This is a genomic window from Streptomyces sp. DSM 116793, assembly GCF_057320905.1.
This window is the reverse complement of the sequence record NZ_CM170494.1, coordinates 1,208,122-1,265,792: the sequence shown is the minus strand read 5'-3', so window position 1 is coordinate 1,265,792 and position 57,671 is coordinate 1,208,122. Positions and strand designations below refer to the sequence as shown.

47 protein-coding genes, 1 pseudogene and 1 riboswitch (1 of these 49 running past the window's edge) are annotated in these 57,671 nt (G+C 73.3%); of the genes and pseudogenes, 25 read left to right on the top strand and 23 right to left on the bottom strand.

What is annotated here, in order from left to right:
• Positions 1–388 precede the first annotated feature (388 nt).
• The 6 genes from cobO to ACSMXW_RS05355 form a co-directional block, all read right to left on the bottom strand.
• Complete coding sequence (gene cobO / locus ACSMXW_RS05380; RefSeq protein WP_485804311.1) at positions 389–1,006, bottom strand: cob(I)yrinic acid a,c-diamide adenosyltransferase; 618 nt, start codon at positions 1,004–1,006, stop codon at positions 389–391.
• A complete protein-coding gene (locus ACSMXW_RS05375; RefSeq protein WP_485804310.1) occupies positions 1,006–3,219 on the bottom strand; it encodes a putative cobaltochelatase in 2,214 nt (737 codons plus the stop codon). Before ACSMXW_RS05375 ends, cobO begins: the two co-directional genes overlap by 1 nt.
• A 160-nt stretch (positions 3,220–3,379) precedes the next feature.
• Positions 3,380–4,891 carry a cobyric acid synthase gene (locus tag ACSMXW_RS05370; RefSeq protein ID WP_485804309.1) on the bottom strand — a complete coding sequence of 504 codons (1,512 nt, stop codon included), beginning with the start codon at positions 4,889–4,891 and terminating at the stop codon, positions 3,380–3,382.
• The gene (locus tag ACSMXW_RS05365; protein WP_485804308.1) at positions 4,888–5,937 is read right to left on the bottom strand and encodes a cobalamin biosynthesis protein; all 1,050 of its coding nucleotides are present in this window, start codon (positions 5,935–5,937) and stop codon (positions 4,888–4,890) included. The genes ACSMXW_RS05370 and ACSMXW_RS05365 overlap by 4 nt, the downstream gene beginning before the upstream one ends.
• A gap of 54 nt (positions 5,938–5,991) precedes the next feature.
• Positions 5,992–6,115, bottom strand: a riboswitch (cobalamin riboswitch).
• Between the two features lie 163 nt (positions 6,116–6,278).
• A complete protein-coding gene (locus ACSMXW_RS05360; RefSeq protein WP_485804307.1) occupies positions 6,279–6,500 on the bottom strand; it encodes a hypothetical protein in 222 nt (73 codons plus the stop codon).
• Positions 6,501–6,922: 422 nt separating this feature from the next.
• Positions 6,923–8,338: an anion permease gene (locus ACSMXW_RS05355; protein ID WP_485804306.1), complete on the bottom strand. Its 1,416-nt coding sequence runs from the start codon at positions 8,336–8,338 to the stop codon at positions 6,923–6,925.
• Between the two features lie 400 nt (positions 8,339–8,738).
• Between ACSMXW_RS05355 and ACSMXW_RS05350 the strand changes: the two genes are divergently transcribed.
• The 3 genes from ACSMXW_RS05350 (at position 8,739) to ACSMXW_RS05340 (ending at position 13,305) form a co-directional block, all read left to right on the top strand.
• Positions 8,739–9,470, top strand: coding sequence for a class II aldolase/adducin family protein (locus ACSMXW_RS05350; RefSeq protein ID WP_485804305.1), 732 nt, complete (start codon positions 8,739–8,741; stop codon positions 9,468–9,470).
• 420 nt (positions 9,471–9,890) lie between these two features.
• Entirely contained in the window at positions 9,891–11,165 is a 1,275-nt protein-coding gene (locus tag ACSMXW_RS05345) for an alpha/beta hydrolase family protein (RefSeq protein ID WP_485804304.1), read from the top strand.
• 748 nt (positions 11,166–11,913) lie between these two features.
• On the top strand, positions 11,914–13,305 hold the full coding sequence (locus ACSMXW_RS05340; protein WP_485804303.1) for a hypothetical protein: 1,392 nt from the start codon (positions 11,914–11,916) through the stop codon (positions 13,303–13,305).
• A gap of 226 nt (positions 13,306–13,531) precedes the next feature.
• Here the strand turns inward: ACSMXW_RS05340 and ACSMXW_RS05335 are convergent, their stop codons facing one another.
• Positions 13,532–13,954 (bottom strand): VOC family protein, encoded by a 423-nt coding sequence (locus tag ACSMXW_RS05335; RefSeq protein ID WP_485804302.1) that lies wholly within the window; start codon positions 13,952–13,954, stop codon positions 13,532–13,534.
• A 351-nt stretch (positions 13,955–14,305) separates the two neighbouring features.
• Here ACSMXW_RS05335 and ACSMXW_RS05330 point away from each other — a divergent pair, with 351 nt between their 5' ends.
• The 8 genes from ACSMXW_RS05330 (at position 14,306) to amaP (ending at position 20,267) form a co-directional block, all read left to right on the top strand.
• Positions 14,306–15,904 carry an ABC-F family ATP-binding cassette domain-containing protein gene (locus ACSMXW_RS05330; RefSeq protein ID WP_485804301.1) on the top strand — a complete coding sequence of 533 codons (1,599 nt, stop codon included), beginning with the start codon at positions 14,306–14,308 and terminating at the stop codon, positions 15,902–15,904.
• A gap of 440 nt (positions 15,905–16,344) precedes the next feature.
• A complete protein-coding gene (locus ACSMXW_RS05325) occupies positions 16,345–16,566 on the top strand; it encodes a helix-turn-helix domain-containing protein (protein ID WP_189929893.1) in 222 nt (73 codons plus the stop codon).
• A gap of 260 nt (positions 16,567–16,826) precedes the next feature.
• The gene (locus ACSMXW_RS05320; protein ID WP_485804300.1) at positions 16,827–17,618 is read left to right on the top strand and encodes an enoyl-CoA hydratase/isomerase family protein; all 792 of its coding nucleotides are present in this window, start codon (positions 16,827–16,829) and stop codon (positions 17,616–17,618) included.
• Between the two features lie 259 nt (positions 17,619–17,877).
• Positions 17,878–18,369 (top strand): Asp23/Gls24 family envelope stress response protein, encoded by a 492-nt coding sequence (locus ACSMXW_RS05315; protein WP_485804299.1) that lies wholly within the window; start codon positions 17,878–17,880, stop codon positions 18,367–18,369.
• 62 nt (positions 18,370–18,431) lie between these two features.
• On the top strand, positions 18,432–18,617 hold the full coding sequence (locus ACSMXW_RS05310; RefSeq protein WP_485804298.1) for a hypothetical protein: 186 nt from the start codon (positions 18,432–18,434) through the stop codon (positions 18,615–18,617).
• A gap of 5 nt (positions 18,618–18,622) precedes the next feature.
• Positions 18,623–18,970, top strand: a complete 348-nt coding sequence (locus ACSMXW_RS05305; protein WP_485804297.1) for an Asp23/Gls24 family envelope stress response protein — start codon at positions 18,623–18,625, stop codon at positions 18,968–18,970.
• Positions 18,967–19,683, top strand: a complete 717-nt coding sequence (locus ACSMXW_RS05300; RefSeq protein WP_485804296.1) for a DUF6286 domain-containing protein — start codon at positions 18,967–18,969, stop codon at positions 19,681–19,683. Before ACSMXW_RS05305 ends, ACSMXW_RS05300 begins: the two co-directional genes overlap by 4 nt.
• On the top strand, positions 19,680–20,267 hold the full coding sequence (gene amaP, locus ACSMXW_RS05295) for an alkaline shock response membrane anchor protein AmaP (RefSeq protein WP_485804295.1): 588 nt from the start codon (positions 19,680–19,682) through the stop codon (positions 20,265–20,267). Before ACSMXW_RS05300 ends, amaP begins: the two co-directional genes overlap by 4 nt.
• 307 nt (positions 20,268–20,574) lie before the next feature.
• On the opposite strand, the gene ACSMXW_RS05290 is transcribed toward amaP, so the two are convergent.
• The 5 genes from ACSMXW_RS05290 to ACSMXW_RS05270 form a co-directional block, all read right to left on the bottom strand.
• On the bottom strand, positions 20,575–21,378 hold the full coding sequence (locus tag ACSMXW_RS05290; RefSeq protein ID WP_485804294.1) for an SDR family oxidoreductase: 804 nt from the start codon (positions 21,376–21,378) through the stop codon (positions 20,575–20,577).
• 35 nt (positions 21,379–21,413) lie between these two features.
• On the bottom strand, positions 21,414–23,306 hold the full coding sequence (locus ACSMXW_RS05285) for a glycoside hydrolase family 15 protein (RefSeq protein ID WP_485804293.1): 1,893 nt from the start codon (positions 23,304–23,306) through the stop codon (positions 21,414–21,416).
• A 206-nt stretch (positions 23,307–23,512) separates the two neighbouring features.
• Entirely contained in the window at positions 23,513–24,316 is an 804-nt protein-coding gene (locus ACSMXW_RS05280; protein ID WP_485804292.1) for an SURF1 family cytochrome oxidase biogenesis protein, read from the bottom strand.
• A gap of 47 nt (positions 24,317–24,363) precedes the next feature.
• Positions 24,364–24,597 (bottom strand): hypothetical protein, encoded by a 234-nt coding sequence (locus tag ACSMXW_RS05275; protein ID WP_485804291.1) that lies wholly within the window; start codon positions 24,595–24,597, stop codon positions 24,364–24,366.
• A 335-nt stretch (positions 24,598–24,932) separates the two neighbouring features.
• Positions 24,933–26,060: a DEDDh family exonuclease gene (locus ACSMXW_RS05270; protein ID WP_485804290.1), complete on the bottom strand. Its 1,128-nt coding sequence runs from the start codon at positions 26,058–26,060 to the stop codon at positions 24,933–24,935.
• Positions 26,061–26,451: 391 nt separating this feature from the next.
• On the opposite strand from ACSMXW_RS05270, the gene ACSMXW_RS05265 reads away from it, so the two are divergent.
• Positions 26,452–27,123: a VIT1/CCC1 transporter family protein gene (locus ACSMXW_RS05265; protein WP_485807822.1), complete on the top strand. Its 672-nt coding sequence runs from the start codon at positions 26,452–26,454 to the stop codon at positions 27,121–27,123.
• 535 nt (positions 27,124–27,658) lie between these two features.
• On the opposite strand, the gene ACSMXW_RS05260 is transcribed toward ACSMXW_RS05265, so the two are convergent.
• Together ACSMXW_RS05260 and ACSMXW_RS05255 are read right to left on the bottom strand one after the other, a co-directional pair.
• Complete coding sequence (locus tag ACSMXW_RS05260; RefSeq protein WP_485807821.1) at positions 27,659–28,591, bottom strand: CopD family protein; 933 nt, start codon at positions 28,589–28,591, stop codon at positions 27,659–27,661.
• 944 nt (positions 28,592–29,535) lie between these two features.
• Complete coding sequence (locus ACSMXW_RS05255) at positions 29,536–31,086, bottom strand: S8 family peptidase (protein ID WP_485804289.1); 1,551 nt, start codon at positions 31,084–31,086, stop codon at positions 29,536–29,538.
• Positions 31,087–31,578: 492 nt separating this feature from the next.
• On the opposite strand from ACSMXW_RS05255, the gene ACSMXW_RS05250 reads away from it, so the two are divergent.
• The 3 genes from ACSMXW_RS05250 to moaA all read left to right on the top strand — a co-directional run bounded on the left by ACSMXW_RS05250 (position 31,579) and on the right by moaA (position 34,901).
• The gene (locus ACSMXW_RS05250; protein ID WP_485804288.1) at positions 31,579–31,962 is read left to right on the top strand and encodes a DUF485 domain-containing protein; all 384 of its coding nucleotides are present in this window, start codon (positions 31,579–31,581) and stop codon (positions 31,960–31,962) included.
• Positions 31,959–33,605 (top strand): solute symporter family protein, encoded by a 1,647-nt coding sequence (locus ACSMXW_RS05245; protein ID WP_485804287.1) that lies wholly within the window; start codon positions 31,959–31,961, stop codon positions 33,603–33,605. The genes ACSMXW_RS05250 and ACSMXW_RS05245 overlap by 4 nt, the downstream gene beginning before the upstream one ends.
• A gap of 255 nt (positions 33,606–33,860) precedes the next feature.
• Positions 33,861–34,901 (top strand): GTP 3',8-cyclase MoaA, encoded by a 1,041-nt coding sequence (gene moaA, locus ACSMXW_RS05240; RefSeq protein WP_485807820.1) that lies wholly within the window; start codon positions 33,861–33,863, stop codon positions 34,899–34,901.
• Positions 34,902–35,196: 295 nt separating this feature from the next.
• On the opposite strand, the pseudogene ACSMXW_RS05235 reads toward moaA, so the two are convergent.
• The 5 genes and pseudogenes from ACSMXW_RS05235 to ACSMXW_RS05215 all read right to left on the bottom strand — a co-directional run.
• A pseudogene (locus ACSMXW_RS05235) lies at positions 35,197–35,406 on the bottom strand (hypothetical protein); the annotation flags it as partial.
• A gap of 313 nt (positions 35,407–35,719) precedes the next feature.
• Positions 35,720–36,181 (bottom strand): DUF3099 domain-containing protein, encoded by a 462-nt coding sequence (locus tag ACSMXW_RS05230; protein WP_485804286.1) that lies wholly within the window; start codon positions 36,179–36,181, stop codon positions 35,720–35,722.
• 614 nt (positions 36,182–36,795) lie between these two features.
• Positions 36,796–38,064: a tyrosine--tRNA ligase gene (gene tyrS / locus ACSMXW_RS05225; protein WP_485804285.1), complete on the bottom strand. Its 1,269-nt coding sequence runs from the start codon at positions 38,062–38,064 to the stop codon at positions 36,796–36,798.
• Positions 38,065–38,193: 129 nt separating this feature from the next.
• Positions 38,194–39,603, bottom strand: coding sequence for a metallopeptidase TldD-related protein (locus ACSMXW_RS05220; RefSeq protein WP_485804284.1), 1,410 nt, complete (start codon positions 39,601–39,603; stop codon positions 38,194–38,196).
• Positions 39,600–41,123: a TldD/PmbA family protein gene (locus ACSMXW_RS05215; RefSeq protein ID WP_485804283.1), complete on the bottom strand. Its 1,524-nt coding sequence runs from the start codon at positions 41,121–41,123 to the stop codon at positions 39,600–39,602. Before ACSMXW_RS05215 ends, ACSMXW_RS05220 begins: the two co-directional genes overlap by 4 nt.
• Before the next feature lie 435 nt (positions 41,124–41,558).
• On the opposite strand from ACSMXW_RS05215, the gene fabG reads away from it, so the two are divergent.
• Together fabG and fabI are read left to right on the top strand one after the other, a co-directional pair.
• Positions 41,559–42,263 carry a 3-oxoacyl-[acyl-carrier-protein] reductase gene (fabG, locus tag ACSMXW_RS05210; protein ID WP_485804282.1) on the top strand — a complete coding sequence of 235 codons (705 nt, stop codon included), beginning with the start codon at positions 41,559–41,561 and terminating at the stop codon, positions 42,261–42,263.
• Between the two features lie 5 nt (positions 42,264–42,268).
• Complete coding sequence (fabI, locus tag ACSMXW_RS05205; RefSeq protein ID WP_485804281.1) at positions 42,269–43,036, top strand: enoyl-ACP reductase FabI; 768 nt, start codon at positions 42,269–42,271, stop codon at positions 43,034–43,036.
• A 145-nt stretch (positions 43,037–43,181) separates the two neighbouring features.
• On the opposite strand, the gene ACSMXW_RS05200 is transcribed toward fabI, so the two are convergent.
• On the bottom strand, positions 43,182–43,913 hold the full coding sequence (locus ACSMXW_RS05200) for a FadR/GntR family transcriptional regulator (RefSeq protein WP_485804280.1): 732 nt from the start codon (positions 43,911–43,913) through the stop codon (positions 43,182–43,184).
• Between the two features lie 55 nt (positions 43,914–43,968).
• Here ACSMXW_RS05200 and ACSMXW_RS05195 point away from each other — a divergent pair, with 55 nt between their 5' ends.
• The 4 genes from ACSMXW_RS05195 (at position 43,969) to ACSMXW_RS05180 (ending at position 46,988) form a co-directional block, all read left to right on the top strand.
• Positions 43,969–45,519: a CynX/NimT family MFS transporter gene (locus ACSMXW_RS05195; protein ID WP_485804279.1), complete on the top strand. Its 1,551-nt coding sequence runs from the start codon at positions 43,969–43,971 to the stop codon at positions 45,517–45,519.
• A gap of 256 nt (positions 45,520–45,775) precedes the next feature.
• Positions 45,776–45,892 (top strand): SGM_5486 family transporter-associated protein, encoded by a 117-nt coding sequence (locus tag ACSMXW_RS05190; RefSeq protein WP_485804278.1) that lies wholly within the window; start codon positions 45,776–45,778, stop codon positions 45,890–45,892.
• A 272-nt stretch (positions 45,893–46,164) separates the two neighbouring features.
• Positions 46,165–46,374 carry a hypothetical protein gene (locus tag ACSMXW_RS05185; protein WP_485804277.1) on the top strand — a complete coding sequence of 70 codons (210 nt, stop codon included), beginning with the start codon at positions 46,165–46,167 and terminating at the stop codon, positions 46,372–46,374.
• A 95-nt stretch (positions 46,375–46,469) separates the two neighbouring features.
• Positions 46,470–46,988, top strand: coding sequence for a SixA phosphatase family protein (locus ACSMXW_RS05180; protein WP_485804276.1), 519 nt, complete (start codon positions 46,470–46,472; stop codon positions 46,986–46,988).
• 769 nt (positions 46,989–47,757) lie between these two features.
• Here the strand turns inward: ACSMXW_RS05180 and serB are convergent.
• On the bottom strand, positions 47,758–48,984 hold the full coding sequence (serB, locus tag ACSMXW_RS05175) for a phosphoserine phosphatase SerB (RefSeq protein WP_485804275.1): 1,227 nt from the start codon (positions 48,982–48,984) through the stop codon (positions 47,758–47,760).
• Between the two features lie 483 nt (positions 48,985–49,467).
• On the opposite strand from serB, the gene ACSMXW_RS05170 reads away from it, so the two are divergent.
• Positions 49,468–52,116: an FHA domain-containing protein gene (locus ACSMXW_RS05170; protein WP_485804274.1), complete on the top strand. Its 2,649-nt coding sequence runs from the start codon at positions 49,468–49,470 to the stop codon at positions 52,114–52,116.
• A 257-nt stretch (positions 52,117–52,373) separates the two neighbouring features.
• Here the strand turns inward: ACSMXW_RS05170 and ACSMXW_RS05165 are convergent, their stop codons facing one another.
• Positions 52,374–53,204, bottom strand: a complete 831-nt coding sequence (locus tag ACSMXW_RS05165; protein ID WP_485804273.1) for a transglycosylase SLT domain-containing protein — start codon at positions 53,202–53,204, stop codon at positions 52,374–52,376.
• 589 nt (positions 53,205–53,793) lie between these two features.
• Between ACSMXW_RS05165 and ACSMXW_RS05160 the strand changes: the two genes are divergently transcribed.
• Together ACSMXW_RS05160 and ACSMXW_RS05155 are read left to right on the top strand one after the other, a co-directional pair.
• Positions 53,794–54,939, top strand: a complete 1,146-nt coding sequence (locus tag ACSMXW_RS05160) for a GAF domain-containing sensor histidine kinase (protein WP_485804272.1) — start codon at positions 53,794–53,796, stop codon at positions 54,937–54,939.
• Positions 54,940–54,994: 55 nt separating this feature from the next.
• Positions 54,995–55,624, top strand: a complete 630-nt coding sequence (locus ACSMXW_RS05155) for a response regulator (protein WP_485807819.1) — start codon at positions 54,995–54,997, stop codon at positions 55,622–55,624.
• Positions 55,625–56,067: 443 nt separating this feature from the next.
• Here ACSMXW_RS05155 and ACSMXW_RS05150 read toward each other — a convergent pair whose 3' ends face one another.
• Positions 56,068–56,856, bottom strand: a complete 789-nt coding sequence (locus ACSMXW_RS05150; RefSeq protein WP_485804271.1) for a hypothetical protein — start codon at positions 56,854–56,856, stop codon at positions 56,068–56,070.
• Between the two features lie 137 nt (positions 56,857–56,993).
• On the opposite strand from ACSMXW_RS05150, the gene ACSMXW_RS05145 reads away from it, so the two are divergent.
• Positions 56,994–57,671, top strand: the 5' portion of a protein-coding gene (locus ACSMXW_RS05145) for an ABC transporter ATP-binding protein (protein ID WP_485804270.1). The gene runs 114 nt beyond the window's last position; the window shows 678 of its 792 coding nt (coding positions 1–678); its start codon is at positions 56,994–56,996; the stop codon falls past the right edge of the window.

Here is a 57,671-nt window from a genome sequence, read left to right as displayed (position 1 = left end):
ACCGCCGTACCGGCGGGGCGGCCGTCGCGCGGAGCGCGATGTGCGCGGTGCGCCGCCCCACGGCGGGCCCGGTGCGGTCCGGGCTGCCCCTGCGGGCCGGTGGCGACGTGACGGCTTCGTCGTGCTCGCGCGGGCAGTTCCCCGCGCCCCTGGGCAGGCCAGGGCCGGCCCGAACGCCAGGAGCCACCCACCAGGGGGCGCGGGGAACCGGGGGCACCTCCCACGCCCCTGAGGCAGCGGGGGAGCGACGAGCCGCGACGTGACCGCCGGATCCCCTCCGTCCCAGGGGGGCAGTCGCGGTAGCGGCCGGTGGGGCTCCCTCCCACGCCCTCGGGCAGCGGGGGACGGCCCATGGGTGGCCGCGCGCGCAGACCCCCGTGCCCGGGGCTCACCATTCGATGCCCTTCTGGCCCTTCTGGCCCGTGTCCATCGGGTGGCGGATCTTCGTCATCTCGGTCACCAGGTCGGCGAAGTCGCGCAGCGGCTCGGGCGCGTTCCTGCCGGTGATCACCACGTGCTGGGTGCCGGGGCGGTCACGCAGCGCGGAGATCACGTCCTCGGTGTCGATCCAGCCCCAGTGCAGCGGGTAGGTGAACTCGTCGAGCACGTACAGCCGGTACGTCTGCGCGGCCAGGTCGCGCTTGACCTGCTCCCAGCCCTCCCGGGCCTTGGCCTCGTTGGTCTCCTGGCCCGACGTGTCGCCGGCCGACGGGCGCTGGATCCACGACCAGCCCTCGCCCATCTTGTGCCAGGCGACGGTGCCGCCCTCGCCTGAGGCGCCCAGCACCCGCAGCGCGTTCTCCTCGCCGACCCGCCACTTCGCCGACTTGACGAACTGGAACACCCCGATGGGCCAGCCCTGGTTCCAGGCACGCAGCGCAAGCCCGAACGCGGCCGTCGACTTGCCCTTGCCGGGGCCGGTGTGCACCAGCACCAGCGGGCGGTTGCGGCGCTGGCGGGTGGTGAGGCCGTCGTCGGGGACGACGGTGGGCTGTCCCTGGGGCATTACGCGGCCCTCCTGTCGGTACGGGTGGTACCCGCGGCGCCGGTGGCGCCGGGGCTCTGCGGGCCGTACGGCGGCCTGGGCCCCGCAGCGGCCGGGGTGCGCGCCGCGCCGCGGACGTCCCTGACGAGCCCGGCCAGCGCGTCCGCGCGCAGGTCCGCCAGGGTGACGGCGGTGCCGCCGAGCTGCCCGGCCAGCCGTCCGGCCAGCCCCAGACGTACCGGCCCCGACTCGCAGTCCACCACCACCGACGCGGTGCCGTCCGCCGCGAACAGCCCCGCGGCGCGGCCCGCCCGGCCGAGCGGATCGGCGCCGCCGGTCGCCCGCCCATCGGTGACGACCACCAGCAGCGGCCGGCGCGCCGGGTCCCGCAGCCGCTCCACCCGCAGCACCTCATGGGCACGGAGCAGACCGGCCGCGAGCGGGGTGCGCCCGCCCGTCGGCAGCGCGTCCAGGCGGGCCGCCGCGGCGTCCACGGACGAGGTGGGCGGCAGCGCCACCTCCGCGGCCGCGGCACGGAACGTCACCAGTCCGACCTTGTCCCTGCGTTGGTAGGCGTCCAGCAGCAGGGACAGCACCGCGCCCTTCACGGCGCCCATCCGGCGCCGCGCCGCCATCGACCCCGAGGCGTCAACGACGAACAGCACCAGGTTGCCCTCGCGGCCCTCCCGCACCGCCTGCCGCAGGTCCTCACGGCGCACCAGGAGGCCGGCGCCGGTGCGGCCGCGGGCCCGCTGGTGCGGCGCCGCGGCCCGCACCGTGGCGGCCAGGTGCAGCTTCGTCAGGGCGCCCCGCGGCAGCCGTGCGCCGGTCGTGCGGCCCTGCTCGGTGATGGCCCGGGACCGCCGGCCCGCCGCGCCCTCGCCGAGCCCCGGCACGGTCAGCAGCCGGGCGCGGAACGGCTCGCCGGCGTGCACCGCGGCCTGCTCCGCAGCCTGCTCCGTGCCGCCGGTGGCCGGCGGCGGGCTCTGTGCGGGGATGCCGGGCACCTCGGGTGCGGGTCCGCCGCCGGCCGGCCCGTCCGCGCCCTGCCCGGCGGGCGGCGGGGGCGTGCCGCCGCCGTCCGGGCCCTCGGCGCCGGGCGGCGCGCCGCCGCCACCGGGGCCGTCCGGGTCCGGGTCGTCGTCGGTGCCGTCCGCCCCCGGGGCGCCCGGCGCGGGATCCTGCGCCGGTCCGGACTCCTGGGGCCGCTCGGGCTCCGGCTGCTCGTCGAACCGGTCCAGCGTCTCGTCGAGCCTGTCCTCGTCGAGCCCGGGGGCGTCGAAGGGGTTGCGGCGGCGGCGGTGCGGCAGCGCCAGCAGCGCCGCCGTGCGGACGTCCTCGCGGAGCACCTCGGTGCGGCCCGCCCAGGCGGCCAGGGCCGTCGCGGTGCGGGCCATCACGATGTCCGCGCGCATCCCGTCGACCTCGAAGGCCGCGCAGGTCGCCGTGATCTGCCGCAGCACCCCGTCGCCGAGCGTCACCCGCGGCAGCAGCGCCCGTGCCGCCGCGACCCGCTCCCGAAGCCGCGCCTCCTCGTCGGCCCAGCGCGCCGCGAAGGCCGCCGGGTCCGCGTCGTACGCGAGCCGGCGGCGCACCACCTCGGCCCGCTCGTCCGGCTCCCGGGACGCGCTGACCTCCACGGTCAGGCCGAACCGGTCGAGGAGCTGCGGCCGCAGCTCGCCCTCCTCCGGGTTCATCGTGCCGACCAGCAGGAACCGGGCGGCGTGCCGCACGGAGACGCCCTCGCGCTCCACATAGGAGGCGCCCATCGCGGCGGCGTCCAGCAGCAGGTCGATGACGTGGTCGTGCAGCAGGTTGACCTCGTCGACGTAGAGGATGCCGCGGTGCGCGTCCGCGAGCAGGCCCGGCTCGAAGGCCTTCACGCCCTCCGCGAGCGCCCGTTCGATGTCCAGCGAGCCGACCACCCGGTCCTCCGAGGCCCCCACCGGCAGCTCCACCATCCGGGTCGGCCGGGCGGTGCCGGACGGCTCCGTGTGCGGGCCGTCCGGGCAGCGCGGGTCGGGCGCTTCGGGGTCGCAGTTGAACCGGCAGCCGGTGACGACCCGGACGTCCGGCAGGACCGCCGCCAGCGCCCGCACCGCGGTGCTCTTGGCGGTGCCCTTCTCACCGCGCACGAGGACCCCGCCCAGCTCCGAGGAGAGCGCGTTCAGGACGAGGGCGAGCCGGAGTTCACGCTGTCCGACGAGGGCGGTGAAGGGATAGGGCGTGTCCACTGAGGGTCACTCCTTCGTGTGATGGCTCGGGAGAAGTGCTGATGTGTCCGGTCTCGAATGCGAGGGTCACCCGTCGTCCCCGCCGTCGCGGGGCTGAGCCGCAGCGCTCTCCGCGCACGCCGGCGGTGCGCTGGTCCGGTCCCCGCAGCGGCGGGGTGTCTCACGGGGCCCCCGGGGGCAGGAAGGGCAGGCCCTGCGGCGGGCCCTCCTCGATGAGCCGCCACAGCGCGTCCGTGTCCGCGTGCTGTTCGATCAGGTCGCCGAGACGGTCGAGCTGCTCCTCGCGCAGCGCCGCGAACGCGGTGTCGGGCGCCGGCACGAAACGCCGGCCCGCGTCGGCCGCGACCGCCCGGAGGAACGCGCGCCGGAACCCGTCCGACTCCAGGGAGCCGTGCCAGTGGGTCCCCCACACGGAACCCACCCGGCAGCCGTCGAGGAACGGCTCACCGCCGAGCACCTCGGCGACGCCGTGGTGGATCTCATAGCCCTCGACCGGTTGCCCGAACGCCTGACCGCGCGGGCGGGCCAGTGTCTTCTCCGGGACGAACCGGACTCGCACCGGCAGCAGCCCGAGCCCGTCGACGGACGGCTCGCGGGACTCCACGTGCGCGGTGTCGTCGATGTGCTCGCCCAGGATCTGCAGGCCGCCGCAGATGCCCAGCACGGGCCGGCCCTCGGCGGCCCGGCGGGCCAGCGCGGCGCCGAGGCCGCGCTCCTGCAGCCAGCGCAGCGCGCGCACCGTGCCGCGGCTGCCGGGCACGATCACCAGGTCCGCGTCGGCCGTCTCCTCGGGGCGGTCCACGAACCGCACCACCACACCAGGCTCGGCCGCCAGCGCGTCCACATCCGTGAAGTTCGACATCAGCGGCACCGCACACACCGCGACCCGCAGCACGTCCTCGCCGACCGGGCCGGCCGGCGTGCTCTCGCGCACGGTGCCGCGCAGCGAGATGCGCAGCCCGTCCTCCTCGTCGATGCCGAGGCCGGTCCGGAACGGCAGCACCCCGTACGTGGCCCGCCCGGTGAGGTCCCGCAGCGTTTCGAGGCCCGGTTCGAGCAGCGTCACGTCGCCCCGGAACTTGTTGACGAGGAACCCGGCCACCAGCGCCTGGTCCGCCTTGTCCAGCAGGGCGAGGGTGCCGAAGAAGGAGGCGAAGACGCCGCCGCGGTCGATGTCTCCCACGACCAGCACGGGCAGCCCGGCGGCCCGGGCGAGGCCCATGTTCACGATGTCGGTGCGGCGCAGGTTGATCTCGGCGGGTGACCCGGCGCCCTCGCAGACCACCACGTCGTGCGCGGCGCGCAGTTCCGTGAGGCAGTCCAGCACGGTGCCGAGCAGCCGCTCCTGCCGCCCGCCGTGGTACCCGCGCGCACTCATCTCGCCGACCGGGCGGCCCATCAGCACCACCTGGCTGCGCCGGTCGCCGCCCGGCTTGAGCAGCACCGGGTTCATCAGCACGCTCGGCTCCACCCGCGCCGCCTGCGCCTGCATCGCCTGCGCCCGGCCGATCTCGGCGCCCTCGCGGGTGACGAACGAATTCAGTGACATGTTCTGCGCCTTGAACGGCGCCACCCGCACGCCCCGTCGCGCCAGCCACCGGCAGATCCCGGCGGTGACCACGCTCTTCCCGGCGTCGGACGTGGTGCCGGCCACCAGCAGCCCGTGGCTCATACGGCGCCCTGCCAGGCCGCCCCGGTGCGCCGTGAGCCCGAACGGACGGGGCGGGACCGCCGGGCGGCGCCCACGCGCGGCCGGCAGAGCCCGGCGGCGACCAGCACGGCCAGCGCGCCCCAGCTCACCCGCCGGGACAGCCGCACCGCCCGCTCGACGTCGGCCACGGTCACGTCCCGTCCCCCGCCGCCCAGCACGGGACGCTGCTCCGCGCGGCCGCCGTAGGCCAGCGCGCCGCCGAGCCGTACCCCCAGCGCACCCGCGAACGCCGCCTCCACCACTCCGGCGTTCGGGCTGGGGTGCCGGTGTGCGTCGGCGCGCCACACCCGCACCGCCCCGGCCGGGTCGGGGCCGAGCGCCGCGGCGAGGGCCGCCGTCAGCCGGGCGCCCGGGCGGCCCACGAGGTCGTCGAGGCGGGCCGCCGCCCAGCCGAACCGGCGGTACCGGGGGGACTTGTGGCCGACCATGGCGTCCAGGGTGTTGACGGCCCGGAAGCCCACCAGGCCCGGCACCCCGGCCACGGCGCCCCAGAACAGGGCGCCGACAACGGCGTCGGAGGTGTTCTCCGCGACGGACTCCACCACGGCGCGGGCGAGTTGGGAGGCGTCCAGCGCCTCGGGGTCGCGGCCGCACAGGTGCGGCAGCAGCCGCCGGGCCTCCGGCACGTCGCCGGCGGCCAGCGCGGCGCCGATCGCCCGTGCCTCGCGGCCCAGTGACGTGCCGCCCACCACCGCCCATGTCGCGGCGGCGGTCAGGGCGCCGGAGGCGGCGGGGGAGCGGTGCACCGCGCGGGTGGCCAGCAGGGCGAGGCCCACCGCGCCGCCCGCGCACAGGGCGGTGTGCAGGGCGCCCCAGCCGCGGTGGTCGCGCCACAGCAGACGCTCCACGGCACCCGCGGCGCGGCCGAACGCGGCGACGGGATGCCCGCGGTGCGGGTCGGCGAGTACCAGATCGGCCAGGAGCCCCGCGGTGGCGCCGACGGCGGTGGGAAGAAGGGCGGGGGGTATGACCCCGCGTCGGGAGAAGGCCGTGTGCCGTCCCGGCATCGGTGTGTGTCCTCACTCAGGGTCCGCGCCCTGGCTCGACGGGACGACGGCGAGAGTCTCCTGGCTCCCGGATCCGCGAGCTCCCCCGGCCTTCCAGCCCTGTGGGCCGTGACGTCCGAGTGGGGGAGCGCTCCCCGGTGACAGTGGCGGGACCGCGCCGGACTCGCACCGGCTTCCTCTCCTGCCGCCGTACTTGCCCCGGCAGTCCACCATGCCCCGCGGGCCCCGTCAACCAGCCGCTGACCTGCGGCGGGAGAGTGTGCGCAGGCCCACACGGCACGGTGGGGCCCGCCGGGGACGCGGGTTCCGGCCAGGAGGCGATGACGGTCAGGAGATGACGGTCAGGAGACGATGAGATGGATACCGAAGGCGACGGCCGCCGCGCAGAGCGCGAAGCAGGAGTACGCGCCGGTGAGGGCGAGGGCGGCGCTGCCGCCCCTTGCGGTGGCCGACTCGCCTCTGGAGAGCCCGGCGATGCCGAGCGCGAACAGGCCCACCAGGGCCACGGTGACCATGAGGCTCACTCCGAAGACGGAGCCGAGTGCTGCCCAGTCGATGTGCATGGCGTGCCTGTTTCCTGTCTGCCGGTGGGACGGCTGCCGGATTGCCGGGTGCCGGGGACGGACGAGTCCGTGGGTCGATGAGTCCCCGGGCCGGTGGGGTTGGTGGGTCGGTGGGGTCGGTGAGCCGGTCGGTCGGTGAGCCGGTGAGCCGGGGGTTCGGTGGGTCGGATCGCTCGCGAGTCCATGAGTCGGCGAGCCCACGTGTCCGTGAGTCCGTGAGCCGTGAGTCGACGGATCGAGGGATCGAGGGATCGACGGACCGGGGACCGGGGATCGACGAGTGGGCGGGGGCGGGGCGGGGAGCGGGGGGTGAGGAGTCGATGAGGCTATGGGTGATTCGGTCGGCGGACGCGGCGGGGGAGGTGGGCTGGTAAGTCGTCAGGTCGACAATCCGGTGCGGCCTTCCCGTGGCCGGCGGCGGATCAGACCGCGGCCGGTTTGGAGGGCTCGGCGACGGGGGCGGCGGGAGCGGGTGCCGGGACCGTCCCGGGGGCGAGCGACGCGGGGACGGTGACCTGGGGCGGCTCGGTGACCTGCGGCGACTCGCCCGGTGACCCGGGACGGGCGCGGCCGCCGGCTCGCGCTGCGGCGCCGGTGGGCCCCGGTTGCGCACCGGAGGGCGTATCCGCGGGCGGCGGGGTGGTGGTGGCGACCGGGGTGGGCCGCGGACCGGCGGCGGCGTCCAACTCGGCCTCGGAGGCGTTGACGTTGCTGCGGTCGACGGGCCTGCGGCGGGACAGCGCGTAGATGACGACCGCGCCGGTGACCAGGAGTACACCGGTGACGGCGACGCCCCAGGTGCCCTGCCGGGTGAGGAACTCGGCGCCCGCGCCGACCAGGCCCGCGGCGGGCAGCGTCAGACACCAGGCCGCCAGCATCCGGGTGGCCGTCGACCAGTGCACCACCCCGCCCTTGCGGCCCAGGCCCGAGCCCAGCACGGCACCCGAGCAGACTTGGGTGGTGGAGAGCGAGAAGCCGAGGTGCGAGGAGGCGAGGATGGCGGTGGCCGCACTGGTCTGCGCGGCGAAGCCCTGCTGCGGCGCCAGCTGGGTGATGCCCCGGCCCAGGGTCCGGATGATCCGCCAGCCGCCCAGGTACGTGCCGCACGCGATGGCCAGGCCGGCGGCCACGATCACCCAGGTGGGCGGGGCGGAGCCGGGGGCGAGGACGCCCTGGGTGACCAGTGCGAGGGTGACGATGCCCATGGTCTTCTGGGCGTCGTTGGTGCCGTGGGCGAGGGCCACGAGCGCGGCCGAGGCGATCTGGCCGGCGCGGTAGCCCTTCTGGGTCGCGGAGGCCGTGCCGGGCGCGCCCCCCGGAGTCCCGGAGGCCTGGCCCGCCCCCGGCGCGCGGCGGCCGATGGCGTAGGTGACACGTGTGGCCAGCATGGCGCCGACACCCGCCACCACCGGTGCCGCAGCGGCCGGCAGCAGCACCTTGGTGACGACGGAGGAGCCGTTGACGGCCGACCAGCCCGCGGACATCACGGCGGCGCCGATCAGCCCGCCGAACAGGGCGTGCGAGGAACTCGACGGCAGGCTGAAGAGCCAGGTCAGCAGGTTCCACAGGATGGCGCCGACCAGCGCCGCGAAGATGACCTCGGTCCTGATGCCCTCCTCGTGAACGATGCCGCCGGAGATCGTCTTCGCGACCTCGACGGAGAGAAAGGCCCCCACCAGGTCCAGCGATGCGGCCATGGCCACGGCTGTGGTGGGTTTGAGTGCACCGGTGGAGATGGTGGTGGCCATGGAGTTGGCGGTGTCGTGGAAACCGTTCGTGAAATCGAACGCCAGAGCGGTGACGATCACGATCCCGAGGAGAAGCGTGAAGTGGTCCATTTACCCAGGCTTCTGTTGGGGGTCACAGGCGCGTTGACCGTAGGCAACCTGGGTGAACGGAAGATGAACTAAGAAGGTCATGGGAATGACCTGAAGGTGCCTGCCGGGTTGGATGCCCACGCGGGTGGCCGGTGCGCCGCCCGGTGCGGCCGTGGTCCGGACGGCCGGAGGGCCGGAGGGCCGGAGGGCCGGAGGGTCGGTCGGTCGGCCGGGTCGGTCGGTCGGCCGTCCGGGGCCGTCCCGTGGGCGGACGCGTCGGCGGGGGCGCGAGCGCCGGCGGTTGCGCCGGTGGTGGCCGTGCGCGCCGGTGCGGGTGCGGGTGCGCGCTACCGGGTGCCGGAGCGGGTGCCCGTACCCGGGGTGGCGCGCCGGCGGCGGGGGCGGTGGCAGTATCGGCGGCATGACGGACGGGATCGTTGAGCAGCAGCCGGGTGCGAGCGCTGTGGGTGGCGCCGCCGGGGACGGTACGGACGGGGGTGCGGGAGGTGAGGCGTCGGCCCGCGCCTGGCGGGACCTCGTCGCGGCGGCCCGCAGGACCGTCGCGGACGGCCTGGTCGTCGGCACCTCGGGCAATGTCTCCGTACGCGTCGGGGACACCGTCCTCGTCACCCCGAGCGGTGTCCCCTACGACCGGCTGACCCCGAAGGACGCCGTGGGCGTCGACCTGGACGGCCGGCAGGTGCTGGGCACCCTCGCCCCGACCAGCGAGCTGCCGATGCACCTCGCCGTCTACCGCACCACCTCCGCGACCGCCGTGGTGCACACGCACGCCGTGCACGCCACCGCCGTCTCCACCCTCGTCCCGGAGCTGCCGCTGATCCACTACATGTCCGCCGTGCTGGGCGGGCCCGTCCGGGTCGCCCCGTACGCGCTCTTCGGCAGCGACGAACTGGCCCGGAACATGCTCCGGGCCCTCGACGGGCGCACCGGGTGCCTGCTGCAGAACCACGGCACGCTCACCTACGGGGCCACCCTCGACGAGGCCTACGACCGCACCGCCCAGCTCGAATGGATGTGCCGCGTCTGGCTCACCGCCAGCGCGGTCCCGGGCCTGACGCCCAGCCTGCTGTCCACCGGGCAACTGGACGCCGTGCGGGAGAGGTTCCGCGGCTACGGGCAGCGGAAGGACTGAGCGGGGCGGTACGGGCGCAGGGCGCGAAGGCCGGCTGACGCGGGGGCGCGCAGGGCCGAGGGCGGCCCGCCGAAAGGCTGACGCGGGGACGGCGCGACGGCCCGTGGGGCGGCCGCCCAGGGCCGCCGGAGCCGGGCCGTCCGTCCGGCCGGCCGTACCGGGCAGTCGCACGGCGGGGCTGCACGCCGGTACCCGCGTCAGTCCCGGGCCCGGCCCAAAGGGGGCCGGGTCCGAGCGGTGCCCCTGCGGATGCCTCCCGGCGGCGGGGCGCCCCTGCCGACAGGCCGCCGCTCACGGAGGGCCGCCGGCCGGCCCGGCACGAACTCCGGAGCACACCCGGGTGGCCCGTCACCGGCCCGGATGCGGGGACCGGAGTGCGCTCGGGTAGCCGTCGCCGGCCCTGACGCGGACACTGGAGCGGTGCGCACCGCAAGAACACTCGTATTCGCACCGGCAAGGACCCTGTCGGCACCGGCACGGACCACTCGGGCCGCCACGCATGCCGTCACCGGCGCGGCACGGGCGGTACGCCCGGGGCACACGACCGCCGGGCCGGCCGTACGGGCGGCCGCGGCCGCCGTCACCGCCGCACTCGGCGCGGGCGCGGCGGCGCTCGCCGCGGGACGGTGGGCGGGTGACGCCGCCCTGCGGATCCGCCCCGGCCGTCCGCTGCCCACCGAGCCCCGGCTCACGGTGCACGACGTCACCCCCGACCGGATCACCCTCACCCGCGACTTCGCCTCCGCGCGCCCCGGCGTGTACGGGCTCGTGGACGTCTCCAGGGGCGCCCACGCGGTCGTCGGCCCCGTCGACGACGCCGCCCCGCACACCCCTGACACGGTGGTGCGCCGCCTCGACCGCATCACCCGCGGCTCCCTGGCACCGGGCGCGAAGGTGTGGCTCACGCCCCAGGTGCACACCGGCGACCCGGGCTCGGCGCTCGGCCTGGAGTACACGGACACCGACATCCCGTCCGAACTCGGCCCGCTGCCCGCCTGGTTCGTGCCCGCCGCCCGGGACACCTGGGTGATCGCGGTGCACGGGCTCGGCACCACCCGCGAACACCCCATGGTCGTCCTGGACTTCCTGCACCGTCGCAAGTTCCCGGTGCTCATCCCCGCCCACCGCGGCGACCCCGGCGCCCCCCGCTCCCCCGACGGCCTCGACCACCTGGGCGAGACCGAGTGGCGGGACGTGGACGCGGCGCTCGGCCACGCGGTGCGGCAGGGGGCGCAGCGCGTCATCCTGTACGGCTGGTCCACCGGCGCGACGATGGCCCTGCACACCGCGGCCCGCTCCCCGCTGCGCGACCGCATCGCGGGTCTCGTGCTGGACTCCCCGGTCCTGGACTGGGCGGCCACCGTGCGCGCACTCGCCGCGGCCCGCCGCACCCCGCGCCTGCTGCTGCCGCTCGCCGTGCGCGCCGCCCAGGGCCGCGGGGGCCAGCGCCACGGCCAGGGCGACGAACACCTCTCGCCGGTCATCGCCCCCGACGCGGTCCGGGTGCCGACGCTCCTGCTGCACGGCCCGGACGACACCATCGCCCCGTGGTCCCCCTCGCTCCGGTTCGCCGACCGCCTGCCCTCCCTCGTCAGCCTGCACACCGTGCGCGACGCGCCGCACGGGGCGCTGTGGAACGCCGACCCCGAGGAGTACGAGGAGCAACTCCGACGCTTCCTGATCCCGCTGACCTAGGGTCTGTCGTCGGTCTCCCGTCGTTGGCCCGGAGGGCGGGCCGTGCGGCGAGCGGGGGTCCCACGGGAGACGCGAGCGCAGTCGAGCGTGCGGGAGCGCGCATGGCCGTCGCACGGCCGCACCCCGGGTGTCCGTACCTGGCGCCCCGACCCCTCTGATCAGGGGCGATCACGCGCTCCACGCCGAGCGGCACCTCGTGCAGCAGGAGACGGGCCGGCTGTTCTCCGCGTTCCACGGACTGGACGGGGCAGGGCGCCGACCGGACGCGAGCTGCCCGGTGGCGCTGCCGTGCGTGGCCTGTGCCGCCGCTCCGGTGCCTGAGGTCATGCACACCAGGACCAGGAACGGGCCCGCGTCCTGCCCCGTCCGGTCGGCGCCCGGGCCCGGCCCGCCCGGCCCGTGGCCGGGGCCCGTTCACCGCCGGGCCTGCCCCGTCCAGCCGGGCCTGCCGCGTCCAGCCGGGCCTGCTCCGTGCCGCGGCGCTTTACCGTGCCCGCCCGCCCGCCGGCAAGCCCGGTTCGGGGGATCGTGCTCGGCGTTGTGTTGACGCGTACGCCGCTGTCCCGTGGGGGAACTCATGACCCGCCTGGTGCGTCCCGTCCCATGGCGTATGCCCGGTCGGGGCCGGGTCGGTAGCTTCCGGTTAGGTGGGGTGTGGCCCGGTTGCGTCCCCACTCACCAGCGGTTTGTTCTCGCCGCCTTGTCATTCCGTTTGGGAATTCGGACCGTCAACAGGAAGACTGCTCCCGTGACGTCCCGTACCCCGCGCGACTCCAGGCTCCGACTCGTCCGCTCCCGGCCGCTGGCCACTGCTTCTCGGACGGTGACCGACGGGCGCTCCCGGCGCCCCGCGCCACCGCCGCCGGAGGGCACGCCGGCGCCCGCGGAACTGGCCCGCATGGCGCGGCGCGGTCTGGAGGGGGCGGTGCGCATCGCGCACTGGGCGGACCGGGTGCTGCGGCCCGGCAGGGGCGACGCCACCCCGGACGGCTCCGGCGCGCTGTCCGCCGCCGCCGCCGAACGTGCCGCGGCCGACCTGGGCCTGACGGCTCAGCAGGCCCGCGCCGACTGGGACACCGCGCGCCTCGCCGGCCTCGTGGAGGTGCACGGCGACACCGCACGCCCCGGCTGGCGGCTGCGCGCCTGGGACCGGGACGACAGCGCCGTACTGCGCGGCTGGGTCGCCCTCTTCGACGCCTGGTCGCTGACCGGCACCGCACCCGACGGTCTCGCCCCGGCCACCGTGGCCGAGGTCATCGAGGCCATGCCGCAGGTGCTCTCCCTGCTCCAGCTCTCCGCCGGGCCCGTCCCGGTGCCCCAACTGCTCGACCTGCTCCAGCAGCGCGTCACCGAACTGCGCACCGAGCGCTGCGAGATCCCCTACGGCCCCCAGCCGCAGCCGGTCGGCGACCCGGATGCCCCGCTCGAGCCGCTGCTGGACTGGGCGCTGGACGCGCTCGCCGGCGTCGGCGCGCTCACCTGCGCCGACGGGCAGGTCACCCTCACCCCGCTGGGGAGCTGGGCGGTCTGGGTCAAGCTGGAGCAGATCTGCGTGGCCGCCCAGAGCCCGGCGGGCAACATCGAGCAGTCCGCCGAGGACATGCTGCGCGGCTGCGCCCAGCTGCGCCCCAACGCCGCCCGCGCCGAGTACCGCGCCTGGCTGGCCGCCCGCCCCGTCGGCAGCGCCGTCACCGAACTCCTCACCGCCGCCCGCGGCGAGGACGCCCTGCTGCGCGGCCTGGCCTTCGAGGCGCTCCGCGTCGTCGGCGCACCCGCCGAGCCGGAGGTCAGAGCCGCCCTCGACGAGACCTCGCTGCGCCCCTACGCCCTGCTGTGGCTCGCCGAGCACGAGGGCGTCGACCCCGAGGAGGCCCACACCGCGCTCACCCGCGAGGAGGCCACCTGGCTCTGGGTGGACACCGCCGCGGCCGTCTCCGACCACGGCGAGGCAGCCCTGCTCGTCCGTCACCTGGAGTCCGCGGTCCAGGGCACCGTCCCCGCACTCCTGGAGGACGTGCGCGCCATCGGCCACCCCCGCACCGTGCAGGTACTCGTCGCCCTGGCCGCCGCCCACCCCGACCCCGCCCTCGCCAAGGCAGTCCGCCGCGCCGCCTTCCAGGTCCACCGCGGCGGCGCGTAGTCCCCGGGGCGGCGCCCCGGCCCGTCCGGGCCGCGGGGGAGCCGCGCGCCCAGCCCGGACGACACCGTCAGGTCGTCACTGTCCCCGGAGACCAGGTCCCGCGGGCAGGCCCCCGGGGACAGGTCCCGGGGGGCGGTCTCTGCCGTCTCGGGTGGGGGCACCTCCCCACGTTCCCAAGGCGGTGGGGGACGGCCTGTGGGCGGCTGCGCGCACCGTTGCATACGGGTCAGGAGAGCACCGGGCCGTACGTGCCGAAACTCCACACGTTGCCCTCGAGGTCCCGCGCACGGTACTCGCGCGAGCCGTACTCCCGTTCCGTCGGCGGCATCAGGATCTCCACCCCGTGCTCCTCGGCCCGCCGGTGGTGGGCGTCGACGTCGTCCACGGCCACGTACACCCCCACGGGCCCCGCGGACCGCATCATCTCGTCGTACGCCCCGCCGCGGCCCCGGGTGCCGAGCATCACCGCACCGTTGCCCTGGGCCAGCTCGGCGTGCACCACCGTGCCGCCGCCGTCCTCGAAGACGTTCACCTCGGTGAACCCCAGCCCCTCCGTGAGCTGCCGGATCGCCGCCCGCGCGTCCGTGTACAGCAGCGTCGGGCACACACTCGCCCGTATGCCCCTGCTCGTCGTCCCGGTGTCCGTCATCTCGCGCCTCCTCGGTGCCCGGCTGTTCCCTCATCGTGGTGCGCGGCGGGCCGGGCGGCGCCCGGCGGTGCTCCGAACGGGGGAACGCGCACCGGTGGTGACCAGGCCCGAGCGGGGCGGACAGGCGGACGGGCGCACCCCGACGTGCGGGCCGTCACGGGCGCGGGCCGCCGGTCGGGCACGGAGGAAAACCGCTTGCACGGTGCCGGTAGAATTCACGGCATGGCCATTCTCCTTGCGCATTAGACGGCGCGACCGCCGCCCGCCGCCGCCCCCGGGCGGGCCCCGCGCGGCACTGCCCGACACACCACGTCCGCCGTCCCCCCTTCCCGCCCCGCCTGGAGTCTGTCCGTGATCACCGCCTCCGGTATCGAACTGCGCGCCGGTGCCCGCATCCTCATCGAGTCCGCCACCTTCCGCGTCGCCAAGGGCGACCGCATCGGCCTCGTCGGCCGCAACGGCGCGGGCAAGACCACCCTCACCAAGGTGCTCGCCGGCGAGGGCATCCCCGCCGCGGGCACCGTCACCCGCAGCGGCGAGGTCGGCTACCTCCCGCAGGACCCGCGCACCGGCGACCTGGACGTGCTCGCCCGCGACCGTGTGCTGTCCGCCCGCGGCCTGGACGTCCTGATCCGCAAGATGCGGGAGAACGAGCAGCGCATCGCGGGCGGCAAGGGCGCCACCCGGGAGAAGGCGCTCAGGCAGTACGAGCGCCAGGAGACCGAGTTCCTCACCAAGGGCGGGTACTCCGCCGAGGCCGAGGCCGCCACCATCGCCGCCGCGCTGAACCTCCCGGACCGCGTCCTCGGCCAGCCGCTGCACACCCTCTCCGGCGGCCAGCGGCGCCGTGTGGAACTGGCCAGGATCCTCTTCTCGGACGCCGACACCCTGCTGCTCGACGAGCCCACCAACCACCTGGACGCCGACTCGATCGTCTGGCTGCGCGACTACCTGAGAAGCTACCGCGGCGGCTTCATCGTGATCTCCCACGACGTCGATCTGGTGGAGACCGTCGTCAACAAGGTCTTCTACCTCGACGCCAACCGCTCCGTGATCGACATCTACAACATGGGCTGGAAGCTCTACCAGCAGCAGCGGGAGGCCGATGAGAAGCGCCGCAGGCGCGAGCGGCAGAACGCCGAGAAGAAGGCCGCCGCGCTGAACGCCCAGGCCGACAAGATGCGCGCCAAGGCCACCAAGACCGTCGCGGCGCAGAACATGGCCCGGCGCGCCGAGCGGCTGCTGGCCGGCCTGGAGGACGTGCGGCAGGCCGACAAGGTCGCCAAGCTGCGCTTCCCCGAGCCCGCCCCGTGCGGCAGGACGCCGCTGACCGCCGAGGGCCTCTCCAAGTCGTACGGCTCGCTGGAGATCTTCACCGATGTCGACCTCGCCATCGACAAGGGCTCCCGTGTCGTCATCCTCGGGCTGAACGGCGCCGGCAAGACCACCCTGCTGCGGCTGCTCGCGGGCGTCGAGAAACCCGACACCGGCCAGGTCGTCGAGGGACACGGCCTCAAGCTCGGCTACTACGCACAGGAACACGAGACCCTGGACCCGGACCGCACGGTGCTGGAGAACATGCGCTCCGCCGCCCCCGACATGGACCTGGTCCAGGTGCGCAAGGTGCTCGGCTCGTTCCTGTTCTCCGGGGACGACGTCGACAAGCCCGCCGGGGTGCTCTCCGGCGGCGAGAAGACCCGGCTCGCCCTGGCCACGCTGGTGGTCTCCGCCGCCAACGTCCTGCTGCTCGACGAGCCCACCAACAACCTCGACCCGGCCAGCCGCGAGGAGATCCTGGGGGCGCTGCGCACCTACCGCGGCGCGGTCGTGCTCGTCACGCACGACGAGGGCGCGGTGGAGGCCCTCCAGCCGGAGCGGATCATCCTGCTGCCGGACGGCGTCGAGGACCTGTGGGGCGCGGGCTACGCCGACCTGGTCGCCCTGGCCTGATCCACTGGTCTGACTCCCTGGCCCGGCGGGGCCGCCCCGCCGGCCCGTGCACGGCCCCGCCGTGCACGGGTGGGAGGGCCGCGTGGCCCGCTCGCCTCGGCGAGATCAAACAGCCGCGCCCCCGCCGATGGATCATTCGGCCGATCCGTGATCCACCATCTGTGTGAGATCGGCTGGTACCGCGGTGTGTCCTACATGTATTTCGCCGGGGAGTCGTTCCATTACCGGGCCTTTTCGATATTGACGCCGCTGAGCTGGGGTTTTGTCGCCGATTGCGGTGCGTCACGATGAGGCCAGACTTCGGAATTGATCATTCCATTTGTGTCGATCACCATTGTGGTGCTCATCCTTGTCCTATGGACCTTGCCGAATGGGTGGCCAGGAAGCCCGGTAGGGGTGATCATGAGAGTCCAGAGCGCACTTCCCATGAGGAGGCACGGGTGGCCGAGACTCTGAAGAAGGGCAGCCGGGTGACCGGCGCCGCGCGCGACAAGCTCGCGGCAGACCTGAAGAAGAAGTACGACTCCGGTGCGAGCATTCGGGCATTGGCCGAGGAGACCGGCCGCTCGTATGGCTTCGTTCACCGGATGCTGAGCGAATCCGGGGTCACGCTGCGGGGACGCGGCGGGGCCACGCGGGGCAAGAAGGCCTCCGCCAGCTGACGGCGGGCGGCGCCTTCGGTGGTGCCACCCGGCCGGTCCCTCCCCTTGGGGGCGCCTCCCACGCCGTCGCGGCGGTGGGAGCCTCAAGGGCCTGGGCGGTGCCCCATCAGCGCCGTGAAGGTCCGGGTGGTCGCACACCCGGTGCCGTCAGGACCTGGGTGGTACCCCCATCGGCCGGGTGGTTACTGTTCAGTCACTTACGGGTGTCGTCCTCTGCGGGGGACAGCACCTCCGCCTGACTGCGGCCCACCGGAGGACCCATGGTTTCGCCCGCTCCCGCCCTCGACAAGGACGGTGTGCGGCTCACCGTCGACGAGGCGATCGCCACGGTGACGCTCACCAATCCCGCCAAGCGCAATGCCCAGAGTGCGGCTCTGTGGCGTGCGCTGGCGGAGGCCGGGCGGGTCCTGCCCGGCAGTGTCCGCGTGGTGGTCCTGCGTGCGGAGGGGGTCTCCTTCTCCGCGGGGCTGGACAAACGGGCGTTCACTCCCGAGGGCATCGAGGGCGAGCCGTCCCTGACGGATCTCGCGCGCCGCCCCGACGCCGAACTGGACGCCGCCATCGCGGCCTACCAGGAGGCCTTCACCTGGTGGCGGCGCCCCGATGTGCTGTCCATCGCGGCGGTCCAGGGGCATGCCATCGGCGCCGGATTCCAGCTCGCGCTGGCCACCGATCTGCGGGTGGCCGCCGACGACGTGCAGTTCGCCATGCGCGAGACCAGCCTGGGCCTGGTGCCCGACCTCGCGGGCACCCACCCGCTCGTCGGCCTCGTCGGCTACGCCAGGGCCCTGGAGATGTGTGTCACCGGCCGGTATGTGCACGCGGACGAGGCGGCCCGCACCGGCCTGGTGAACCTCGTGGTGCCCCGCGCCGAGTTGGCGGCCGCCACGGACGACCTTGCCGCCGCCCTGCTCGCCGCGCCGCGCGACGCCGTCGTCGAGACCAAGGCGCTCCTCCAGGGCGCGGCGGAGCGCTCCTACGACGATCAGCGGGCCGCGGAGCGCGCCGCCCAGGCTCGCCGGCTGCGGGACCTCGCCGGCCTCGGGGAGTAGGCCGATCCGGCCAATCCGGCCGCTCCGCTTGTCCGCTCCCTCCCGCCTCTCCGGTCTCTCCGGTCTCTCCGGCCGCCCAGCCCCCTGTGCGGATCGCACGCCGTCGCGGTGCCCGGCACCCACGGCCTGCGGAGCGGGCGCTCGCCGTTGCTCCAGGCGCCGTATCCCCAGCGCGGAGCCGGGCCGACGCGCTTACTGTGGTCAAAGAGGTTGATTTCCCATCAAGGAGTGCGTCTCCTGATGAAAGGGATGAATCGCTATGGCCGACACTCAGGGATGGAGCGGGGCGGGGACCGCTGAGAAGAGTTCTCCGGACCGGCAGCCCGAGCAGCGCAGGGCGGGCCAGCGGCGCCTCGGCGAGCCCGCCGAGCGTGGCCGCACCACGATCGCCGACGGCGTCGTCGAGAAGATCGCCGGCCTCGCCGCCCGGGACGTCATCGGCGTGCACGCCATGGGCAGCGGTATCGCCCGCACCTTCGGTGCCATGCGCGAACGGGTACCGGGCGGTGCCAGGTCGGTGTCGCGGGGCGTCAAGGCCGAGGTCGGCGAGGTGCAGACCGCGCTCGACCTGGAGATCGTCATCGACTACGGCGTGGCCATCTCCGACGTCGCCCGGGACGTGCGGGAGAACGTCGTCGCCGCCGTGGAGCGCATGACCGGTCTGGAGGTCGTGGAGGTCAACATCGCGGTCAGCGATGTGAAGCTTCCGGAGGAAGAGGAGGAAGAGGGCGGCGAGACCCGTCTGCAGTAGCGTCGTGAAGGCGATGACGTATCCCGCACACGGGCCGACCGCCCGTCACCAAGGAGTGCAGGATGAGCATGCCCATGATCGGCATGGTGGCCGGTATGGTTCTCGGATTCGCCGGGTTCTTCGGCGGGTTCGGAGCGTTTCTGCTGGTGGCGGCGTTGGGTGCCATCGGTTTCGTCGCGGGGCGGTTCGCGGACGGTGACGTCGAACTGGGCGACTTCTTCCGCTCGCGCGGCGGCCGGCGGCGGTGACGCCGGTGCCCGGTGAGACCGTCGGCCCCGCGGAGCGCGGCGCCACCCGGATCGCCGACCGGGTCATCGCGAAGATCGCCTCGAAGGCGGCCCGTGAGGCGCTGGGCGCGGTGCCGCGCGGCGGCAGGGCCCCGCACGCCACGGTCGGCGTGCACCATGACACGGCCCGGGTGCGGGTCAGTCTCGATCTGGACTACCCGAGTGACATCGGCGGGCGGTGCGGTGAGGTGCGTCGTCATGTGACCCAGCGGGTAGAGGCGTTGGCAGGCATGAGGGTCCGCGAGGTCGTCGTCCAGGTGGAGCGGCTGCACTCGGCCCGGACGCGCGGCGAGGGACAGGGGAGGACACGATGAGCGAGCCCGGCGGCAGCCCCGGCGGCTTCGGGCGTCCCGCACCCGCGCTCGGGCACGGCGCCCGGGACGCCGGCACCACCCAGCGGCTGCCGGTCCTGGAGAAGACGCCGGAGGGCCCCGGCACCCCGCCGTCCGCCACCGTCTACAACCCCCTCGACCCCGGCACGAGGGCGCACCGCTTCTGGGCGCCGCGCCGAGTGCCCGCCGGCATCGTCGCGCTGCTGGTCTTCGCCGGCTCCGGCCTGGCGCTCTACGACATCGTCTCGGTGCGCGCCGGGCGCTCCGCGATGCAGTGGCGCAAGACCTTCGCGGACGACCTGGCCACCAGCCACCTCGACGACACCGCGGTGCTGGCCGGTGCGGCCGCCGCCGCCGCGCTCGGCCTGTGGCTGCTGCTGCTCGCCGTGACCCCCGGCCAGCGCAGGCTGCTGCCGATGGTCCGCACGCACGCCGACGTACGCGCCGGTCTGCACCGGGGCGCGGTCACGCTGGTGCTCAGGGACCGGGCGATGGAGGTGCCCGGCGTGCAGTCCGCGGGGGTGCGCACCCGGCGGCGCATGGTGCGCGTGCGCGCCGTCTCGCACTTCCGGGACCTCGACGATGTGCGCTCCGACCTGTATGCGGCGCTGAGCGACGGCATCAGGGACCTGGCGCTGGCCCGGCCGCCCGCCCTGACGGTGCACGTCACGCGCGCGAGCAGAAAGAAGAGGTGACGGTGGTGCGGGGGAAGCTCAACCGTGTGCTGCTGGCCCTCACGGGCCTGGTGCTGATGGCACTCGGCGTGCCGGTGCTGCTGGTCGGCCTCGGCGCCGGGCCGCCCGGCTGGTGGATCCACCAGGGCGAGCACGATGTCCTGCTGACCCGGCACGAGCGGACCCGCTGGCAGGGCACGGACTGGTGGTGGCCCACCGTCATCGCGGCCCTGGCCCTGGTCCTGCTGCTCTCCCTGTGGTGGCTCGCCTCCGTGCTGCGCCGCCACCGGCTCGCGGAGGTGCTGGTGGACACCGGAGACGGTGAGGAGGCGCTGCTGCGGGGGCGGGCCATGGAGGCGGTGCTGGCCGGTGAGGCGGCGGCGGTGGAGGGCGTGGAGGAGGCCGACGTGAGGCTCACCGGGCGGCGCGGTGAGCCCCGGACTCTCGTCCGGCTGCTCCTCGGCCCCCAGGCGGCCCCCGGCGACACCCTCCACCAGCTGACGACCGGCCCCCTGACGGTCGCCCGGGAGTCGGTCCACCTCCCCCGCCTGCCGGCCACCGTCCACCTACGGGCGGTACGCCACCGCGCCCAACGCGTCCTGTGAGCGCCGCCCTTCGGCGGGTGCCCCGGCGACGCGCTGAGCCCCGGCAGGGGCGCGCGGTTGTGACCCGGGGGTACCGCCCACGCCGTCAAGGCGGTGGGGGAGGCTCCGCAGCGCGGGGCGCGCCCGGCCACGACGGTACGGTCAGGTCTCACCGTCCCGAGAGGGGGCGGTCTCCGTCGTGTCCCGGGTCGCCGACCGGTGGTGGGCTGGGCCGGTCGCGCAGGTCCCCGCGTTCCCTTCCCGGGCGCCGTGGGCGTCGGCGCCCCCCGGGCCCTGCCGGGGCCCGGCGTGCCGCAGGGCGGGACCCTCAGAAGCCGTGCCGGGAGCCGCCGTCCACCGGCAGCATGATGCCGGTGAGATACGACGCGGCGGGGGAGAGCAGGAACGCCGCGGTCCTGCCGAACTCCTGGGGCGTGCCATAGCGGCGCAGCGGAATGCGGGCCTCCCCGGCGGCCCGGGCCCCCGCGGGATCGGCCGCGAGGCCGTCCAGCTCCCGTACCCGGGCGGTGTCGATCCGAGCGGGCAGCAGCCCCACGACCCGTATGCCGCGCGGGCCCAGCTCGTTGGCCAGGGTCTTGGCGAACCCCGCGAGACCGGGGCGCAGGCCGTTGGAGATCGCCAGCCCGGGTATCGGCTCGTGAACCGAGCCGGACAGCACGAACGCGATCACCGCGTCGGCGTCGGCACCGGCGCCCTCGCCGACCCCCTCCGCCCCGGCGCCCGGCGCGCCGAGCCGTGCCGCCGCCGCCCTGGCCAGCCGTACCGCGCCCATGAAGACGGATTCGAAAGCGGCGCCCCACTGCTCGTCCGTGTTGTCGGTGGCCGCGCCGGGTGCGGGACCCCCGACGCTGATCAGCACCCCGTGCAGGGCGCCGAAGCGCTCGTAGGCGGCGCTGATCAGCCGGTCGGGCGTCGCCGGGTCGGCGTTGTCGGCGACGATGCCGACGGCGTCCTGGCCGAGTTCCGCCGCGGCCTCGGCGACCCGCTGCTCGTCCCGCCCGGTGATGATCACCTTGGCGCCGTCCGCCAGCAGCTCCCGTGCGGTGGCGTGGCCCAGGCCACGGGTGGCGCCGGTGACGATGTACACACGACCCTTGAGTCCGAGATCCATGCGACCATCCTGCCAGCCCCGGTTCCGGGGACGATTCAGGGCCCCGGCTCGGCCGCCACGTCAGAGCGGGCCCCCGCCCCGGTCTCCGCCCCGCGGCCCCGCCCCGGTTCGCTCCCGCTCTCCTCGTCGCACTCGTCGTCCCGCGGCTCGGTCCCCGCGTCCCCGTACAGCACGAAGGCGGTGTGAACCAGGCCGATGTGGCTGAACGCCTGCGGGTAGTTCCCCAGCTGGTGGCCGGTGATCGGGTCGTACTCCTCCGCGAGCAGGCCCACGTCGTTGGTGAGGTCCACGAGCCGGGCGAAGAGGTCCCGGGCCTCCTGCTTGCGGCCCGCCAGGAACAACGCGTCCGCCAGCCAGAACGAGCACACCAGGAAGGCGCTCTCGCCGCCCGGCAGCCCGTCCACCTCCGACGCGTGTCTGCTGTAGCGGCGCAGGAAGCCGCCGTGCGAGAGCTCGCGGCACACCGCGTCGATGGTGCCGGTGACCCGGGGGTCGGTGGGCGGCAGGAACCCGGTGCGCGGGATGAGCAGCAGCGCGGCGTCCAGGTCGGCGGAGCCGTAGGACTGCGTGAAGGTGTTGCGGTCGGGGTCGTAGCCGCGGTCGCACACCTCGCGGTGGATCGCGTCGCGCATCCTCTGCCACCGGTCCACGTCCCCGCCCAGCGCCGGATTGGCCTTCATGACCTTGACCGCGCGGTCGGCCGCCACCCAGGACATGATCTTGGAGTGCACGAAGTGCCTGCGCGGGCCGCGCACCTCCCACAGCCCGGCGTCCGGCTGGTGCCAGGCGGACTCCAGGAACTCCAGCAGGGCGTTCTGCATCCGCCAGGCGTGCGGCTGGGACCCGAGGCCGGCGCGCGCCGCCAGCGTCAGCGAGTCGATGACCTCGCCGTACACATCGAGCTGGAGCTGCTCCACGGCCTGGTTGCCGGTGCGCACCGGGGCGGAGTTCTCGTAGCCGGGCAGCCACGGCAGCTCGAACTCGGGGATGCGCCGCTCACCCGAGAGGCCGTACATGATCTGCAGGTCGGCGGGGTCGCCCGCGACGGCCCGCAGCAGCCAGTCCCGCCAGGCCTTCGCCTCCTCCAGGTGGCCCGCGGTGAGCAGGGCGTCCAGGGTGAGCGTGGAGTCACGCAGCCAGCAGTAGCGGTAGTCCCAGTTCCGTACGCCGCCCAGCTCCTCCGGGAGCGAGGTGGTGGCCGCCGCTACGATGCCGCCCGTGGGGGCGTAGGTGAGGGCCTTGAGGACCATCAGCGAACGCAGCACCTGCTCGTGGTACGGGCCCCTGTAGCGGCAGTGCGACGCCCAGCCCCGCCAGTCCTCCTCGCTGTCCTCCAGGGCCTCGAACGGGTCGACGAGCTCGGGACGCGGCTCGTGGGAGGGATGCCAGGTGAGGACGAACGCGACCTTGTCGCCCTTGCCGACGCTGAACTCCGCGTACGTGCCGAAGTTCTTGCCCCAGCTGCGTACCTCGGGCTCGCTGCGCAGCCACGCCGAGTCCGGGCCGGCGATGGCCACGCGGTGGCTGTCCACCCTGCGCATCCAGGGGACCACGGATCCGTAGTCGAAGCGCAGCCGCAGCGTGCTCCGCAGGGTGACGCGGCCGGACAGGCCCTCCACGATGCGCACCACGTCCGGGTAGCGGTCGCGCTGCGGCATCAGGTCGGTGACGCGGACGCTGCCGTCGGCGGTGTCCCACTCCGTGTCGAGGACGAGGGTGTCGGGGCGGTACGCGCGGCGGCTGCAGGTGCCCGCACCCTTCGGGGCGAGCGTCCAGTGGCCGTTCTCCTCCGTGCCGAGCAGGGCGGCGAAGCACGCGGCGGAGTCGAAGCGGGGGAGGCAGAGCCAGTCGATCGACCCCGTGCGGCTCACCAGGGCGGCGGTCTGCTGATCGCCGATGATCGCGTAGTCCTCGATGCGTCGGTGCATTGGATTCGAGTTCCCGGCGACGCCGGGCCACAATCCGGCATGGGGTCCGCCCGGGTGAACCCCCGCCGACCTGCCGCGGGGCTCCGTCCGGCCCACCTGAAGGGGCGCGGGAACCGCGCGGCCGGCCCCGACTGGACCCGCGGGTCCACCACCGTCCGAAAAAGGGCGCGGGAACCGCGCGGCCGGACCAGCGGCCGGCGGTGGGGTCAGGAGTTGACGTCGGCCAGGCCCACCGCGGGCGTCGCCTCGGTGGGCCTCGCCGCCCGCTCGGCCCGGTCCCGCCGCTCACGCCGGACCAGGACGACCCACCCCACCGGCACCCCCGCCGAGAAGAGCCACCACTGCACCGCATACGCCATGTGCGGCCCGATGCTGCTGTGATCGGGCTCCGCAACCAGCTCCGGGGACCCTCCCTCGGGCGCCGGAGAGATCTGCTCCACATACCCGCCGAGCACCGGCCGCCCCAGCCGCTTCGCCTGCTGCGTGCTGTTGATCAGCATGACCTGCCGCGGCGGCAGCCCCCTGATGTCCTTGATCCCACTCGCCGCGGTGGTCTCGTCGGCCATCAGCCGTCCCGTGACCGTCACCTCCCCCCGTGCGGGTGCCGGGATCCGGGGGAACGCGGTCTGGGCGCCGTTCGCCGGGATCCAGCCGCGGTTGACCAGCAGCACCCGTCCGTCCGTGAGGTCCAGCGGGGTCAGCACATGGAACCCGACCTGCTCGTCCGCGTTGGTGCGGCGGCGTACGACCACCTCGTGGGCGGTGTCGAACCTGCCCTTCGCCGTCACCCGCCGGTACACCTCGGACTGCGCGACCTTGTGTCCCACGGACGTCAGCCGCTCCACCGGCACCGGTGCGGGCGCCAGCGCGTCGGCGATCATCTGGTTCTGCGCGACACGGTGCTCGTGCCGGTGGAGCTGCCAGAAGCCCAGCCGGATCATCACCGGGATCAGCACAAGAGCGACAAGGGTGAGGATCACCCACTGCCGGGACAACAGGAAGCGGTACACCCCATGACGGTACCTCCGGGCCCTTGGCCGCCCATGGCCAGGGTGGCTCAGGCCTTGTCGATGATCCCCGCCCGCCCCTCGGCACGCGAGCAGTGCGCCCCGCAGTACCAGTGGCCGTCCGCCTCCACGCCCTGCCCGATGATCTGCACCCGGCAGTGCTCACAGATGGGCGCCATGCGGTGGATGGCACAGGCGAAACAGTCGAAGACGTGCACCGCGCCTTGCGCATGTACCTCGAAGGACATGGCGTAGTCGTTTCCGCATACCTCGCAAACTGCCATGCGCCACAGGGTGCGGTGCGGCGACCGGCAGGGCGAGGGGTGGCCGGGCGCGTCGCCCGGCAATCACCCGTCTGACGCGGCTCGCGGGGCCGTCACTCGCCTGACGCGGCTCGCGGGGCCGTCACCCCTCTGGGCGCGGCGTTGCGGGGCGGGCGCGTGGGGCGCGGCGGGATACCGTCGGACCGGTCGCGCGGGGTCGCGTGGTCGCCTGGGCGCGCCGCTGGATCCCTCGTCCACGTGCCCTGGGCCCTCACTCGTCCGGTCCGGTACCAGGGCTTTCACCAGTACGACCGGGCACCAGGGCCTTCACCTGTACGCCCCGGCACCCGCGGCCCTCACCTGTCCGAGCTGGTTCCGGCTCGCCCGCCACCCCGTGCCCCGGCCGCGGTGCCGCCCGCCGTCGCGCTCCCGGGCCGGCCGTCCGCCGTGCCCCCCTCCGCGGGAGCCACGTCCTGCAGCAGCTGGCCGAAGGCCGCCTCGTCGATCACCGGGGTGCCGTACTGCTTGGCCTTGACGGTCTTGGTGGTGCCGGAGTCCGGGTCATTGGTGACGAGCAGGCTGGTCAGCCGGGACAGGCTGGTCGCCACGTGCAGCCCCGCCGCCACTGCCCGGTCCTCCAGCAACTCCCGCTCCACCGACGTGTCACCGGAGAACGCCACCCGCATGCCCTGTCGCAGCGGCCGGCCCGGCTCATAGCGGCCCGGGTTGGGATACGGGCACGGCGGGCGCTTGCGCGACTGGCGCCAACCGCCCGGCCGGTACGCGGACTGACGCCCGATCCGCCCGGCCGGGGCGCGGTCGGCGAGCTCGGCCCGGTCCCCGTACCACTCCGTCAGCGGCCGGCACTCCAGCAGCGGCAGTCGCACCCCGCCACGGGCCGCCGCGTGCAGGCTGGGCCGGAAGGCCTCGGCGAGCACGCGGGCGTCGTCCAGCGCGTGGTGGGCGCGGCGCTGGACGACGCCGAAGTGCGCCGCGAGCGTCTCCAGCTTGTGGTTGGCCAGCGGCAGCCCCAGCTCCTTGCTGAGCGCGATGGTGCACAGCCGCTGCCGCACGGGGACGGTGCGCCGCGCGCGGGCGTACTCCCGGGCGATCATGGACCAGTCGAAGACGGCATTGTGCGCGACGAGCACCCGGTCCGCGAGCCGGGTGGCGAACTCCTCGGCGATGTCCGCGAAGAACGGCGCGCTCTGCAGCACCTCGCTCGTCAGGCCGTGGATCCACACCGGGCCCGGGTCACGCTCCGGATTGACCAGCGTGTACCAGTGGTCCTCGATCTCGCCCCGGGCGTCGACGCGGTAGACGGCGGCCGAGACGATGCGGTCGTCCCGGGCGAGACCCGTGGTCTCCACGTCGACGACCGCGTACCCCTGCGGATAGGCGGCCGGCCAAGTCACCGCGGAGGCCGCGGAGTCGGCGGGCGCCGGGCGCGCCGCGGGGGCCGCGAGCGAGGGATCTTCGAGCATGGTCACTGAGGATACGGGGCGCGACTGACAGTGTCCGAGCCCCCCGGGGCGTATACGAGTTCACGGCCCGTCGGCCGGGGGGCGCCACCGGAGGGGCCTTCCCGTCTCCCCGGCGTCTGCCGTGCCCGCCCCGGCGGCCGGCCGCCGGTGGCCGCCGGTGGCCGCCGAGTTCCGCTCGCGGGCCGACGCGCAGGCCGGGCGCGGTGCGCCCGGCCTGCGCGTCGGCCCCTGCGATATCGCGGCGTGCCCGTGGCCGCCCCTGACCAGGGGGTGAGAACCTTCTCCGGTGAGTGATCAGGGATCCGGCAACGGCCCGGCGAGCAGCGGGCCCTCGGAAGCCACCGGGAGCGGAGCCGCCGCGGGCGGACATCGGGAGGAGCACGGCCGTGCGCTGGGGGAGCGCCTCAACTGGCTGCGCGCCGGCGTACTCGGCGCCAACGACGGCGTGGTCTCCACCGCGGGCCTTGTCGTCGGGGTGGCGGGCGCCACCGACAACCGCAGCGCCCTGCTGACCGCCGGTCTCGCGGGCCTGCTCGCCGGGTCGATGTCCATGGCGGCGGGGGAGTACGTCTCGGTGTCCACCCAGCGGGACACGGAGAAGGCCGCCCTCGCCCTGGAGCGGCGCGAACTGCGCGAACAGCCCGAGGAGGAGCTGGAGGAGCTGACGGTGCTGCTCCAGGAGCGCGGCCTCGACCGGGAGGTGGCCCGCGCGGCGGCGCTGCAGCTCACCGAACGGGACGCCCTGCGGGCCCACGCGAGCGTCGAACTCGGCATCGACCCGGACGAGCTGACGAACCCGTGGCACGCCGCCTGGGCCAGCTTCCTCTCCTTCACCGTGGGCGCGCTGCTGCCGCTGCTGGCGATCGTGCTGCCGCCGCCCGCCTTGCGGCTGCCCGTCACCGTCGTCTCCGTCCTCGTCACCCTGGTCGTCACCGGCTGGACCAGCGCCCGCCTCGGCGCCGCCGAGGCCCGCCCTGCGATCCTGCGCAACGCGGCGGGCGGCGCCCTGGCGATGGCGGTCACCTATGCCGTGGGCTCGCTGCTGGGGGCTGCGGGCGTGTGAGCGCGGGGGTGGGCGGGGTGGGCGGGTGCCCCATGGGGACGGACGCGGCCCCGCGGCGGACGGGGGCTCGTGCCCCATGGGCCGCGGGCGCGTGACCGGCGTGCACGTCGGCGTGCGCCCCCCTGGAGCCGGCGTGCGGCCCCTTGTAGCAGGAGTGCGGCCCCTTGCAGCAGGAGTGCGGCCCCTTGCAGCAGGAGTGCGGCCGCCCGGGACCCGGCGTCTGCGAGCTGTTCGGCGTTGGTGTGGACCCACGGGGCGTTGGCGTGTGCCCCGGGGCGTCGGTGTGTGACCCGGCGGGCGTTGGTGTGGACCCACGGGGCGTCGGTGTGTGACCCGGCGGGCGTCGGTGTGCCCCACGGGGCGTGGGTGTGCCCATGGGCCGTCGGTGTGCCCACGGGCCGTCGGTGTGCCCACGGGCCGTCGGTGTGCGCCCTCGGGCCCTCCGCGTGAGATCGATGGGACGCGGGAGACGCCAGTGGCCGGGAGTCGTCCCGGCGGCGGTACACGGTGCCCGCCCCGCCCAGCGCCCCGCCGCTCACCACCTGATCGGCAGCGGCAGCGCCGTCAGCAGGGCCGACACCACGACCACCGCACCCAGCACCACGACCTCGGCGCGTGCCGGTGCGCACGCGGTCAGGGGATCGCGGGCGCGTCCGGCGCCGAGCAGGGCCCGTATCCGGGCCGGCAGCGGGGTCCTGGCCAGTGCGCCGAGCCGCAGCCGCGCCGCGCAGGCCAGCGCCGCTGCGACGGCCACCAGCAGCATCTTCGCCAGCAGCGTCCGGCCGTAGGCGGTCGTCAGCAGTTGGCCGGACACCGTGTCAGGCGGCATACGGCGCAGCGCGCTCACCACCCCGGTGGCGGTGACGAGGGCAAGCAGTCCGGCCGCCACGCGCGCGTAGCGGCCGAGCAGCGCCGCGGCGGCGGCCGCGCCGGAAGCGGCCGGACGGCCGTCCGCAGGGACGGGACCGCGTCCGTCGGCCGCGTCCGCGCCAGGGCCGGGTCCCGTGGGGTCGGGCCCGGCGAGTCCCTGTCCAGTGGGGCCGGGCCCCGCGAGTCCGTGTGCGGCGGTCCCGTGTCCCGTGAGCCGCTGTGTGGCGGTCCCGTGTCCCGTGAGCCGCTGTGCCGCGGTCCCGCGTTCCGCCAGCCCCTGTGCCGCGGTCCCGAGCGCCGCGCCCTCCGGCCCGGTGTCGCCGCGCCACAGCCGTACGGTGCGCAGCACCTGCCAGAGGCCTCCCGCCCACAGCACCGCACAGGTGAGGTGGACCCCGGTCAGCGCGTACCCCACCAGCGGCACGGACTCCCACGCCAGGTGGGCGCGGAACGCCTCGGCGACCACGATGGCGACGGCGGGCAGCAGCCTGCTCGCCGTCCGCCGGGCACGGGCCCACAACCCGGCCACCAGAAAGGCGTTGACCTCGATCAGCGCCAGAATGCCGTCCCGGGTCCGGTACAGCCCGCCGATGTCCACGTCGGACAGCCGGTGCGGCACCAGGTTGCCGGTGGACGCGACGGAGGCCAGGCACAGCGCGGCCACAAAGCCGGCGCCGGCCGCGAGACCCGCCCAGGAGGCCGGGGCGCGCGCCACCGGCGCCCCCGGCACGCGGCGCGCCAGCCAGTGCGCGAACACCTCTCCGACCGGCACGCACAGGGCGGCGAAGAGGACGGCGCGCAGCGCGGCTATGCCGTTGGCACCGGGGGGAGCCTCCTCGCCCGTGCCGTGCAGCGCGGCGGAGGGGCCCAGCAGGGGAACGGCGACGGCGGCGAGGACGAGGAGCACGACAAGGGCGGCGGGCCGCCCCAGGCCCACGGCGGCCCGCTCGCGGCGGCGCCCGTCGCGGCAGGCGCGGCCGTCGGGACCGGCGGCACCGTCGGGACGTGCCGGGCCGGGCGCGCCGCCGCCCCCGGTCGGGTCCGCGGGGCCGGCGGGGGCGCCCGTCGCGGCCCCCGCCACCGCACGGCTCCCGGTCGGCCCGCCGCGCGCGCCGCCGGCCGCCTTCGCAGCAGGTGGTATCGAGCTCACACAGGGATCCTCACCGGACCCGGGGAACCGGGCAACTCGGGTGATTTACCCGGATGACGGGGCGTGGCGCGCGGGCCGCCGTTCGGGCTAACGGAGCGACGGACGCTGGAACGGCCGCGGGCGGGCGGCGGGGACCGGGACCGGCCCGCTGTGGACGCCCGGCCGCGTACGGCACCGTTGTGGCCACGGCCGTGACCACCGCGGCCCCAATCACGACCGCAACCACGACCACGACCGCGGCCGCCCTGCGGGGCCCTCCCCCGGACGGCCGCGGTGCTCGGTGCGTGATGCCGGGCACACGCCCTATGCGCGTGCCCGGGTACGCGCACTACGTACGCGCACTACGTACGCGCACTACGTACGCGCGCTGTGCGCGTACGCGCGGACGGTGGCTACCGCCGCACGGCGTTCAGGGCGTCCGCGATGCCCGCCCCGTAGAACCCCGTCGTACCGTGCCCGGCCGCGCACACGGCGTCGATCTGCCCGTCGCCGTCGATGTCGTACGGGTCGGTGCACGGCGTGGCGTCCGCGTCCTTGTAGAGCAGTGCCTTCACCTGGGCCGGCGAGGCGTGCGGGTGCGTCGACTTGATGAGCGCCGCGACCCCCACCACATGCGGGGTCGCCATCGACGTGCCGGACATGTAGCCCCAGGTGCCGCCGGGCAGCGTGCCGAGGATGGAACCGTTGGTGGCGGGCGGCGCGGGCGGCTGGTAGGCGGTGGAGTCGCCGCCGGGCGCCGCGATGTCGATGACGCCGAGGCCGTAGTTCGAGAACGACGACTTGAGGTTCTCGGCGCCGGTGGCGGCGACCGTCACCACGCCCGGCAGCTGGGTCGGGATGTCCTTGCAGACGGCCGGGTCGATGGTGCGGGGGACCGGCTTGGTGTCGTTCGGGCTGGCCGGGTCGACGATCGAGTCGGAGGCCAGGTCGTACGACTCGTTACCGGCGGCCGCGACGTTCACGGTGCCCTTGTGCTCGGCGTACTGCGAGGCCCGGCTGACCGCCTCGATGAGCGCCCGCTGGTCGGGGTCGTCCGCGCAGTTGAAGTACCACGGGTCCGTGTAGTAGCTGTTGTTGGTGACGTCCACGTGGTGCTCCGCCGCCCAGACGAAGCCGCAGACGACAGCCTCCGTGTAGAAGAAGCCCTCCGTGGTGGCGACCTTGATCCCGGCGACCTTCACGCCCGGCGCCACCCCGGTCATCCCGATGCCGTTCCTGGCCGCGGCGATCTCACCCGCGACGTGCGTGCCGTGCGGGCTCTCCGCGGCGCTCGGCCGCCAGGCCCCGTCGGTGGTGTCCGGCTTGCCGGAGACGCAGTTGACCGAGGCGGCGCGGTCGAAGTTGGGCGCGATGTCCGGATGGGTGTCGTCCACCCCGGTGTCGATCACGGCCACGGTGACCCGGGGGCTGCCGAGGGTCCGCTCGTGCGCCTTGTCCGCCTTGATGGCGCGCAGGTCCCACTGCTCGGGCTCCAGCGGGTCCTGGCCCGTGCCCGCCTGGGCCGCCGCGGCCTTCACCTGCGCGGCCGTCAGCGGTTTGGGCTTGCCCGTGTCGGTGGTGGACTGCGCGGGCAGCGGCGCGGTGCGGGTGGCGCCCGCCGAGTCGACGCCGCGCACCGCGCGGATCTCCTCGGCGAAGTCCGTGTTCTTGGAGTGCACCACGATGACGCCTATCTGGTCGTACGACGTGACGACGGTGCCGCCCGCGTCGGATATCGCCCGCAGCACGGCACGCGAGGCGCCGTGCCCGGGGCGCACGTTGACGACATAGCTCAGCTCCGGGCCGTCGGCGGCCGCGGCCGCCCGGCTCCCGGCGGACGTGACGCCGGCCGCGCCGTCGGCCGCCGCCGCTGTGACGTTCGGCAGGAAGGCGAGGGCCGAGGCCAGGGCCATGCCGATGGGCAGGGCAACGGCGCGGCGGTAACGGGCCAGGGGAGCGGTCATGAGTTCTCCAGTCTGGGCAAGGGGGATCTCCACCTTTCCGGGCAGTGCGTCCTTGTGGACTGTGCGGCCATCGCGCCGTGCGGTTCCGCGGCCACGGTCCGGCGACCGTCGGATACGGAACTGCCCGAACACGGTGGTGCTCGGGCAGGTGCATGACGCGTTGACTCAGGCGAAGTTAACCCCGCCCGCGCTGGTCAGCAACGAGTTCCGAAAGAAAGGCGGCTGTTTGAACCGAGCCCTTGGCGGCGCCGTGCCGTTGAGCAGGGGGCACGACCCGACTCGCTCCCGCTACGAAAGACCCCTGATGTCCGTTTCAGAGCCGCCCGCTCCCGCCCCGTCCCCGTCGTCCCGGCAGTCCCGGCAGTCCCGGCAGTCCTCGCAGTCCCCGTCGTCCCCGGCGGCCCGTACGCCCCCTGACCAGCCGTTCCCGTCTCCCGTCCCCCGCGACCCGTATCCGCACCCGCACCCGCACCCGCACCGCAAGGAGGCACCGTGACCACCGACGCAGCGCCACCGCCCCAGGAGAACCCCCCGAACCAGTCGGGCCCCGCCGGCCTCGGGCGGCCGTCCGCCGCCGAGTTCGCCGAGGTCCAGCAGAGCCCCCAGTTCGGCGAACTGCGCCGCGCCCACCGGGGGTTCGCTTTCCCGCTGACCATCGCCTTCGTCCTCTGGTACCTGCTCTACGTGCTGCTGTCCAACTACGCGGGCGGCTTCATGGGCACCAAGGTCGTCGGCAACATCAATGTCGCTCTGGTGTTCGGCCTCGCCCAGTTCCTGACCACGTTCCTCATCGCCTGGTGGTATTCGCACCACGCCGCCACCCGGCTCGACCCCAAGGCCAAGGCCATCAAGAACCGGCTGGAGGACGGCGCATGAGCCCCGCACCCACCCTCGCCGCGGGCACGCACCTCACCCCGCTCGCCGCGCAGGACGTCAGCGACCACCGGACGCTGATCATCTCGCTGTTCGTCGTCATCGTCCTCGTCACGCTCGGCATCACCGTCTGGGCGGGCCGGCAGACCAGGAACGCCGTCGACTTCTACGCCGGCGGCCGGCAGTTCAGCGCCTTCCAGAACGGGCTCGCGGTCTCCGGCGACTACATGTCCGCCGCGTCCTTCCTCGGCATCGCCGGCGCCATCGCCCTGGCCGGCTACGACGGCTTCCTGTACTCCATCGGATTCCTCGTGGCCTGGCTGGTGGCGCTGCTGCTGGTCGCCGAGCCGCTGCGCAACTCCGGCCGCTTCACCATGGGCGACGTCCTCGCCTACCGGATGCGCCAGCGTCCGGTGCGCACCGCCGCCGGCGTCTCCACCATCGTGGTGTCGATCTTCTACCTGCTGGCCCAGATGGCCGGTGCGGGCGTCCTCGTCTCGCTGCTGCTCGGCATCACCAGCGACGGCGGCAAGATCGGCATCGTGGCGCTGGTCGGCGTGCTGATGATCGTCTACGTCACCATCGGCGGCATGAAGGGCACCACGTGGGTGCAGATGGTCAAGGCGGTGCTGCTCATCGGCGGGACCATCCTGATCACCTTCCTGGTGCTGCTGAAGTTCGACTTCAACGTCTCCGACCTGCTCGGCAGGGCCGCCGACAACAGCGGCAAGGGCTCGGCGTTCCTGGAGCCCGGACTGAAGTACGGCCTCAACTCGACGTCCAAGCTGGACTTCATCTCGCTCGGCATCGCCCTGGTACTGGGCACCGCGGGCCTGCCGCACATCCTGATCCGGTTCTACACGGTGCCGACCGCGAAGGCCGCCCGTAAGTCCGTCAACTGGGCGATCGGCATCATCGGCCTCTTCTACCTGATGACGATCGTGCTGGGCTTCGGCGCCGCCGCGCTGGTCGGGCCGAAGGAGATCGTGGCCTCCAACCCGGCGGGCAACACGGCCGCGCCGCTGCTCGCCCTGCACGTCGGCGGCACCGACTCCACCTGGGGCGCGATCCTGCTGGCGGTGATCTCGGCGGTCGCCTTCGCCACCATCCTGGCGGTCGTCGCGGGCCTGACGCTCGCCTCGTCGTCCTCGTTCGCCCACGACATCTACGCGAACGTCGTCAAGCGGGGCAAGGCGACGGAGCAGCAGGAGGTCCGGGCCGCGCGCTGGGCGACCGTCCTCATCGGCATTGTCTCCATCGCCCTGGGCACGCTCTCCCGCGATCTGAACGTCGCGGGCCTGGTCGCCCTCGCCTTCGCCGTCGCCGCCTCCGCCAACCTTCCCACGATCCTCTACAGCCTCTTCTGGAAGCGCTTCACCACCCAGGGCGCGCTGTGGTCGATCTACGGCGGCCTGGTCACCGCGGTCGTCCTGGTCCTCTTCTCGCCCGTCGTCTCCGGCAAGGCGACGTCCATGTTCCCGGACATCGACTTCCACTGGTTCCCCCTGGAGAACCCGGGCATCATCTCCATCCCCGTCGGCTTCCTCCTCGGCTGGCTGGCCACGTTCCTCTCCAAGGAGCAGCCGGACACCGCCAAGTACGCCGAACTGGAGGTCCGTTCCCTCACGGGCACGGGCGCGCACTGACAACGCGCCGCCGAACGGCGCGTCCCGGGTGCGTGCTTCCCGGCCTGGTTTTCGGGGGCACGCACCCGTTTTCCGGTCCGTTGTGCGCCGGAAGGCGGGCCCGTACGGCGCCCGGGGCCACCCCCCGGACCGGGCCGGGGCGGAATCCCCCCGCACGGAAGCCACGACTGTCGCGTACGCTCGCGATGAGGACCTGCATCGATCCCACGATGAGGATCTGCATCGATGACGACCCGCGTCAGGGAGGGGGCCCACGTGCTCATCGACACCTACGGCCGAGTGGCCACCGATCTGAGGGTCTCACTGACCGACCGCTGCAACCTCCGCTGCACCTACTGCATGCCGGAGGAGGGCCTGCAGTGGCTGGCCAAGCCGGACCTCCTCACGGACGACGAGATCGTCCGCCTCATCCGGATAGCCGTCACCCGGCTCGGCGTCACGGAGATCCGCTTCACCGGCGGGGAACCGCTGCTGCGTCCCGGCCTGACCGGCATCGTCGAGCGCGTCGCCGCCCTCACCCCCCGGCCCAGGATGTCGCTGACCACCAACGGCATCGGCCTGGCCCGCACCGCCGCCGCACTCAAGGCCGCCGGCCTCGACCGGGTCAATGTCTCGCTCGACACCCTGCGTCCCGACGTCTTCAAGACCCTCACCCGCCGCAACCGCCACCATGACGTCCTGGCCGGCCTTGAGGCGGCTCGCGCCGCCGGCCTGACCCCTGTCAAGGTGAACGCCGTCCTGATGCCGGGCCTCAACGACGACGAGGCCCCCGAACTCCTCTCCTGGGCGATGGCGGAGGGCTACGAGCTGCGCTTCATCGAGCAGATGCCGCTGGACGCGCAGCACGGCTGGCGCCGCGAGGGCATGATCACCGCGGGTGACATCCTGCAGTCGCTGCGCACCCGCTTCACGCTGACCCCGGAGACCTCCGAGGAGCGTGGCTCCGCCCCGGCCGAGCGGTGGCTCGTCGACGGCGGGCCGTACCGCGTCGGGGTCATCGCCTCGGTCACCCGCCCGTTCTGTGCCGCCTGCGACCGCACCCGGCTCACGGCGGACGGCCAGGTCCGCACCTGCCTGTTCGCCACCGAGGAGACGGACCTGCGCGCGGCCCTGCGGTCCGGTACCGGCGACAGGACGGGCACGGCGCCCGGCGCCGCCGAAGGCGCCGCGCCCGGATCCGACGAGGAGATCGCCCGGATCTGGCGGCTGGCGATGTGGGGCAAGAAGGCGGGCTCGGGCCTGGACGACCCGACGTTCCTGCAGCCCGAGCGGCCGATGTCGGCCATCGGAGGGTGAACAGTCACTGACGGGCCCCGTCAGGCCTGCGGGCCCCGTCAGGCCTGCGGGCCCCGCCGGCTCTGGGGGCCCCTCGGGGTCAGTGACGTCCCTCGGGGTCAGCGGGGCCTGTCGGGCTGCGGGGCCTTTCGGGGGCGTGGGCTCCGGAGGATCAGTCGGAGGAGCCGGGGTCGGCGGATGAGCCCGGGTCGGCGGATGAGCCGGGGCGCGGACCGGGCCCGGTGGAGGAGTCGGGCTGCCGGCCGGGGCCGGTGGGGGTCCCGGGGGGCACGCCGGGGTCGGCAGGCAGGTCCCGTTCCCGCCGGTGCCACTCGGCGAACTCCACCACGTCCTTCAGGAATCCCCGCCTCCCCAGGAACTCCGACAGGTGCTCACGGTGCTCCTCGCAGGCGAGCCATGTCTTGCGGCGCTCGGGCGCATGGATCTTCGGATTGTTCCAGGCGAGCGCCCAGACCGCCGCAGCACGGCAGCCCTTCGCGGAACAGATCGGTGTCTCGTCACTCACCCGTACATCTCACCAGTACGCCGTACCCGAGCGCCAAGCGGTCCGCCCTCCGGCCCCGAGCGGGGCCGGTACCTGCTGTGACCGACTCCGTGTGAGCAGACGCCTCCTGACGGGAGCGCTCCGCGAACGGCGTCCGGAAAAGGCGACGCCGAGCAGCCACGGGGGGAGCTGCCCGGCGTCGGTCCGTCGCTCCGACGGGGGATGCGGAGCGCTATCGAAGTATGTCACGCGAGACCCTCCGCCCGGCACCGGAACAGCACGATTGATCTGAGCTTTTCTTGAGCTTGGCTCAGCGCGCTGTCATCGTCCGTGGTCAGGCGTGGTCTTGGGGTGGCGACGCGGAGGGGTCCGCGGTGGTCGTGGCGGGTCCAGCGGAATCCGCGGACGGCGATCCGGACGCCTCGGCGTCCGGCGAACGCGGCGGAGCTGTTCCCTCCTGGGAGGGTCGTGCCGGGGGATCGCCGACCGTCCGGCGCCTGCCGCCCATCAGCATCGGACGGGAGGGCGTCGGGACGAACCTGGGCGGCTGCGACGGAGCGTTCTCCCGGCCGGCGTTCGCGATCACGACCGCGATGTACGGCAGGATGAATCCCAGAACCAGCGCCACGATCGCAATGGGCTGCGCCACGTTCCACAGCGTGATGGCCAGGATGACCGAGATGGTGCGGACGGACATCGAGATTATGTACCGACGCTGCCTGCCGCGGACGTCATCGCGCAGTCCCTGCCGGGCTCCTGTGATCCGGAAGACCTCCGTCTTGCGCTGCTTCCGCATCACTCCACCACCTTTTCCCGCGCCCGCAACGGGCTGGGGAGACCTCGACATCCGCCGGACGAATGTCCGCGCGGAACGCGACGCGGACCCGTCCGGCGCAAGGTCCGTTCACTGCCTACGGTACGCCGTGACATGGACGCCTTGGAGACCGGCCCGCCCGTGACGCACCGATCTCCTGACACCGATCGCACGTATGGCCGCGCCCGGTGTACGCAGTACAGGAACCACCCCGCCATCCCGGCTTCCCGCCGGCTCCCAGGGCCGGACCGGCTGACGCAGAGGGCAGCAGGGCGCGGGCGCGATGCGCGGTGAGATGCAGGAGCGAGGTGCGCGGCGCGACGCGCCGGGAGATGCAGGGGCGAGGTGCGCGGCGCGACGCGTAGGCCAGGTGCGCGGGCGTGATACGCGGGCGAGGGCCGACAACGGGACCGATGCACGGTACAGCCAGACACGGAGCGTGCAGGCGTGAGGCGCCGGGTGTTGGGGCCCGGACCTGGTGGGCCGGGCTGAGGCCAGGCGGCCAGCTGGGGCCAGGAGAAGGCCAAGGAGGCGGGGCGGCCGGAGGGTCGAGGAGGGGGGCGGGGCGGGCGCGGGATGCGCCCGCCCCCCTGTGGTCAGCCTCCGACGACCTCCACCGCCGCCAGATTCCGCTTGCCCCGGCGGAGCAGCAGCCACCGGCCGTGCAGCAGGTCCTCCGGGGCGGGGACGTGGTCCTCGGCGGTGACCTTGGCGTTGTTCACATAGGCCCCGCCCTCCTTGATGGTGCGGCGGGCGGCCGACTTGCTGGGCGCCAGGCCCACCTCGGCGAGCAGGTCCACCACCGGGCCGAGCGCGGAGACCCGGGTGTGCGGCACCTCGGCGAGCGCTGCGGACAGCGTCGCCTCGTCCAGCGCGGCCAGGTCGCCCTGGCCGAACAGCGCCCTGGACGCGGCGATCACCGCCGCACACTGCTCCGGGCCGTGCACCAGCGTCGTCAGCTCCTCGGCCAGCGCTCGCTGCGCCGCCCGGGCCTGTGGGCGCTCCTCGGTCTGCCGCTCCAGCTCCTCGAGCTCCTGGCGGCTCTTGAAGCTGAGGATGCGCTGGTAACCGGAGATGTCACGGTCGTCGACGTTCAGCCAGAACTGGTAGAACGCGTACGGGGTGGTCATCTCCGGGTCCAGCCAGACCGCGCCCCCCTCGGTCTTGCCGAACTTGGTGCCGTCCGCCTTGGTCATCAGCGGCGTGGCCAGCGCATGCACCTCGGCACCCGGCTCCAGCCGGTGGATCAGGTCGAGCCCCGCGGTGAGGTTGCCCCACTGGTCACTGCCGCCCTGCTGGAGGATGCAGCCGTACCTCCGGTAGAGCTGGAGGAAGTCCATGCCCTGGAGGATCTGGTAACTGAACTCCGTGTAGCTGATGCCCTGGTCGGACTCCAGGCGGCGGGCGACGGAGTCCTTGGTGAGCATCTTGTTGACGCGGAAGTGCTTGCCGATGTCCCGCAGGAACTCGATGGCCGTGAGGTCGGCCGTCCAGTCGAGGTTGTTCACGAGGACGGCGGCGTTCTCCCCCTCGAAGGAGAGGAACGGCTCGATCTGCCGGCGCAGCTTGTGCACCCAGCCCGCGACCGTCTCCGGGTCGTTCAGCGTGCGCTCCGCGGTGGGGCGCGGGTCGCCGATCAGGCCCGTGGCCCCGCCGACCAGCGCCAGCGGCCGGTGCCCGGCCTGCTGGAGCCGGCGGACCGTGAGCACCTGGACCAGATGGCCCACGTGCAGACTGGGTGCCGTGGGGTCGAAGCCGCAATAGAACGTGACGGGACCGTCCGCGAGCGCCTTGCGCAATGCGTCCTCGTCCGTGGAGAGGGCGAACAGCCCCCGCCACTTCAGCTCGTCGACGATGTCCGTCACGGTCCTGTGTCTCCTTCATCAGGTGAAATGGGAACGGCCGACGCACCGGCGGGACCGGTCCCGTGCTCACTCCATCAGGCGAGCGCCCGCGCTTGCCCGGGCCCAGCCAGTCTATGAGGACGCCGCATGTCACACGCCCTGGCTGACCGAGCTCATATTGAAGTCGGGCACGCGCAGGGCGGGCATGGCCGCACGGGTGAACCAGTCGCTCCACTCGCGCGGCAGGGTCTTCTCCGTGCGCCCCGCCTCCGCCGCACGACCGAGGATATCGACCGGCGACTCATTGAAACGGAAATTATTGACGGCCCCGATGACCTCGCCGTCCTCTACGAGGTAGACGCCGTCCCTGGTCAGGCCGGTCAGCAGGAGCGTCGCGGGGTCGACCTCGCGGATGTACCAGAGGCAGGTCAGCAGCAGGGCGCGCCCGGTGGTCGCCGCGACCATCTCGTCCAGAGAGCGGTCGGTGCCGCCCTCCAGGATCAGATTGTCGACGGCCGGGGCGACCGGCAGCCCCGTCAGCTGCGCGCTGTGCCGGGAGGTGAGCAGGTGCGCCAGCTCGCCCCGGCGCATCCAGTCGGTGTTCGACAGCGGCAGGCCGTTGTCGAACACCGAGGTGTCGTCGCCCGAGGAGTGCGCCAGCACGAACGGCGCCGCTTCGAGGCCCGGCTCGTGCGGATCGCTGCGCAGCGTGAGCGGCAGCTCCGCCAGCCGTTCCCCGACGCGGGTGCCGCCGCCCGGCTTGGAGAAGACCGTGCGCCCCTCGGCGGCGTCCCGGCCCGAGGACGACCACATCTGGTAGACCAGCAGGTCGGCCACGGCACTGGGCGGCAGCAGCGTCTCGTACCGGCCTGCGGGCAGCTCGATGCGGCGCTCGGCCCAGCTCAGCCGTTGCGCGAGGTCCGCGTCCAGCGCCGCGGGGTCGACGTCCTTGAAGTCGCGCGTGGCCTGGCCCGCCCATGCCGAGCGCGCGAGGTCGGGGGACTTGGCGTTCAGCTCCAGGGTGCCGGTCGGCTGGTCGTGCCTGAGCCGCAGCCCCTGCGAGGTGCCCAGGTAGCTGGAGACGAGCCCGTGGTGGGCGAACCCGTACAGCTCGCGCCCGGCGGCGCGGGCACGGGCGAAGGACTCGCCGAGCGCCGGCGCGAACTGCGCGAAGACGGCGGAGGACGTCTCGTCGGGGTCGTCCGTGAAGCCGGGCGACGGGGCGGTCCCGGAGACCAGCGGCTGGGCGTCCTCGGCGGGGCCGGCGCGCCGGGCGGCCTCCTCTGCGGCCCGTACCAGCGGCTCCAGGTCGTCGGCGGTGACGGCGGAGCGGGACACCACACCGGACGACGTGCCCTGGGCGCCGTCCACGGTGGCGATCACGGTGAGCGTCCGGCCGCGGGTGACGCCGTTGGTCGTGAGGACGTTGCCGGCCCAGCGGAGGTTGGCCGAGGACTGCTCGTCCGCGATCACCACGCAGCCGTCGGCGCGGGACAGCTCGAGGGCGCGCTCGACGACCTCGTACGGCTTGCTCGCACGGGGAGCGGGGGTGGGGGTCATCGACCGGCCTCCTGCGTCGTATTGAGGATGTTCACGCCACGGAACAGGGCGGACGGGCAGCCGTGCGAGACCGCCGCGACCTGGCCGGGCTGAGCCTTGCCGCAGTTGAAGGCGCCGCCCAGCACATAGGTCTGGGGGCCGCCCACCGCGGTCATGGAGCCCCAGAAGTCGGTGGTCGTCGCCTGGTAGGCCACGTCGCGGAGCTGGCCGGCGAGCCGGCCGTTCTCGATGCGGAAGAACCGCTGGCCGGTGAACTGGAAGTTGTACCGCTGCATGTCGATCGACCAGGAGCGGTCGCCGACGACGTAGATGCCGCGGTCCACGCCCCCGATCAGGTCCTCCGTCGACAGGCCGCCCGGGTCGGGCTGCAGTGAGACGTTCGCCATGCGCTGCACCGGGACGTGCTCGGGGGAGTCGGCGTAGGCGCAGCCGTTCGACCGGTCGAAGCCGGTGAGCCTGGCGATGCGGCGGTCGAGCTGGTAGCCGACCAGGACGCCGTCCTTGACCAGGTCCCAGGACTGAGCGGCCACGCCCTCGTCGTCATAGCCGATGGTGGCGAGGCCGTGCTCGGCGGTTCTGTCGCCCGTCACGTTCATGATCTCGGAGCCGTACCTGAGCGTGCCGAGCTTGTCGAAGGTGGCGAAGGACGTGCCGGCGTAGGCCGCCTCGTAGCCGAGCGCGCGGTCCAGCTCGGTGGCGTGGCCGATGGACTCGTGGATAGTCAGCCAGAGATTGGACGGATCGACCACCAGGTCGTACGCCCCCGCGGTGACGCTGGGCGCGCGCATCTTCTCGGCGAGCAGCTCCGGGATCTCGGCCAGCTCGCCGTCCCAGTCCCAGCCGGTGCCGGTCAGATACTCCCAGCCACGGCCGACCGGGGGCGCCAGCGTGCGCATCGAGTCGAACTCGCCGCTCGACTCGTCCACCGCGACCGCCGTGAGCTGCGGGTGCAGGCGTACCCGCTGCTGGGTGGTGACGGTGCCCGCCGTGTCCGCATAGAACTTGTTCTCGTGGACCGTGAGCAGGGTGGCGTCCACGTGGGCCACGCCGTCGGCGCGCAGCAGGCGGGCGCTCCAGTCGGCCAGCAGGCCGCTCTTCTCCTCGTCCGGGACCGAGAACGGGTCCGTCTCGTAGGCCGAGACCCAGGTCTTGTCGGCGTGCACCGGCTCGTCGGCGAGGGTGACGTCGGCCGCCGCCCCCGCCGCCTCGATGACCCGGGCGGACAGCTTGGCCACGGCCACCGCCTGCTCGGCCACCCGCACCGCCGCGTCCGGCGTCAGATCGACGCCCGACGCGAAGCCCCATGTGCCGTCGTGCACCACGCGCACCGCGTATCCGAGGTCGGTGGTGTCCGAAGAGCTGGCAGGCTTGGCATCGCGCAGCCGCCACGCGGCGCTGCGCACCCGCTCGAAACGGAAGTCGGCGTGCTGCGCGCCCAGCGCGCGCGCACGGGACAGCGCCGCATCGGCGAGGGCCCGCAGCGGGAGCGCCAGGAACGACTGATCGATCTCGTGGGCCACGAGCGGCCTCCTGTTCAATGGCTTCGTGGTGGTCCGATCACGCGGAAGTCAATCACGAAGCGCCGCGCGGCGCGGGGGCCTGTGGATAACCCTGCGTCGACGGCGTGACCACGCTCGCGGCGGCGCGGCGGAGACTGTGACGGCGCGCACATAATGACGGCGGCGCGCGTAGTCATCGGGGCGCGCGTGGCTTGATTTGTGCGACCCCGACGAGCCGCGGCCCCCGCCGAACCGACGCGCACGGAGCCGCGCCCGGGGGCGGGCATGCTCTTCCCCCAGTGCCTCCGGGGCCCCCTCCCTGGCGGGACGGCCCTTGATTATGTAGGGACCCGACAGTCATGTCGGCGAGCCACTGTGGAGCGTGGATTCTCCACAGCAGGCCACCGCCCGATAAGTTCTTGCATGTACCAGACCGCTGAGGGAAAGGGTGATCCGTTGAGCCGCTCGGTTCTCGTCACTGGAGGTAACCGGGGCATCGGCCTCGCCATTGCCCAAGCGTTCGCCGAGGCGGGCGACAAGGTCGCCATCACATACCGCTCGGGTGAGCCGCCGGCCGGCTTCTTCGCCGTGCGGTGCGACATCACCGATCCTGAGCAGGTGGAGCAGGCGTACAAGGAGATCGAGGCCGAACAGGGCCCCGTCGAGGTACTGGTGGCCAACGCCGGCGTCACCAAGGACCAGTTGCTGATGCGGATGTCCGAGGAGGAGTTCACGTCGGTTCTGGAGACCAACCTCACCGGCACCTTCCGCGTCGTCAAGCGGGCCAACCGCGCCATGCTGCGTGCCAGGAAGGGCCGCGTCGTGCTGATCTCGTCCGTGGTGGGCCTCTACGGCTCCGCGGGCCAGGCGAACTACGCCGCGTCCAAGGCCGGCCTCATCGGCTTCGCACGGTCCCTCGCACGCGAGCTGGGTTCGCGGAACCTCACCTTCAACGTCGTCGCACCGGGCTTCGTGGACACCGACATGACCCGGGCGCTCACCGAGGAGCAGCGCGCGAACATCGTCTCCCAGGTACCGCTGGGCCGCTACGCGCAGCCCTCTGAGATCGCCGCCACCGTGCGGTTCCTTGCCTCGGACGAGGCGTCGTACATCACCGGAGCCGTCATTCCCGTTGACGGCGGATTGGGCATGGGGCACTGAAGACCATGAGTGGAATCCTCGACGGCAAGCGCATCCTCGTCACCGGTGTGCTCATGGAGTCGTCCATCGCCTTCCACGCGGCGAAGCTCGCACAGGAGCAGGGCGCCGAGATCCTTCTGACGGCGTTCCCGCGGCCCACCCTGACGCAGCGCATCGCCAAGAAGCTGCCGCGCCCGGTGAAGGTCATCGAGCTGGACGTCACCAATGACGAGCACCTCGGCCGCCTGGAGGAGGCGGTCCACGAGGAGCTCGGCGGCCTGGACGGCATCGTCCACTCCGTCGCGTTCGCGCCGCAGGACGCCCTCGGGGGCAACTTCCTCAACACCTCCTTCGAGTCCGTCGCCACCGCGATGCACGTCTCGGCGTTCTCCCTGAAGTCGCTGACCATGGCCTGCCTGCCGCTGATGCAGGACGGCGGCTCCGTCGTCGGCCTCACCTTCGACGCGCGCTACGCCTGGCCGCAGTACGACTGGATGGGCCCCGCCAAGGCCGCTCTGGAGGCCACCAACCGGTACATGGCCCGTGACCTGGGCAAGCAGAACATCCGCTGCAACCTGGTCGCGGCCGGACCGATCGGCTCCATGGCCGCGAAGTCGATCCCCGGCTTCGCCGAACTGGCCTCCGTATGGGACCACCGCGCCCCCCTGGAATGGGAGATGTCCGACCCGGAGCCCGCCGCCCGCGCCATGGTGGCCCTGCTCTCGGACTGGTTCCCCAAGACCACCGGTGAGATCGTCCACGTCGACGGCGGCGTGCACGCGATCGGCGCCTGAGGCCGCCCTCCGCCCGGGCCGGCCGCGGCCCGGGCAGGGCCTGTCCGGCTCCCCGTTCAGGGCTCCCCGTTCAGCCGTCCAGAACTCAGCCGTCCAGGACTCAGCCGTCCAGAACTCAGCCGTCCAGGGTCCGGCGGGCCAGGGTTCAGGCGTCCGGCGCGGGCCCCGGGGCCGGGGCCCGCCGACTTCCCGGGCGGCACTGGAGCGGGCTTCCCGGGCGGCACTGGAGCGGGTACTTCGCCGCCTCCGCGGCCGCGGCTCGGGCGTCGCCCGTGCGGATCGCGTCGACCAGTGGCGTGTGGTCCATGTGATTCTCCGGGGCCAGCACCTCGCCCACGTCCCCGCGCAGCCACTCCCGCAGCACCTCGCCCAGGTCGGCGTAGAGCGCCGTCATGACGTCGTTGTGCGAGGCGGCCACCACTGCCATGTGGAAGGACGAGTCGGCCGTCACAAAAGCCTCCGCATCGCCCGAGTCCCACGCTTCCTCCCGGCGCAGCAGCAGCGCGTCCAACTGCTTCAGATCGCGCTCCGTACGCCGCTCGGCGGCCAGCTGTGCCGCGCTCGACTCCAGTGAGGCCCGCATCTCGGCGATGTGCCGGGGGGCGGCGCCGGCGAACCTGCGGTGCATCACCCCCGCCAGCTCACTGGTGGCGACCACATAGGTGCCCGAGCCCTGGCGGATGTCCAGCAGGCCGTTGTGCGCCAGCGCGCGCACCGCCTCGCGCACCGTGTTGCGTGCCACACCCAACTGCTCCACCAGCTCCGGCTCGGTGGGGATGCGGGTGCCCACCGGCCACTCGCCCGACACGATCTGGGCCCGCAACTCGGCGATGACCTGCTCCGACAGTGCCGATCGGCGGGGGTGACTCAGGGGCATGGCGGTACCGTACTCAGGCTCGGGCTATTCATCCCATCATTCTATGATGGCCCGCATGGCAGCAGAAGAAACGCGCGAGAGCCCCCTGACGGCACCGCCCACCCCGCCTCCCGGCGCGGCGGACCGGCCGCCCGCGCCCCCCGCGTGGCTGACCCGGCTGCTGATCCTCGGCATGGTCGTGGCGGCGCTCAATCTGAGGCCTGCCATCACCAGCCTCGGCGCGCTCCTGGAGGACGTCCGGGACGGCCTCGGCATGAGCGGCAGCATCGCCGGTCTGCTCACCTCGGTGCCGCCGCTCTGCTTCGCGGTCTTCGGCATCACCGCGTCCCGGCTGGCCCGCCGCTTCGGTCCCGGCGCCGTGGTGTGCGCCGGGATGGCGGCCGTCACCGTGGGGCTTGCGCTGCGGCCCCTGGTGGGCGACACGGCACTCTTCCTCGCCGCCAGCGCAGTGGCCCTGATGGGCATCGCCGTCAGCAACGTGCTGATGCCTGTGATCGTCAAGCACTGGTTCCCGGACCGGGTGGGCCCCATGACCGGGCTCTACTCCATGGCGCTCTCCATCGGCACCTCGCTCGCCGCCGCCCTGACCGTCCCGGTCACGAACGCCCTCGGCGGCGGCTGGCGCGCCGGGCTGGGGGCCTGGGCGGTGCTCGGCGGGATCGCCACGCTGGCCTGGATCCCCCTCGTACGCCACCGCGACGCCCCGGCCGAGGCGGACCGGGCCCCGCATGCCACGGCCGGACTCGCACCGGCTTCGGACCAGCGCCACCCCGCTCCGGGTGTGGACGGCGCCCGGAGCGACGTGGACCGTCCGGGCGCCTCCCCGGGGCCCACACCCCCTGATGCGGCCAGGGGCGCCGCCCAGGACGCCCTCCGGAAGCCCGGGGCCCCTGCCGAGGGCACCGGAGCCCCCGCCGACGGCCCCGGAGCAGCCGCCCAGGAGCCGGGGCTCGCCGGGCCCACAGGCACCACGGGGGTAGGCAGCCCGGGCGCGGGGGCGGGCAGCGCCCTGCGCATCACCCGCAGCCGGATCGCCTGGTCGCTCGCCGTCTTCTTCGGACTGCAGGCCTCCGGCGCCTACATCACGATGGGCTGGATGCCGCAGATCTTCCGTGACGCGGGCGTGTCCGCGGGCACCGCGGGCCTGCTGCTGGCCCTCACCATGGTGATGGCCGTGCCGCTGGCCTTCGTGATCCCGCGGGCCGCCGCGCGCATGGCGCACCAGGGGCCGATCGTGGTCGCACTCGGCGTGTGCGGCCTGGCCGGGTACGCGGGGCTCTATCTCGCCCCGGCGGGCGGAGCCGTGGCCTGGGCGGTGCTGATCGGCATCTCCAACTGCGCCTTCCCGCTGGCCCTCACCATGGTCGGCATGCGGGCGAGGAGCGGTGCGGGCGTCGCCCAGCTGTCGGCCTTCGCCCAGAGCGTCGGCTACCTGATCTCCATACCCGGGCCGCTGCTGGTGGGCGTGCTGTACCAGCACAGCGGCGGCTGGGGGCTGCCGATCGCCCTGATGGCCGGGCTCATGGTGCCGCAGATCCTGGTGGGCATCCTGGCCGGCCGGGACCGCACGGTCGAGGCGGAGCGTACGGCGGCCGTGGCTGCGTGAACGCAGTTCCGCGGGGGGCGCCGCGTGGGCCCGCGGACGCTGGGCCGCGTGAACGCAGTTCCGTGGGGCCGCGTGCCGGGCGAGCGCATGGCCCGTCAGGGCCGCGCGAGCGCCGCCCGCGGAACGGGAGCCGTGCAGTGTGGGAGCCGTGCGGTGTGCGCCGGTACGCCGTGGGACGGCACGCGGTGGGGCGGGGTCCCTGCCCCGTGGCCGACCCCGCCGGGGCCGCCGCCCGCCCTGATGCGAGACTGACCGCATGCCTGTGCTCGATCCGAACCCCCAGAACGGCCAGAAGAAGCTCCTCACGGTGCTGGGCCTCATGCTCCTCATCACCGTGATCATCGGGGTCATCGCCTCCATCGCGGCACCCTGACGAGCCCGGCACCGGCTGCCCGAAGCCCCGCGGTGCCCGTGTCACCGGGACGTCCTGCCACGGACGCCCTGTCACCGGCGTACCCGCGTCACCGGAGGAACCGCGTCCCGGAGGCGGACCTGAGGGCCGGTGGTGGGGACAGCCCCCCATCCCCTAGGGGGCGGGGCTCAGGGTCAAGTGGGTGGATCACCGGATGGGAATAGGGTTCCCGGATCCGTAGCTTCTAGGTACGACCGCACAAGGCGGCCGACCTTGCAGACCACGGAGGCGACATGCCGGCCCACCCGCACACCCGGCCCCCTACGGCGGACAGCGGCGGCGTCGAGGTCCGCCTCCCTTGGTGGGCCATAGCCCTTCCGGCCCTCGCCTTCGCGACCCTGCTCCTGCTGATGCTCAATCCGTCCCACGCGCACACCACCGGTGACCCGGCGCTGGGACGCATCCTGCAGGGCATCCAGCACTCGGTGCTGCACCAGAGCTGACCCGCAGGGACCCCGCCACCTGAGCGGCGGCAGCCCCTGATCCCGCCTGTCAACTCCCTGCGCCCGGTGCCGCGTTTCGTGCGAAGCTGGGACTCATGAGCGTCGCAGAACCCCGCAGGATTGTCCTTTTCCGGCATGCGAAGGCCGACTGGCCCCAGGTGTCCGATCATGAGCGTCCGCTTGCCGACCGGGGCCGCCAGGACGCCCCCGTCGCGGGCCGAAAACTGGCCGAGACGGGCATCGACTTCGACCTCGCTCTCTGCTCCACCGCGACCCGCACCCGGGAGACCTGGAAGCTGGCGGTCCACGAGCTTCCGCACCGCCCCAAGACCGTCTACGAGGAGCGGATCTACGAAGCCTCCCCTGGAGAGCTGATCGCCGTGCTCAACGAAACCCCGGACGACGCCCGCAGTGTCGTCCTGATCGGGCACAACCCCGGAGTGCAGGGCCTGGCCGAGATCCTGGCCGGCCAGGCCGAGGACGACGCACGCGCGCGGATGAACGGCCGCGGCTTCCCCACCTCCGCCTTCGCCGTGATCTCGTACAGCGGCTCCTGGAAGTCGCTGGAGCCGGGCGCCGGCACCCTCACCGGCTACTGGGCCCCGGGCGCGTAACCGCCTCCTGCCCACGGCCGGGCCCCGCGCGGGACGACCGCCGCGGGGCCCTCCCGTGCCGCCGAGCGCTCGCCGGTGCGTCCCCTATCGCCGAGCGGTCAGCGGTGCGGCCCCTGCCACGAACGGTCCACTGGTGTGTCTTGTGCCACGAATCGTCCGCCGGTGCGGTTCCGTGCCGCGAACAGGGCCGGGGCGGCTCGTGCGCCCGCTCCGCCGGGCACCGATCGCCGCCCCGAAGGCGGCCGCCCTCGGAGCGCCCGCTCCGGCCAGGACTACCGGGAGCGCCGCTCAGGCCGCGCACGCCCGGAGCGCCGACGGACCAGCCGTACGCCCTCAGGCAGGCCGTACGCCGTCAGGCCGGCTCCGCACCGCCCACACCTGTCCGGCTCAGGCCGCGCACGCGCGGAGCGCCGACGTACCGGTCCCCGCGCCGCCAGGCCGGCCCCATGGTGCGGTCCCCAGAGTGGCCGCACCGCCTACGCCGCGCACGCGCAGAGCGCCGACGGACCGGTCCCGTGCCGTCAGGTAGGCCGTACGCCGTCAGGTAGGCCCTGCACCGCCCACACCTCGTCCGGCTCAGGCCGCGCACGCCCGAACGCCGACCAGCCCTGCCCCGCAGGGGCACTCCAGCCCTGATCCCCGACAGCGCCGCGCCAGCCCCGGTCCCGACGCCGACACGGCTCCGGCTCCGGGGTGCCGACACGGCCCGGCTCCCGGGCGGCGTGCCCGGCCGCGGGCGAATCCCCGCGCTGCCGGCGCGGCGGTGGTCTCAGCCCTCCACCGTGTCGGCCGCCTCGACCTCTTCCCTGGAGATGCCGAGCAGGTACAGCACCGTGTCCAGGAAGGGCACGTTCACGGCCGTGTAGGCCGCCTGCCGCACCACCGGCTTGGCATTGAAGGCGACGCCCATACCGGCCGCGTTGAGCATGTCGAGATCGTTCGCCCCGTCACCGATCGCCACCGTCTGGGAGAGCGGCACCCCGGCCTCCGCGGCGAACCGCCGCAGCAGCCGCGCCTTGCCCGCCCGGTCCACTATCTCGCCGACGACCCGCCCGGTGAGCTTCCCGTCGCGCACCTCCAACGTGTTGGCCTGCGCGAAGTCCAGCCCCAGACGGTCCCGGAGGTCGTCCGTGACCTGTGTGAAACCGCCCGAGACCACCCCGACTTGGTAGCCGAGCCGCTTGAGCGTACGGATCAGCGTGCGCGCGCCCGGCGTCAGCCGTACATCGCTGCGCACCTTGTCCACCACGGACGCGTCGAGCCCGGCAAGGAGCTGCACGCGCGCGTGGAGGGACTCTTCGAAGTCCAGCTCCCCGCGCATCGCCGCCTCCGTCACCTCGGCGACCTTGTCCTCACAGCCCGCATGGGCGGCGAAGAGCTCTATCACCTCGTCCTGGATGAGCGTCGAGTCGACGTCCATGACGACCAGGCGCTGCGCCCTGCGGTGCAGGCCCGCGGCGACCACCGCGACATCGACCCCCAGTGCGGCGGCCTCGACGGCCAGGGCCGTGCGCAGCGCCTCCGTCTCCGTGCCGGACACGGCGAACTCGACGGCGGTCACCGGATACTTCGCCAGCCGGAAGACGCGGTCGATATTGCCGCCGCTCTCCGTGATACGCGCGGCGATCCGGGCGGTCGACCGGGCGGTCAGCGGATGGCCGAGAACGGTGACAAGGGAGCGGCCGACGCCGCGCGGGCGGTTGTCACCGGTGCCCGAGATTATCTCGGCCTCCAGTTTCATGGACTCCGCCCAGCTGTGCACGGTGGCCCGCAGGTCGCCCTCCAGCCCCGCGGCCGGCTCGGTGACCAGCGCGCACAGGACGATGCGGCCACGCGTGACGACCTGCTCGATGTCGACCACGTCGAGGGAGTATGCGGCGAGGACGTCGAAGAGCCCGGCGGTGAGCCCCGGCCGGTCCTTGCCGAAGATCTTGACGAGCAGCGTGGGGACGTCGGCGGCCGCCTCCGTCGCATTCGGGGGCTGTGAAGCGCTCATGGTGCTCCCACCGTATCCGGCGCCCACCTGCCGGCGCCTCGGCAGTCCGCGTTTCGGACGCGCGTACGGCCCCCGGCCCGCGCGCACCCGCGATCACCGGTCGCAGGCCGCGAGCACGGCCCGCGGGGGAGCGGCCGGCCGGCGGAAACATGTCTTCGCGCCCTCGGGTAAGCGGGAGCGCACGCCTCTGCGCTCTCGTGAAAATGGTGCGCTTCTCCCGCGCAGTGCGCCTCTCGCGCCGGCAAACACCCGTGCGCACACCCGTGCGCACACTTGAGTGGGCGGCTCCCTTTCCTTCCCGCGACGCTCCAGGGCAAGCCTTTCTTCTTCCCCCGCCAGGCCTCTCAAAGCACCCGGTACGCAGTCTTCACAAGGCCCGACTTTCGGTCAGGCCACCGAGCCTGAAATAGTTCCTCACGATGTTCGACATCCCTAGACTCCCCATGACGGGGGCAACACGGGGGACAAAAAGTGGGGCTTGGAGTGCCGGAACTCGTACTGGAATTGAATGGACAAACCTGGACGCTTGATCCGTCCAGGACATATGCCCTCGGACGTGATCCGCAGGGCGACATCGTGCTCGACGACGCCAGGGTGTCGTGGCGGCACGCCACGCTGAGCTGGACCGGCCGGAGCTGGGTCATCGAGGACCACGGCAGCACCAATGGCACATATGCCCAGGGGCAGCGGATCCACCAGCTGGAGATAGGCCCGGGTTCCGCCGTGCACCTGGGGAACGCGACCGACGGCCCCAGGCTGAACGTCCAGGGCGCACCCGCGGCGGCCGTGGCCGCCCCGCAGCAGCATGCCGTGCCCGCCCAGCATGCCGTGCCCGCCCAGCATGCCCCTCAGCAGGCACCCGAGCAGCCGTACGCGCCGCAGCAGCCCTACGCCGGCCAGCAGGCCCCCGCGGGCTGGGCACAGCAGGCCCAGGCCCCTCAGCAGGCCCCGTACCAGCCGCCGGGGCAGCAAGTCCCGCAGCAGAGCACGGGAGCCCCTCAGCAGGGCTGGCAGCCGCCGCGCGCGGGTGCCCAGGCCCCCCCACAGGGTGGCCAGGCCCCGCCGGGGCAGGGCCCGGGCCCCGCCGCCGGGGCGAACGGCGCTCCGCCGGTCTACGGGGACCGCAGCCCCACGACGTTCCACCAGCTCTCACTCGGCCGAGTGATGCGCATCGGACGTGCGCTGGAGAACGATCTGGTCGTCTCCGACCTGCGGGTCTCGCGCAACCATGCGGAGTTCCACGCCACGCCCGACGGCCGCTTCGAGATCCGCGACCTCGGATCCCACAACGGCACGTACGTCAACGGCATCCCGATCGCCAAGTCCGGCTCGGCACTGATCGGCCCGAACGACATCGTGGGTGTCGGCCACTCGACCTTCCGGCTGGTGGGCGACCGGCTGGAGGAGTTCGTCGACACCGGTGCGGTCTCCTTCTCCGCCCGTCACCTGACGGTGACGGTCGACGGCGGGAAGCAGATCCTCAGGGACGTGTCCTTCGGCGTTCCCGAGAAGTCCCTCGTCGCGGTCATCGGCCCATCCGGCTCCGGAAAGTCGACGCTGCTCAAGGCGCTCACCGGTTACCGCCCCGCCGACCAGGGCGACGTCCTCTACGACAACCGGAACCTGTACAAGCAGTTCGCCGAGCTGCGCCAGCGCATCGGACTGGTCCCGCAGGACGACATCCTGCACAAGGAGCTCACGGTCCGCACCGCCCTGAAGTTCGCGGCCAAGCTGCGCTTCCCGGCGGACACCACGGAGCAGGAGCGCGCGACCCGCATCGACGAGGTGCTGCGCGAGCTCAAGCTGGACGTGCACAAGGAGAAGAAGATCACTTCGCTCTCCGGCGGCCAGCGCAAGCGCGTGTCGGTGGCCCTGGAACTGCTCACCAAGCCGTCGCTGATCTTCCTCGACGAGCCGACGTCGGGCCTCGACCCGGGCATGGACCGCGACGTCATGCAACTGCTGCGCGGCCTCGCCGACGACGGCCGCACGGTGCTCGTGGTCACCCACTCGGTGGCCGAGCTCGCGCTCTGCGACAAGCTGCTGGTGATGGCGCCGGGCGGCTCGGTGGCGTACTTCGGCCCGCCGGCGGAGGCGCTGAACTTCTTCGGCTACCAGACCTGGGCCGATGTCTTCTCCGCCTTCGAGGAGTACCGCGAGTACGACTGGTCGGGGCGCTGGAAGGGCTCGCAGCACTACCAGATGTACGCCGCAGACATCGACGCCGTCGCGGCGCAGTCGGTGCAGATGCCGCCGCCGCAGGCCGTGAAGCCCCCCAAGGCGCAGCCCTGGGGTGCGCAGCTCGTCACGCTGATCCGCCGCTATCTGTCGGTGATCGCCTCCGACAAGGGCTTCATCGGCCTGATGGTGATCCTGCCGGCCGTCCTCGGCCTGGTGAGCGTGGTCATCCCGACCGACTTCGGCCTCAAGCCACCGCCTCCCGGCCGCTTCAACAGCAACGCGGGCACGATCATGCTGATCCTCTCGGTCGGCATGTGCTTCGCCGGCGCGGCGAACTCCGTACGAGAACTGATCAAGGAACGTGTCATCTACGAGCGTGAGCGCGCCACCGGCCTGTCACGCTCCGCGTACTTGATGTCCAAGGTGATCGTCCTCGGGGTGACCACCGCGCTCCAGGGCGTCATCATCTGCGCCATCGGCTTCTCCAAGCGTGAGCTGCCGGACGAGGGCGTCGTCATCAAGAGCCTGCCCGCCGTCGAGCTCTGCCTCGTGATCATCGCCCTGGGCTTCACCTCGATGATGGTGGGCCTGGTGATCTCCTCGCTGGTGAAGACCGCGGAGAAGACCATGCCGCTGCTGGTGATGTTCGCCATCGTCCAGGTGGTCTTCACCGGCGTGCTCTTCAAGATCTTCGGCTCGCCCGGCGTCGAGCAGATCGCCTGGCTGATGCCGTCCCGCTGGGCGATCTCCGCCTCGGCGGCGACCCTGCACCTGCAGACCGTCATGCCACCCTGGGACCCCAAGAACCCCACGGATGTCGACCCGCTCTGGGACGCCACGGCGAGCCAGTGGTTCACCAATATGGCGATCCTGATCGCCATCGGCGCCATCTGCGGATTCGCCGTCGCACGGCTGCTGCGCCGCCACGAGCCGGAGGTCATGCGGAAGTAGGCGCCACGGCGCCACGGCGCCACAGGCCCCGGGCGCCCGTCGGCGCGCGGGGAAGCTTCACGGACGCGTCCGAGGAGATTCACGGACGCGCCGAAGAGGGCACAAGGACGCTCCGAAGACGTCTCTATACACGGCCGCCGGGCGGGTCACCCATACGGGTGCCCGCCCGGCGGCCGTCGCTGAGACTCAGAGGTCCTTGAGGAGCCTCAGACGAGGCTTCATGGGGGACCGGTCGTCGATTGACGTGTTGAAGAGCCTCAGTAGGCGCTGTTCACGTTGTCCATCGAGCCGTACCGGTCGGCGGCGTAGTTCGCAGCTGCGGTGATGTTCGCGACCGGGTTGTAGATGTTCCACGAGGTGCCCGAGACGTGGTACGCCGAGAAGGTCGGCGGGATCACCTGGAGCAGACCCTTGGAGGGAATGCCCCTCTGGGCGTTGATGTCCCAGTTGTTGATCGCGTTCGGGTTACCGCTCGACTCCCGCATGATGTTGCGGTACAGGCCGTTGTAGGAGCCCGGGATGTGGTGCTGCTTCATGATGTGCAGCGACTCACGGATCCAGCCGTCCAGGTTGTTGGCGTAGACCGGCCGGCTCGTGTGGGTCTTGTTGGTGACCCGCTTCACGTGCTGCGCCTTGGCGTGGTCGGTCTTGGCCTTGGACGCGACGTGGTCCTTCTGCGGGTCGTGCTTGTCCGCCTTCAGCTTCGCGGCGGCGACCTGCGCCTTCTGGTCGGCACCCGCGCCCTGCGAGGTCACGCTGGCGTGCATCTGGTGGCTCGCGGCGGAGTACGCCACCGGGGCGGTGTGCTGGGCACCCGAGTGGTCGGGAGCCAGCGACACCGCGAGGGCGGCCGCACCGAGGGAGGCGACGCCGGCGATCGCGACCTTGTGGGTCCGGGACAGGGCCAGACTGTGCCCGGGTCCGGAATCGGGCCCGCGTTTGAGCGCCTCGCGCTTGTCCGTGATCGTGCGCTTCAGAGCGTCACGCTTCTCCGTGATCCCGCGCTTCAGCGCGTCGCCGTTGAGTATCTCGCGGTTGAAGGGAGCGTTCGACTTGAAGTTCTTGAAGTTGAAAGTGTGCTTGGGCATGAGTGTCAGGACCTCTTCGAATGGGACGAGGTCGCCCGCCGTTACCGAGCGGCACGGATGTTTCCGAAACAAGCGCCGCGGCCAATTCACGCGACACCGAGCGACGGGGGCCATTCTTAGCGGCCGCAAAAAACTGTGGCAAAGATGTGACGTACGAATGGCGATAGTGGAGAAGCCCCCGCTGAGCAGCCAATCTCCGCGCTATCGTGGCCGTTCGAGGAGATCTGCACCTTCCACTAGGCGCCTTCGTAAGTGATCTGCGCCCTATGCTCGGGCTCACATCGGGGCGGGTTCTCTCTCACGAATAGTTGCCGAAGCAATGCACAGGGTCAGTGTTCTCCCACGGTAGTTCCCGGCTGTTCCCTGAAAGTGCTGCCGTTCTCCCGCCGCCGCATACCGGGCGCGTCACGGAGCCCGGTCACGGCTGTCCCGCGGGTGGCCCATGCGCATGCGTGGCCCTACGCGCGCGTGGTGCCCGTGCCACAGGCCTGCGGACCGCCGCCCGCCCCGGGCCCTACGTCCTCAGCCCTAGGCGAAGGACGCCACTGGTCCGATACGCACTGTCACCGCTCGCGGGTACCGTGAAGCCATGAGTGATGGTCCGCGCTCCGGCCTGTACGCGGTGAGCTCCGCGCTGCTCGCCATGAGCAGACACCTGGAGGTGAGCGACGTCCTGAAGACGATCGTCGCCTCGGCCCGCGAGCTGCTCGACGCCGAGTACGCGGCGCTGGGCGTGCCGGACGACCACGGCGGCTTCGCCCAGTTCGTGGTGGACGGCGTCAGCGACGAGCAGTGGAAGGCGATCGGCCCCCTGCCGCGCCAGCACGGCATCCTCGCCGCGATGCTGCACGAGGCCAGGCCGCAGCGCCTCGCCGACGTCCGCCAGGACCCCCGCTTCGAGGGCTGGCCCACCGCCCACCCGGAGATGTCCGACTTCCTGGGTCTGCCCATCCGCGACGGCGAGGAGACCATCGGAGCGCTCTTCCTGGCCAACAAACAGCGCCCCAAGCCCCTGGGCGGCTGCGGCTTCACCGAGGGGGACGAGGAGCTTCTGTCGATCCTCGCCCAGCACGCCGCCATCGCCCTCACCAACGCCCGCCTCTACGAGCGCAGCCGCGAGCTGACCATCGCCGAGGAACGCTCCCGCCTCGCCCACGAGCTGCACGACGCCGTCAGCCAGAAGCTCTTCTCGCTGCGGCTGACCGCCCAGGCCGCCGTGGCGCTGATGGACCGCGACCCGTCGCGCGCGAAGGGGGAGCTGCACCAGGTGGCCCAGCTCGCCGCGGAGGCCGCCGACGAGCTGCGCGCGGCCGTCGTCGAGCTGCGCCCCGCCGCCCTCGACGAGGACGGCCTGGTGGCCACCCTGCGCACCCAGATCCAGGTTCTCGACCGCGCCCACTCCGCCCACGTCACCTTCGCCACCCGGGGCGTGCGGGCCCTGCCGGCCGCCCATGAGGAGGCCATACTGCGCGTCGCCCAGGAAGCCCTGCACAACGCCCTGCGGCACTCGGGAGCGGTCCAGGTGGACGTCGACCTGACCCGCCGCGGCCAGGACACGATTCTCCGCGTCACCGACGATGGAGCGGGCTTCGAGCCGCGCGCCGTCCGCCGCGCGGGCCGCCACCTGGGCCTGGTCTCCATGCGGGAGAGAGCACGCGGTATCGGCGGCAGGCTCACCGTCACCTCGGCGCCCGGCAAGGGCACCACGATCGAGATGGAGGTCCCCGGTGGCTGACGACACAGGGCCGGCGGGCGGCCCGCAGCAGGGCCGGCGGCCGCCGGGAGGTCCGATCCGGGTCCTGCTGGTGGACGACCACCAGGTGGTCCGCCGCGGCCTGCGCACCTTTTTGGAGGTGCAGGACGACATCGAGGTCGTCGGGGAGGCGTCGGACGGCGCGGAGGGCGTCGCCCGCGCCGAGGAGCTGTCCCCCGACGTCGTCCTGATGGACGTCAAGATGCCCGGCATGGACGGTGTCGAGGCGCTGCGCAAGCTCCGCGAGCACGCCAACCCCGCGCGCGTGCTCATCGTCACCAGCTTCACCGAGCAGCGCACGGTCGTCCCCGCCCTGCGCGCCGGCGCCGCCGGCTATGTCTACAAGGACGTCGACCCCGACGCACTGGCCGGCGCCATCCGGTCCGTGCACGCCGGCCACGTGCTTTTGCAGCCCGAGGTCGCGGGTGCGCTCCTCGCCCAGGAGGAGTCGGGCAGCGGCCAGGGCAGGGCCGGATCGCTCACGGAGCGTGAGCAGGAGGTGCTCGGCCTCATCGCCGACGGCCGCTCCAACCGCGAGATCGCCCGGGCCCTCGTCCTCTCCGAGAAGACGGTGAAGACCCATGTCTCCAACATCCTGATGAAGCTCGACCTCGCCGACCGCACCCAAGCGGCCCTATGGGCCGTCCGCCACGGCGTGACCGGCTGAGCGCCGGCACCGGGAGTGTTCGGTCCCGCCCGGGAAGGGGTGGGGGGAATCGTGCGCTCCAGCCCCCACCGGCCGGTCGCCGGGCGACTACGGCGGGGGCTGGACCTCTACCGTCCGGTGGCTCCGGCGGGGGCGGCAGTGTCACCCACTGGGCGCCGGCACCGGGACTGTGGGCTCCGCCCGGGAAGGGGCGGGAACCGCGCCCTCGGCCCCCACCGGACGGCCGAAGGACGACAACCGCAAGGGGCCGGACCCACCGCCCGGTGGCCTCCGGCGGGACGGGCGGCCTCGCCCGGACGGCCCGGCAGGGCCGACAAGGGCCCGGCCCACCGATGTGCGCCTGGCCCCACCGGGGTTCCCCGGCCCACCAGGGTTCCCCGGCCCACCGGGGCGCCCCGGTGGGCCCGGGCGCCCCGGTGGGCCGCACGGGGGCCGGACACACCTCACCGCACCCCGCGCTCCCGCTCCTCCACATACGCGTTGTACGCGGCCACCCGCGCCCGCCGTGCCGTCCGCTCGACCGGTCGCAGGGCCTCGGTCCTGGCCGCCATCTCCGAGGCGCTCACGGCCCCGCCGTGCCCGTTCTCGTACGCCACCGAGACCAGCAGCGCCACCCGCTCCGCCAGCTCGAGCACCCGGACCGCCCGGGGTGGGTAGCCGGGCGCCAGCGGCTCACGGCCGCGTTCCGCACGCGCGCGATAGGCATCGATCGCGGCCTCGGCGGCCGGCCCGGACGCCGCCACGTCCAGCCGGGACAGGAGTGTCGTGGCCTCCCGGAGAGCGTCCGCGAGCTCCCGCTCCGCCTCGCCGAGCGACGGCACGTCCGCGGGGGGAGCCTCCCGGACCGGCAGACAGACCCAGAGGACCTCCACGTGAACATCGCCCGCGGGCCCCGCCTCGGACACCTCGGGCACGAGGCCCAGCGCGGCGCCCTGGCAGACCACGGCCTCCCCGGCCTCCATGGCGCGCGCATTGAACGCGGGCGGGCCGCTGAGCCCGAGAGGATGGCCCGGCGCGGGCAGCGCGACCCGCAGCCCGGTCACGCCGAGCGCGCGCATCCGGCCGAGCGCCAGCGTGAGCCCGACGGGCCCCTCCTCACCCGGCAGTCCCGTGACACGGTGCACAGCGTCCTCGCCGACCACGGCGAGCACCGCGTCATCCGGTGAGATCAATCCGGCCAAAAGGGCATTTCCCCAAGCGGCCAACCGTCCTGAGCGTGGTTCCGAGAGCATGGGTACCACCCTAGGGACCGGCCGATGGGACGGTCCGCACAAGTGGTGGCGTAGGTTTTGCCTGGGGGTGCGCCCACCGGCGCATGCGACAGCCGAGACGGCTCACGGCCGATACTGCAATGGGAGACAACGCGCTCATGAGCGATGTACTGGAGCTGGAGGACGTGTCCGTGGTCCGCGAGGGCCGGGCTCTGGTGGACCAGGTCTCCTGGTCGGTCAAGGAGGGGGAACGCTGGGTCATCCTGGGGCCGAACGGCGCGGGCAAGACCACCCTCCTCAACGTCGCCTCCAGCTACCTCTTCCCCAGCAAGGGCACCGCCACCATCCTGGGCGAGCAGCTGGGCAAGGTCGACGTCTTCGAACTCCGCCCGCGCATCGGCATCGCGGGCGTCGCCATCGCCGAGAAGCTGCCCAAGCGTCAGACGGTCCTGCAGACCGTCCTCACGGCCGCCTACGGGATGACCGCCGGATGGCACGAGGACTACGAGGACATCGACGAGCAGCGCGCCCGCGCCTTCCTCGACCGCCTCGGTATGAACGACTACCTGGACCGCAGATTCGGCACCCTCTCCGAGGGGGAGCGCAAGCGCACCCTCATCGCCCGCGCGCTGATGACCGACCCCGAACTGCTCCTCCTCGACGAACCAGCGGCAGGACTCGACCTGGGCGGCAGGGAGGACCTGGTGCGCCGCCTCGGCCGGCTCGCCAGCGACCCCATCGCCCCGTCCATGATCATGGTCACGCACCATGTGGAGGAGATCGCACCGGGCTTCACCCACGTCCTGATGATCCGTCAGGGAAAGGTGCTCGCCGCG

Bases quoted from the DNA above. Each gene is read 5' to 3' on its own strand.
- ACSMXW_RS05285 (WP_485804293.1), bottom strand. From the start codon at position 23,306: ATGCACCGACGCATCGAGGACTACGCGATCATCGGCGATCAGCAGACC.
- fabI (WP_485804281.1), top strand. From the start codon at position 42,269: ATGAGTGGAATCCTCGACGGCAAGCGCATCCTCGTCACCGGTGTGCTC.
- ACSMXW_RS05315 (WP_485804299.1), top strand. From the start codon at position 17,878: ATGGCCGACACTCAGGGATGGAGCGGGGCGGGGACCGCTGAGAAGAGT.
- ACSMXW_RS05335 (WP_485804302.1), bottom strand. From the start codon at position 13,954: ATGACGGACACCGGGACGACGAGCAGGGGCATACGGGCGAGTGTGTGC.
- ACSMXW_RS05150 (WP_485804271.1), bottom strand. From the start codon at position 56,856: ATGCTCTCGGAACCACGCTCAGGACGGTTGGCCGCTTGGGGAAATGCC.
- ACSMXW_RS05365 (WP_485804308.1), bottom strand. From the start codon at position 5,937: ATGCCGGGACGGCACACGGCCTTCTCCCGACGCGGGGTCATACCCCCC.
- ACSMXW_RS05270 (WP_485804290.1), bottom strand. From the start codon at position 26,060: ATGCTCGAAGATCCCTCGCTCGCGGCCCCCGCGGCGCGCCCGGCGCCC.
- ACSMXW_RS05230 (WP_485804286.1), bottom strand. From the start codon at position 36,181: ATGCGGAAGCAGCGCAAGACGGAGGTCTTCCGGATCACAGGAGCCCGG.
- ACSMXW_RS05160 (WP_485804272.1), top strand. From the start codon at position 53,794: ATGAGTGATGGTCCGCGCTCCGGCCTGTACGCGGTGAGCTCCGCGCTG.
- ACSMXW_RS05275 (WP_485804291.1), bottom strand. From the start codon at position 24,597: ATGGCAGTTTGCGAGGTATGCGGAAACGACTACGCCATGTCCTTCGAG.
- ACSMXW_RS05200 (WP_485804280.1), bottom strand. From the start codon at position 43,913: ATGCCCCTGAGTCACCCCCGCCGATCGGCACTGTCGGAGCAGGTCATC.
- ACSMXW_RS05290 (WP_485804294.1), bottom strand. From the start codon at position 21,378: ATGGATCTCGGACTCAAGGGTCGTGTGTACATCGTCACCGGCGCCACC.
- ACSMXW_RS05190 (WP_485804278.1), top strand. From the start codon at position 45,776: ATGCCTGTGCTCGATCCGAACCCCCAGAACGGCCAGAAGAAGCTCCTC.
- ACSMXW_RS05185 (WP_485804277.1), top strand. From the start codon at position 46,165: ATGCCGGCCCACCCGCACACCCGGCCCCCTACGGCGGACAGCGGCGGC.
- ACSMXW_RS05165 (WP_485804273.1), bottom strand. From the start codon at position 53,204: ATGCCCAAGCACACTTTCAACTTCAAGAACTTCAAGTCGAACGCTCCC.
- ACSMXW_RS05245 (WP_485804287.1), top strand. From the start codon at position 31,959: ATGAGCCCCGCACCCACCCTCGCCGCGGGCACGCACCTCACCCCGCTC.
- cobO (WP_485804311.1), bottom strand. From the start codon at position 1,006: ATGCCCCAGGGACAGCCCACCGTCGTCCCCGACGACGGCCTCACCACC.
- ACSMXW_RS05355 (WP_485804306.1), bottom strand. From the start codon at position 8,338: ATGGACCACTTCACGCTTCTCCTCGGGATCGTGATCGTCACCGCTCTG.
- ACSMXW_RS05310 (WP_485804298.1), top strand. From the start codon at position 18,432: ATGAGCATGCCCATGATCGGCATGGTGGCCGGTATGGTTCTCGGATTC.
- serB (WP_485804275.1), bottom strand. From the start codon at position 48,984: ATGAGCGCTTCACAGCCCCCGAATGCGACGGAGGCGGCCGCCGACGTC.
- ACSMXW_RS05360 (WP_485804307.1), bottom strand. From the start codon at position 6,500: ATGCACATCGACTGGGCAGCACTCGGCTCCGTCTTCGGAGTGAGCCTC.
- ACSMXW_RS05300 (WP_485804296.1), top strand. From the start codon at position 18,967: ATGAGCGAGCCCGGCGGCAGCCCCGGCGGCTTCGGGCGTCCCGCACCC.
- ACSMXW_RS05350 (WP_485804305.1), top strand. From the start codon at position 8,739: ATGACGGACGGGATCGTTGAGCAGCAGCCGGGTGCGAGCGCTGTGGGT.
- ACSMXW_RS05320 (WP_485804300.1), top strand. From the start codon at position 16,827: ATGGTTTCGCCCGCTCCCGCCCTCGACAAGGACGGTGTGCGGCTCACC.
- ACSMXW_RS05220 (WP_485804284.1), bottom strand. From the start codon at position 39,603: ATGACCCCCACCCCCGCTCCCCGTGCGAGCAAGCCGTACGAGGTCGTC.
- ACSMXW_RS05370 (WP_485804309.1), bottom strand. From the start codon at position 4,891: ATGAGCCACGGGCTGCTGGTGGCCGGCACCACGTCCGACGCCGGGAAG.
- ACSMXW_RS05195 (WP_485804279.1), top strand. From the start codon at position 43,969: ATGGCAGCAGAAGAAACGCGCGAGAGCCCCCTGACGGCACCGCCCACC.
- ACSMXW_RS05180 (WP_485804276.1), top strand. From the start codon at position 46,470: ATGAGCGTCGCAGAACCCCGCAGGATTGTCCTTTTCCGGCATGCGAAG.
- ACSMXW_RS05255 (WP_485804289.1), bottom strand. From the start codon at position 31,086: ATGACCGCTCCCCTGGCCCGTTACCGCCGCGCCGTTGCCCTGCCCATC.